The sequence below is a fragment of the Janthinobacterium sp. GW822-FHT07H11 genome, assembly GCF_058798615.1.
Map to the genome: position 1 here is coordinate 5,748,536 of NZ_CM179507.1, position 55,194 is coordinate 5,803,729.

Here is a 55,194-nt window from a genome sequence, read left to right on the forward strand (position 1 = left end):
CCGTAACAAAAGTCCAGTCCACGTTCGGGTTGCGCGCCATCAAGGCGCGGATGGGCACGGCGCCCAGGTCGTCGGCGCGCACGCCGGACAGGCCGCCGCCGTAGCGGCCGAATGGGGTGCGCTGGGCATCGCAGATAAACGCTGCAGTCATATTATTTTCCTCCAAGAAATGTAGGTCGGGTTAGTGCGCAAGCACGTCAGCCGACATTGCTGGCTTGCTAACGTCCGTCCAGCAGTGAAACCGGCGTCAACGCTTGCAACTGTTCAAAACGCAAGCCATCGACCAGTTCGACGACGGTGGCGCCGCGTGGCCCCAGGTCGAGCACGGCCAGGTCGCTGTAAATGCGGCTCACGCAGGCTATGCCCGTCAGCGGATAGGAACACGCCTGCACCAGCTTGCTTTCACCGCCCTTGGTCAGCAATTCCATCATGACCCAGGTTTTTTTCGCGCCGATGGCCAGGTCCATGGCCCCGCCCACGGCGGGGATGGCGTCCGGCGCGCCCGTGTGCCAGTTGGCCAGGTCGCCGGTGCTTGAGACCTGAAACGCGCCCAGCACGCAGATGTCCAGGTGGCCGCCGCGCATCATGGCAAAGCTGTCGGCATGGTGAAAATAGCTGCCGCCGGCCAGCAGGGTGACGGGCTGCTTGCCCGCGTTGATCAGGTCGTAGTCTTCCTCGCCCGGCGCGGGGGCGGGGCCCATGCCGATCACGCCGTTTTCGCTGTGCAGGATGATCTCCGCGCCGGCCGGCAAGTGATTCGCCACCAGGGTCGGCAAGCCGATGCCCAGGTTCACGACAGCGCCTTCATGGATGTCGGCCGCCACCTTGGCCGCCATCTGGTCTCGATTCCATTTGTTCATGTTGATTTTCCTCAGGCTGCTTTGAAGCCGGCGGGGCCGGTGGCCGTGCGCGGCACTTGCACGATGCGCTGCACGAACAGGCCCGGCGTGATGACGTGTTCGGGGTCGATGCTGCCCAAGTCAAGCACCTCGTGCACGGAAGCAATGCTGACTTTCGCGGCCATGGCCATGATGGGGCCGAAGTTGCGCGCCGTCTTGCGGTAGGTCAGGTTGCCCCAGCGGTCGCCCTGCTCCGCCTTGATCAGGGCGAAATCGGCGTGAATGGGCGACTCGAACACATACATGCGCCCGTCGATTTCGCGCGTTTCCTTGCCCTTGGCCAGGTCCGTGCCATAGCCCGTGGGCGTGAAGAAGCCGCCGATGCCGGCGCCGGCGGCGCGGATGCGCTCGGCCAGGTTGCCCTGCGGCACCAGTTCCAATTCCAGCTTGCCCGCACGGTACAGCGCGTCGAAGACGTGGGAATCGGCCTGGCGCGGGAATGAGCAGATGATCTTGCGCACCTGCCCGTTTTTCAGCAGGGCGGCCAGACCCGTGTCGCCATTGCCCGCATTGTTGTTGACGATGACGAGGTCGCGCGCGCCCTGGGCGATCAGGCCGTCGATCAGCTCGGCCGGCTGGCCCGCGCCGCCGAAGCCGCCAATCATGACGGTGGCGCCATCGTGGATATCGGCCAGCGCATCAAGCACGCTGGAACGCAGTTTGTCGATCATTGCGGTCTCCTCCCAATCAAACTCATCAGCTATTTGTTCGTATATAGAACAAATATTCGTATTTAGAACTTATTCGTGAGAATATGCCTGATCGGTGCGCTTGTCAATTTGCCGTTTTCGCCACTGCCATGGCTATAATTGCCACCTTGATCCATTGGAATTGCCATGACCGAACCCCGCAGCACGCCGCTTTCCGCCGCAGACACCGTCGATGCCGATGCCGCGCCGCGTCCCGGCGACAGCTATGTACAATCGTTCGCGCGGGGCCTGGCCGTGTTGCGCAGCTTTGGCGCGCAGGCGCCGCAACAGACCCTGAGCGAAGTGGCGGAGCGGGCGCAGCTGACGCGCGCCGGCGCGCGGCGCATCCTGCACACCCTGCTGCATCTCGGTTACGTGGAAGCGGATGGACGGCTGTTCCGTCTGACGCCCAAGGTGCTCGACCTCGGCTACGCGTATTTGTCGTCACTGCCCGTGTGGACGCAGGCGCAGCCGCTGCTGGAAGAATTGATGCAGACCTTGCGCCAGTCGTGCTCGGCCACCGTGCTCGACGGCGACGACATCGTCTACGTCGTGCGCCTGTCCGCGCACCGCACCATGTCGATCAACCTGGGCATCGGCAGCCGATTGCCCGCCTACTGCACCTCGATGGGCAGGGTGCTGCTGTCGGGCCTGGCGCCCGAGGCGCTGCGCGAACGGCTGTCGAAGATGGCGCTGCTGAAGATCACGCCGGCGACCAAGGTCGACATCGACGTCTTGATGGAAGAGATAGCGCAAGTGCGGCGCCAGGGCTGGTGCCTGGTGCAGGAAGAGCTGGAACAGGGCTTGATCGCCCTGGCCGCGCCCGTGTTCGACCGGGCGGGCAAGGTGGTGGCGGCGATCAATGTCAGCGGCCAGACGGCGGGGCCGTCCGTGGCGCACCTGCTGGAACACAGCCTGCCGAAACTGCTCGACACGGCCAGCCGGGTCAGCGCCCTGGTGCGGGTGCAGCAGTAGAGATTATTTCTTGAACTTTATTTTTTAAACTTCGCGCACAGGTCCGGGCGCGGCTGCGCGGGCATCGTTTGCGTCAGGTCAAACGTGCCCTGGTAGCCGGTGCTACCCTGCTCCAGGTAGCCGATGCTGCGCAGGTTCAGTTGCGGGTCGGCCAGCTTCAGCCAGCGCGGCACGCCAATATCCTTGCGCACATGGTCATTGCCGGCGATCAGCACCACGTCGCGCGGTGCCTGGTCGCGGATCAGCTTGGCCATCCAGATATCGCGCGCCACCTGGGCGTTGACGACACCGGTCATCATCATGTCGGGCAGCATATTGCAGCGGGCCGCCTGGACTTCCTTCTGCTGCCCTTCCAGAATGTCGGCCGGCACGGGCGCGGCCAGGTAAGTGGCCACCATGGCGCGCGGCATGGACCACTGGATGCCGTCGCGCGCGATGCGCGAGGCGTCGGCCGGCGACAGGTTGCCGGCCACCAGGGGCAGCTGGTAGCTGATCACCAGGTCCAGCACGGGCCGGTACAAGCTCCAGTCCCAGCGCGGCTGTTCCATCACGCGGATGATGCAGTCGGGGTCGGCGCATTCGCGCGCGGCGCGCGTCAGCAGGGCCTGGTTTTCGCGGTCGAACTGCTCCATGACGATCACGGGACGCCAGCCGGCCGCCAGGCGGCGCTGCAATTCCGCGACGCGCAGGCGGTGGCCTTGCGCATTGTCATGCACTTCGCCCAGCAGCAGCACTTGCGGATTGGGCAAGGTGTCAGCCACGGGCGCGGCCACGGGCGGCGCTTCCTTCTTCAGCAAGCCGCCGCAGGCGGCCAGCGCCAGCACGCTGCACAGCAAGGCGGCGCGCGCACTGCGTCGTTGAATCACGGTCTTCATGGTAGTGGGCATCCTGATTGACAATGCGCCAGATTGTACCGTCTCAGGCCGAGGCCGGCGCCTTGCTTCGCTCCAGCACTTCAAAGACGGCCATGCCTGCCAGCATGGCGAGCACAAAAATCCACGCCTTCGGCTGGCCCGCCAGCAGGGACACGAGGGCGGGGCCGGGACAGAAACCGGCAATGCCCCAGCCCGCGCCGAAGGCCAGGCTGCCCAGCAGCAGGCGCCGGTCGATGCGGCGCGACGCCGGCAATTGCATGGGCTCGCCCAGCAGCGCCGTGCTGCGCCGGCCCGCCAGCCAGAACGCGGGCATGGCGACGGCGATGGCGCCGCCCATCACCAGCGCCAGCGACGGGTCCCAGGCGCCGGCCAGGTCGAGGAAACCGAGCACCTTGGCCGGGTTGCTCATGCCGGAAACGATCAGGCCCAGGCCAAAGACGAGGCCGCTCAACAGGGCAAACAGGATCTTCATGGCCAAGTCGCCAGGTGGCGCAGCAGATATACAGTCAAAAAGCCGGCCGCCATGAAGGCGATGGTAGCCGCCAGCGAACGGGGGGAGCGCCGCGACAGCCCGCATACGCCGTGGCCGCTGGTACAGCCGGCACCATAGCGCACGCCCACGCCGACCAGCAGGCCGGCCACGATCAGGGCGGGCATGCCGGCCTCGATCTGCACCTCCGGCAAGGCGTGGAACAGCCGCACCAGCACGGGCGTGCCGAGCAGGCCCGCCAGGAAGGCGAGGCGCCAGCCCGTGTCGCCGCCGCGGGGACGCAGCAGGCCGCCGAGGATGCCGCTGATGCCGGCGATGCGGCCGTTGAGCAGGATCAGCATAGCGGCGGCCAGGCCGATCAGCAAGCCGCCAGCCAGCGCAGCCCACGGCGTAAAGTGCTGCCAGGCGATGTGCATGGCCAGCCTCAGTCGGCGTCGTCGTTGAACAAGGGCCGTGGCGCGCAAAACTGCGCATACAGCACTTGCAGCACGGCCAGCACTTGCGCGCTGGCGACGCGGTAATAAATCTGCTTGCCATCGCGCCGCGTGGCCACCAGCATTTCCTCGCGCAGCACGCCCAGCTGCTGCGACAAGGTAGGCTGGCCGATGCCCACTTTCTGTTCCAGGTCGCTCACGCAATGTTCGCCCTGCGACAGCTGACACAGCAGCATCAGGCGGTCGGCATTGCCCATGGCCTTGAGCAGCGAACTGGCCTTGTAGGCCGCTCCGCGCATGGCGTCGAGATCGAACTGCGTTGGTGTTACCGTATCCATCATGCCCTCCCACAGGCGCTCTGTCATCGTTAAAGAATCGCTACATGAAACAATATACTAATCGATATATTGTTTTCCTGCCGGCGATTCGCACAAAAAAACAACAGGGCTTTTTCACTGATAGCGTCCTCATGCAGGGGAAGCGGCAACGATAGCGCCAGCACTATCAAAATGACAAATATTCGTAATTATTAGCAAATATACATACCAAAAATGCCATGGATTGTGCTGTAATAAAGGCTCATCAGAAAAACCATGATCCACCTCATTTCAGGTGGATTGTCCGCCCAGGCGTGAGCTGGCATCAGCTGCGCCGCACGGTCAACCCAGGGAGACGAAGATGAAGATTCTTCAGTCGGCATGCATGGCCATGCTGGCGCTGTCGGCCAATGCGTGGGCTACTGCGGTAGTCACCGACCCGGCGGCAGGCACGACGCGCGAATTGCGCGACAGTGTCGCGATCGATGAAAGCATCAACCTCAATAACAATCCCGGCTGGGAAACGCCGGACTTGCCGTATGCGCGCCTGCTCGCCAGCAGCAGCGCCTTGAATGCGGCCCCCCACTGGAGCAGCGCCGTTGCGCGCCATGGCGCGCTGGCGCCGGCCAGGACGGCCAGCGCCTCGACGGCACAGCAGCCGGCCGTGCTGGCGCCCGTCCCGGAAGCGAGCATGTACTCGATGCTATTGGTGGGACTGGGCTTGCTGGCCTTCAGCGTGCATGGCGAAAAACAGGAAAAATTCGATGGCTGAACAAAGCCGGGCAGGCTGGCCGGCATGGATGAAGAAAATTCCGCCTCGCGCGGAATTTTTTTTGCTTGCCTACTTATCCATCAGGCGGCACACCCGCTCGATATTGCCCACCGGGATGCGCGCCTTCAGCGCGCGCGCGATGCAGGCAGCCTTGTCGGGACCGGATGCGGAAATGAGCACGAAAGCCGTCGCCACCACGCTGAGGGAGACCAGCAGGATCAGGATGCCCTTGACGATATCCCAGTTCATTGCGTTTCGGAAAAATCATACGTGAAGTCATACACATGCCGGCCTTCCTCGAGGCGGATGACCAGGCTGCCGCGCAAGCCTTGCAGCTGATCGCTGCCCGTATCGGGCACCACCGTCACCGACAGGGTCGGTGTGCCGCGCATCATGCTGCCGCTGTGCTGCAGGTAGAAACTGCCGTGGCGCCCCTCCAGCGTGCCCTCGACGCGCTCCAGCGCCACATAGCCGGCCGAACCGGCCACGCCGGCCCGCGCGCTGAGCATCTCGCCCACACCGCTGGCGTCGAGCGCGCCATGGTAGCGCTTGTCCAGCGACATGCGCGCCAGCCCGGACGACTGCGCCGTGGCCGACAAGGCTTCGGGGCTGATCCTGACATCGAATTGACCTGTAATCCGGGGCATCATTTTTCCTTGTGCGTATGGATGATTCATGTACCTGCCGCGTCCGCTCCGTTCAGCAGCAGCTGCAATTTTCCCATGGTGGCCCAGTTGCGCGACGTTACGCCATCGCCCAGCAGGACGCCAAGCGCCGCCAGTACCTTGCTGGCCAGTACGCCATCGGGACACCAGGCGTAGGCGGCCCACTTGCCGGCAGCCAACACTTCCGGTTGCCATGACTGCCGCAGCAGGGGAGCGATGCGCTGGACGTCGGCGGGATTATTGATCACCAACACCAGCAGGCGCGCCGCATCGGGTACCGGCAGCAGCGTATTTTCACTCATGAGTTCAGCAAACTGACTGGCCGACAGCACCGTCACCCGCGCCGCCACGCCCAGCTTGAGCACCAGCGCTTCCTCGATGCGGGCGGCGGACTCGGCCGGTTGCACGGCGCCCGCGTCGAAAATCACGTTGCCGCTGTTGAGCACCGTGCGCACCTGCGTAAAGCCCAGGTCGCCCAGCAGCTTGCGCAAGTCCGCCATGGCCACGCGCTTGGCGCGACCGACATTGATGCCACGCAAGAGTGCCACCTGCTGTCCGCTTTGCAATATTGCCATGTGTTTCTCCTTCCCTATGCCTGCCCGCCGGGCGTGCCAGCTGCGCCTTCGGGCAAGGGCGTCACGCGGGGCAGGCGCAGCAGGAACGTCGCGCCCTGGCCCAGCGTGCTTGTGACCGTGATGGTGCCGCCAAACTGCTTGGCAATCAAGTTAAACACGATATTGAGTCCCAATCCCGTGCCGCCCTGTCCCCGCCGCGTGGTGACGAAGGGGTCGAACACGCGGTCGAGCATGTCCGGCGCGATGCCATGGCCATTGTCGCGCACCTGCATTTCTATCCAGTCGTGGTCGCAGCGCACCGCGATATGGATGCTGCCCTCGGTATCGGCATCGAACGCATGCTCGACGCAGTTGAGCACCAGGTTGGTCAAGACCTGCGCCAGCGCCCCAGGATAGCTGTCGAGCATGATGTCTGGCGGACAATCGATGACGATCCCGATGCGCGTCTTTTTCAGGGTCGGCTGCAGGCTCGATACGACCTCGCCGATATAGTCGCGCAATTCGAACAAACGGCGCGCCTCGCTGACCTGGTCGACGGCGATCTGCTTGAAACTGTGGATCAGGTGCGCGGCGCGGTAGGCATTGTTCATGATCAGGCGCGCGCTTTCGCTGGCCGTTTCCAGATAGCGCATGATATCGGTCTTTTTCACGGCGCCGGCAGTGACGGCCGCGCTGATCGCCTCGGTCGCCTCCTTCAGCACCGAGGCGCTGGTCAGCGCGATGCCGACGGGCGTATTGATTTCATGGGCCACGCCGGCCACCAGGCTGCCCAGCGAGGCCAGCCGCTCCGATTGCAGCAGCGACTCTTGCGCGCGGCGCAGCTCATCCATCGCCTGCGCCGTTTCCTGCTGCGAACGACGCGCCATGTCTTCCGCCTTGCGGCTGCCTTCGATGATGGACTTGAGCTTGCGCTGCACGGCATTGAAGCCGCGGATCACGTCGCCCAGTTCGTCGCGCCGGTTTTCCGGCAACTCTTCCACCTGGTCGCTGCCGCGCGTGGCCAGGTCGAACAGGCCGTCGCGCAGCTGTTTCAGGGGATCGAAGACGATGCGCAGGCTCAGCGCCAGCGCGCCCACGAGGATGATATCGAGCAGCAACACTTCCACCACCTTGCGCCGCACTTCGCTGCGCAGCGCCGCGTCGATCTGATCGCGGCTGAAGTTGACGATGACCTTGCCCACGATGACAGGCTTGCTGCCGCTGGCGGCGGCCACGGCGTCGCGGAACACCAGCGGCGCTTCGACGGGCGTGCCGCCCATGGGCACATCCGCATCGAGCGCGACCAGGGTGCCGGAGGCGTCGCGCACCTCGCCCGCGAACAGGCCCACGGAGGCATCGTAGACGCGGATGCCGACCAGTTCCGGCGGCAGCATCTCGGCTGCCACGATGCTGTCGACCTTGGATTTGTCCAGGTCCCACAGGGCCGAAGGCAAGCTCGTCTGCAGGCGCGTGAGCACGCCACTGCGCAGCCGGGCGCTGCCGGACTCGAGTTCCTTACTCAGTGTATATTGGGTATAGCTGCCGGAAATCCCCAGCACCAAGGTGACGATCACGACAAAAAGCAAGGTCAGCCGGACTTGGATACTTACCATCAATCAACACCCCCGGACCCGGCCGGCCGCCGGCCCGCGGCGCGGGCGCAGATACGGCGGCAGCACATCGGCACAAGATGAAATGTACGGTATGACATGCTTATTGGCAAGATTTACAGCATCCCTGCTGCCAGCAGGGTCATTGATACAGGTTGAGACATTGCACGATGGCAATGGTAATATCCCGCAATCATCACAAGGAGTCATCATGGCGGTCACGCATCAACATATACCCTTGGAGCAGGTACGCCCCGGCATGATCCTGTCGGACGTCTTGCTCGATGCGCATGGTCAAGTTCTGCTGCCGCAAGGCGCGGTACTGACGGAAAACATGCTGGCCCTGATGCCGCGGCATGGCATCGACATGCTGCCCATCCAGGCGCCGGAAATGTCCCCCGAAGAACTGGCCGCGCAACAGGCCGCCTACCGCGAACGGCTCGATTATCTGTTCCGCAAGAATGACCCCGAAGATGCCGAAGACACGGCCACCAGTTTGCTGCGCAGCTATGTCAGCAACTACCGCCTGGGCAAGGGAGCAACAGCATGACGACCTTGCTGACCGCCGACGACATCGTCTCCCGCCTCGACGACCTGCCCTCGCTGCCGGCCGTGGTGATGGAACTGCTCAACAGCATCGACCAGGAAGACGTGGACATTTCCGTGCTGGCGAAAAAAGTGTCGTACGACCAGGCGCTGACGGCGAAGACCCTGCGCCTGGCGAACTCCTCGCAATACGGCTTGCAGGTGAAGGCCACCACCATCCAGCAGGCGATTACTTACCTGGGCTTCCAGACCACGCGCAGCCTGATCACCTCGGCCGCCATCACGGGCTGCTTTCCGGAGGGACGCTGTCCCGGCTTCGACGACAAGGCGTTCTGGCGCCACTCGGTGGCCACGGCCGCCTGCGCCAAGGTGCTGGCGCGGCAAATCCGCTTCAACCAGGACTATGCGTTCACGGCCGGCCTGCTGCACAACATCGGCCGCCTGGTGCTGGTCAGCAGTTTCCCCGAGCAATATGCACAAGTGATCGCCTGCCGCGCGCAGCAGGACTGCACCCTGCTGGAAGCGGAGCGCAGCGTGCTGGGCGTGGACCATGTGCAGGCGGCCGTGGCGCTGGCCGAGCACTGGAATTTTTCCGACACGATGCGCCTGGCGCTGGGCAACTACCTGCAGCCGGAGGCGCCGGGCGCGGGCTTCCTGGCCGCGCTGATCCACGTGGCCAATGCCATCGTCTGCGCGCTCGACCTGGCGCAGGCGGGCGACGACATGGTGCCGCGCGTGTCGCCGGTGGCGTGGCATGCGCTGGGCCTCGGCGAAGAAACGTATCTGCAGCTGTTCCGCGAAACGGAACTGCGCTACGACGAGATCACCACCGCGCTGCTGACCTGACCCTGAAACGCAAACGGCCCCCGCCCGAGAGCGAAAGCCGTTATCGGTACGACCGTCTGGTGTCCATGCTGCCCGGTCGACGCCAGCCTGCTGCCGCCGGCAAGAAGCCAGGCGGCACAGTCAACGCGCGACCGCCACATCAGTGCGCGTAATTCGATTCTTGCGCATCGCCGCGGTCTTCCGCCTTTGGACGTCCCTGGGCGTCGGACAAACGATACTTGGTACGGCGGTCGCCCATCAAGTCGCGCAGGTCGCGGATGCTCATGCCCGTCACTTCGTGCATGCGGATCAGCAATGAGGCACCGACGGGCAAACGGTGATGGCGAATCTTGCTGATGACGGGTGGCGCCACTTCCAGCAGACGCGACAGGGCTGCATCGTTTTTCAACTGCATCTTACTCAGCAGAATGTCGAGCAGGTGGTTGGGGTTGTAACTCTCTTGAGATGCTAATGCATGATGTGCCATGATTTTCCTCGTCTAGTGAATGTTGAAAATAATGCCGATACGAACTTAAGGCTGGCTTAGAGTGTTTAAATAAATCACCAATACCTCCCCTCCTATCGCGCTGCCTGCACAGGAACTCGCAGAACCACGTCCAGCCTGGAGCGCGGCCCGCCGCATGAGTAAAAGCACGTGCAATCCCTTGAAATGAATTGCATATAAAACAATATACTAGTCCAAGCAGGCAGCATCAGCGCCTCGCGCAACCTTCCCGATTGTTAAATATCAATCAAGCTGCTGGTTGGCTTTGCAACGATGCCATTTCAACACATTAGGATGCCAGCGGGCGCACACAAGGCCTTGCAGCAACTTGTTACAAATCAATGGTGACGTAGGGCAATAAATCGCGCAGGCAAGAGGTGCCGCCTGCGCCGCCGTCGCGCCAAACGCACGCCACGCGCTGGCCGGAACGGCAAGCGCGACATGGCCCGCCGCAGCGATTTACGCTAAACTATGGCCTGAACTTGCAGCGAGCCTGCCCCGAGGCGGCCAGTCCCGCCTGGCCTGTCACCCGCATGGCCCCGCGGCCTGGTGCGCGCACGCGGCTCCCGATGCCGCCGGCCCGGTCTGCGCGGCATCCAGCCCAGCCTTGTTAGCCTTGTTTTCCGCCATATTGATCGCTCCACTTACCGCTAAAGCGCCTGACTCCATGCAGAAAAAAGTATTCATTAAAACCTTCGGCTGCCAGATGAACGAGTACGACTCGGACAAGATGGCCGACGTGCTGGGCGCCTCCGACGGCCTGGTGCGCACCGACACGCCGGAAGATGCCGATGTCATCCTGCTCAACACCTGCTCCGTGCGCGAAAAGGCGCAGGAAAAAGTGTTTTCCGACCTGGGCCGTCTGCGCGAACTGAAACTGGCCAGGCCGGACCTCTTGATCGGCGTGGGCGGCTGCGTGGCCTCGCAGGAAGGCGACGCCATCGTCAAGCGCGCGCCGTATGTCGACATGGTCTTCGGCCCGCAAACCCTGCACCGCCTGCCGCAGATGATAGCCCTGCGCCGTACCAGCGGCGCCTCGCAGGTCGACATCAGCTTCCCGGAAATCGAAAAATTTGACCACCTGCCGCCGGCCAAGGTGGACGGCGCCTCGGCCTTCGTTTCCATCATGGAAGGCTGCAGCAAATATTGCAGCTACTGCGTCGTGCCCTACACGCGCGGCGAGGAAGTGTCGCGCCGCTTCGAGGACGTGCTGACGGAGGTGGCCGGACTGGCCGCCCAGGGTGTCAAGGAAATCACCCTGCTGGGACAGAACGTGAACGCCTACCGGGGCGAGATGGAAGGCGGCGACATTGCCGACTTCGCCCTGCTGCTCGAATACGTGGCCGACATTCCCGGCATCGAACGCATGCGCTTCGTCACCAGCCACCCGAAGGAATTCACGCAGCGCCTGATCGACGCCTACGCGAAGATCCCGCAGCTGGTCGACCACCTGTACCTGCCGGCGCAGCACGGTTCCGACAAGATCCTCGGCGCCATGAAGCGCGGCTACACGGGCCTCGAGTACAAGTCCATCATCCGCCGCATCCGCGCCGTGCGCCCGAACATGGCCATTTCGTCCGACTTCATCGTCGGTTTTCCCGGCGAGACGCAGGCCGATTTCGACGCCATGATGAAACTGATCGCCGACGTCGGCTTCGACAACAGCTACAGCTTCATCTTCAGCAAGCGCCCCGGCACGCCGGCCGCCAGCCTGGAAGACGACACGCCGCATGAAGTCAAGCTGGCCCGGCTGCAGCAGTTGCAGGCCGCCATCGACGCCAACACGCGCAAGTACAGCCTGGCCATGGTGGGCAGCGTGCAAACCATCCTCGTCGAAGGCCGCTCGAAGAAGGACAAGAATGATCGCGAGCTGCAAGGCCGCACGGAAAACAACCGCGTGGTCAATTTCGACGCCGGCCCGGACGGCTTGCAGCTGGTCGGCCAGCTGGTCGACGTGCGCATCACCGAGAGCCATTCCTACACCCTGCGCGGCGAGTTGGTCGCCAGCGCCCCCGCATTGAAAAGAGCCAGTTGAAAACCAAAGCCCCGATACAGCCGCACTACTTCATCCCCGAGCCGCTCGACAACACGCGCCTGGCGCATCTGTGCGGGCCGCTCGATGAAAACCTGCGCCAGATTTCCGCCGCCCTCGACGTGACGATCTTCCGCCGCGGCGAGAAATTCATCGTCGGCGGCAGCAATGCCGAGCGCGCCGTGGAAATCCTCGAGCAGTTCTACGCCATCGCCAACAAGGTCGTGCCGCTGGAAGAAGTGCAGCTGGCCCTGGTGGAACAGCGCGCGGGCCTGTCCGCCGCCTCGGAACACCATGCCACCGCGCCCATCAGCACCTTCGTCGAGCCGGACATCGCCAGCCCCGTGCTGAAAACACGGCGCAGCGACCTGCGCGGGCGCACGCCGCACCAGATCGCCTACCTGCGCGACATCCTCGAACACGACATCAGCTTCGGCGTTGGCCCGGCCGGCACCGGTAAAACCTACCTGGCCGTCGCCTGCGCCGTGGACGCGCTCGAACGCGACGCCGTCAAGCGCATCATCCTGACGCGCCCCGCCGTCGAAGCGGGCGAACGCCTGGGCTTCCTGCCGGGCGACCTGGCACAAAAGGTCGACCCCTACCTGCGTCCCCTCTACGATGCGCTGTACGATTTGCTGGGCTTTGACCGCACGCAAAAACTGTTTGAAAAACAGGTGATCGAGATCGCCCCGCTGGCCTACATGCGCGGGCGCACCTTGAACCATGCCTTCGTCATCCTCGACGAGGCGCAAAACACCACCGTCGAGCAGATGAAGATGTTTTTGACGCGCATCGGCTTTGGCAGCAAGGCCGTGGTGACGGGCGACGTGACCCAGGTCGACCTGCAAAAGAGCCAGAAAAGCGGCCTCATCGACGCCGTACAGGTACTGAAGGACGTGCGCGGCATCGGCTTCACGCAATTTAACAGCACCGACGTGGTGCGCCATCCGCTCGTCGCGCGCATCGTCGACGCCTATGAAACGGCGCAGGCGGCCGGTACCGACGCCGCCCAGCTACTCCCCCTGATCAAACCAGCAGCCGCCAAAAATGTCCGAAAAAAATAAACTGTCCTTGTCCGTGCAATACCCGGATGCCCGCCTGGCCACCCTGCTCACGCGCCCGAAAGTGCGCCGCTGGGTCAAGGCGGCCCTGTTCGCCCCGGCCGAATTCACCATCCGCTTCGTCGACGCCGAGGAAGGCCGCAGCCTGAACCGCGACTACCGCGACAAGGACTACGCCACCAACGTGCTGACCTTCGCCTACAACGAAGGCGAAGAGTTAAGCGACGACGAGCCGACGCGCGCCGACATCATCCTGTGCACGGACGTGCTGGAAAAGGAAGCGGCCGAGCAAAAGAAGAGCGTGGAAGAGCACGCGGCCCATCTGATCGTCCACGGCGTGCTGCATGCGCAGGGCTACGACCACATGGACGACGAGGAAGCGGCCGAGATGGAAGGCCTGGAAACGGCCATCCTCGCCAAACTCGGCATTGCCGACCCGTACGCGGATCCCAAATAAACCGCGCAGATCGGGTAGGTCGGGGTAGGTCGGGTTAGCCCGCAGGGCGTAACCCGACAACACCCAACAACGTCACCGGAGTCGTAGGTCGGGTTAGGCGATACGCCGTAACCCGACAATACCCCACATGCCACAATGGCGCCATCAACCACACACGCAACAAGGACACACTATGGGCACCTGGGCCACCGACGCCTTCGGCAACGACTACGCCATGGATTGGGCGCAGGATCTGCACGAGTACAAAACCCTGGAACTGGTCGAGACCACGCTCGACAACGTCATCGACAGCCAGGAAGCGGCGCTCGAAGCGCCGTTCGCCGCCGAGGCGCTGGCCGCGCTGGAAGTCATTGCGCGCCTCTTGGGCAAGCCGGGCGAGGACGACCCGGCCACGTCCGAGGTGGACGAATGGGTGGCCGCCTGCAAGAAGAAAGTCACGCCGCCGCTGCTGGAAAAGGCGCGCCTGGCCTTCGAGCGCATCACGGCCGAGTCGTCGGAACTGCGCCAGCTGTGGCAGGACAGCGAGCACTACGCCGACTGGCAGGCCGACGTGGCAGCCCTGCGCGCGCGCGTGCTGGGTCCGGACGCCTGAAACGTCGGGCAACGGCGCACTTCAACGTATTAAATTTGCATCAAAAGCGGGGAAATCCGATATCGCCCCGCTTTTGGTGTATCCTATATCCCTTCGCAACAACGGCTCACGCCTCCTATGCCCGAGCACCCTAGTGGCGTCAGAACTGACGTCAAGCCCCACCGGTCACTGTTTGAACGCCTGACCGCACTTATTTCCCCCGAGCCAGAGAACCGAGCAGAATTGCTTGAGGTTCTACACGATGCGCACGAACGCAAGCTGATCGACGCCGACGCCCTGTCGATGATCGAAGGCGTGTTCCAGGTATCGGATCTCTGTGCGCGCGACATCATGATTCCCCGCTCGCAGATGGATGTCATCGACATCAGCAAGCCGATCGAGGAATGGATGCCGGAAGTCCTGTCCACCGCCCACTCGCGCTTCCCCGCGATCGAAGGCGAGCGCGACAAGGTTATCGGCATCCTGCTGGCGAAAGACTTGCTGCGCTATTACGCAGAAGAAACTTTCGACGTGCGCGACATGCTGCGCCCCGCCATCTTCATCCCCGAATCGAAACGCCTGAATGTGCTGCTGCGCGATTTCCGCGCCAACCACAATCACATGGCCATCGTCGTCGATGAATACAGCGGCGTCGCCGGCCTGATCACCATCGAAGACGTGCTGGAACAGATCGTCGGCGACATCGAGGACGAATACGACTTCGACGAAGCCGAGGACAACATCCTCTCGCTCAAGGAAGGCCAGTTCGGCCCCCGCTGGAGAGTCAAGGCGCTGACCGAGATCGAACAGTTCAACGAGGAAGTGGGCAGCCACCTGGTGGACGACGACGTCGACACCATCGGCGGCCTGGTCTCGAAGTACCTGGGCCGCATGGCGCACAAGGGCGACATCTTCGACCTGGGCAATCTGCGCTTCGAAGTGCTGCGCGCCGATGCGCGCCAGGTGCACGTGCTGCTCGTCGAGCGCCTGCCCAACGTGCCGGAACTGGAACTCTGACATGCGCGTGCTGTAGATGCGTTTCAGACGCTTAGATCCCAACGCCCCCGCCAAACCGCCCCGCAGCACCTGGGCGCGCATGCTGACTGCCGCCATCGCCGGCGCCGTCGCCGTGCTGGCGTTCGCCCCTTTCGGCTACTGGCCGCTGCAAATCCTCAGCCTGGGCGTGCTGTTCTACCAGGTGCTGCGCGCGGCGAACGTCAAGGCCGGCGCGCTGATCGGCTGGGCCTACGGCTTCGGCTGGTGCGCGGCCGGCACGCACTGGCTGTATATCTCGATGCACCGCTATGGCGACATGGCCGCGCCGATCGCCGCCATCGCCGTGGCCCTGCTGGCCCTCTTGATGGCCATCTACGTGGCGCTGGCCATGGGCGCGGCGGCCTGGCTGCGCCAGCGCTGGGTGCTGTCCCTGCCCGCCATGACCCTGCTGGTGCTGCCGGCCACGTGGACCCTGTTCGAATGGACGCGCGGCTGGCTGTTTACGGGTTTTCCGTGGCTGGCCACCGGCTACGCGCACAATACCAGCCCGCTGGGCGGCTTTGCCCCCATCATCGGTGCGTATGGCCTGGGCTGGCTGGCGGCGCTGTCGGCCGGCGCCCTGCTGCTGCTAGTCCACCCCCTGCACCGCACGCGCTGGAGCGCGCTGGGCGGCCTCATCGCCCTGTATGCGGCCGGCGTCGGCTTGCAATACGTGAACTGGACCCACCCGGTCGGGCGCCCCATCACCGTGCGCCTGTTGCAGGGCAATGTGCCGCAGCAACAGAAATTCGACCCCGGCTTCGTGCTGGGCGCCCTGCAGATGTACCAGAGCGCCATCACCAGCGCGCCGGCCGACCTGATCGCCACGCCGGAAACGGCCGTCACCGTGCTGCCGCACCAGCTGCCGCCCGGCTACCTCGATAGCCTGGCGACGTATGCGCAGCAGACGGCCAGCACGATCCTGGTCGGCATGCCCGTGCTCGACGAGCAGCAGCGCTTCTACAATGCTGCCGTGGGCATCACGCCCAACGGCACGCCGGGACCGTACTACCAGTACCGCAAGCACCATCTGGTGCCATTCGGCGAATTCGTGCCGCCCGGCCTGCACTGGTTTGTCGCCATGATGGCCATCCCGCTGGGCGACATGGGCCGCGGCGCCGAGGTGCAAGCGCCTTTGCCCGTGCGCGACCAGTTGGTGCTGCCGAATATCTGCTACGAAGACTTGTTTGGCGAGGAAATCGCCGGCCAGCTGGCCAGCGCCCACCGCCATGGCAAGCAGTCGGCGTCCGTGCTGCTCAATATCTCGAACCTGGCCTGGTTTGGCGACTCGATCGCCATCCCGCAGCATCTGCAGATTTCGCAGATGCGCAGCCTGGAAACGGGCCGCCCCATGCTGCGCTCGACGAACACGGGCGCCACCGCCGTCATCGATGGCAAGGGCGTGGTGCAAAGCCTGCTGCCGCCGGAACAGCAAGCCACCTTGGCGGCCAAGGTGCAGGGTATGGGCGGCATGACGCCATACATTCTGTACGGCAATAAACTGGTGCTGGCCCTGGCCGCGCTGGCCCTGCTGACGGCCTTCCTGCTGTCGCGCGCCGCGCGCCGTGGCCGCGCCGCGCAGCAATAAGCGGCCGATATTGCCCGAAGAGTCACAGTGGGCCCGTAAAAACCGCTAAAATTAGCAAAACCCCGGCCCGGACGCGCTTGTTAGCAGCGTGCGGGCTTCAAGCAAACCTTAACAAAGCGCAGCCTCCCGCGCGGCGAACTCATACGATGCTCACATTTCAACAAATTATCCTGACCTTGCAAACCTATTGGGACAAGCAAGGTTGCGCCCTGCTCCAGCCTTACGACATGGAAGTCGGCGCCGGCACCTTCCATACCGGCACCTTCCTGCGCGCGATCGGCCCGGAACCCTGGCGCGCCGCGTATGTGCAGCCGTCGCGCCGCCCGAAAGATGGCCGCTATGGCGAAAACCCGAACCGCATGCAGCACTACTACCAGTATCAGGTGGTGCTCAAACCTGCGCCGGAAAACATCCTCGACCTGTATCTGGGTTCGCTGGCCGCGCTGGGCCTGGACCTGAAGCAGAATGACGTGCGCTTCGTCGAAGACGACTGGGAAAGCCCGACCCTGGGCGCCTGGGGCCTGGGCTGGGAAGTCTGGCTGAACGGCATGGAAGTGACCCAATTTACCTACTTCCAGCAAGTGGGCGGCCTCGATTGCAAGCCCGTGCTGGGCGAGATCACCTACGGCATCGAACGCCTGGCCATGTATCTGCAAGGCGTGGAAAACGTGTATGACCTGGTGTGGACCGAGTGGGAAGAAAATGGAATCACGAAAAAACTGACCTACGGCGACGTCTTCCACCAGAACGAGGTGGAGCAATCGACCTACAACTTCGAGCATGCGAATACGGACCTGCTGTTCGAACAGTTCGGCAACTACGAAGCGGAAGCGAAGCGTTTGATCGAGCTGCAACTGACTCTGCCCGCCTACGAAAAGATCATGAAGGCCTCGCACAGCTTCAATATGCTCGATGCGCGCGGCGCCATCTCGGTGACGGAACGCGCCGCCTACATCGGCCGCGTGCGCACCCTGTCGCGCCTGGTGGCGCAAGCGTATTACGACTCGCGCGAGCGCCTCGGTTTCCCGATGCTGCCCGCCGCAGACCAAGCCGCCGCCTAATTCGAGCCTCCACACCGCCGTACCTGACAAGAACACCATGAACCAAACACTGCTCATCGAACTGCTGACCGAAGAACTGCCGCCGAAAGCGCTGGCCAAACTGGGCGCCGCCTTCACGGCCGGCATCGTCAACGGCCTGAAAGCGCGCGACTTCCTGGAAGCCGACAGCGTCGCCACCAGCTACGCCTCGCCGCGCCGCCTGGCCGTCTCCATCACCAACGTGCGCGAAGTCTCGCCCGATAAATCCATCCGCGAAAAAGTCCTGCCCGTCTCCGTGGCACTGGACGCGAACGGCAACGGCACGCCGCCGCTGGCCAAGAAACTGGCTGCGCTGGGCTTCCCCGAGCTGACGGTGGCCGAACTGGAACGCGCCGTTGACGGCAAGGCGGAAAGCTTCTTCTACACCTACACGGCGCCGGGCAGCCAGCTCGCCACGGGTGCGCAGGCCGCATTGACGGAATCGGCCGCCAAGCTGCCGATTCCAAAACTGATGAGCTATCAGCGTCCGGACGGCACCACCGTGCAATTCGTGCGCCCGGCCCACAGCCTGATCGCCCTGCACGGCATCAATATCCTGCCCCTGACCCTGCTGGGCTTGACGGCCGGCCGCACCACCCTGGGCCACCGCTTCCTCACCGACGGCGAACCGATCACCATCGCGCACGCGGAAAACTATGCGCCATCGCTGATCCTCAACGCCAGCGTCATCGCCAGCAACGAGGAACGCAAGGAACGCATCCGCGCCCAGCTGCTGGACAAGGCCGGCTTTGATCAGGTGCTGATGCCCGAAGCGCTGCTCGACGAAGTCACCGCCCTGGTCGAATGGCCGGTCGTGTATGAATGCCACTTCGAGGAAGAATTCCTGGCCGTGCCGCAGGAGTGCCTGATCCTCACCATGCAGACGAATCAAAAATACTTCGCCCTGACCGACAGCGAAGGCAAGCTGCGCTCGCGCTTTTTGATCGTCTCGAACATCGAGACGGACACGCCCGAGCACATCATCGGCGGCAACGAGCGCGTCGTGCGCCCGCGCCTGTCCGACGCCAAGTTCTTCTTCGAGCAAGACAAGAAGAAGACCCTGGCATCGCGTCTGCCGCTGCTGGCCAACGTCGTCTACCACAACAAGCTGGGCACGCAAGCTGCCCGCACAGAGCGCGTCAAGTCGCTGGCCGGCGCCATCGCCGCCAAATTGAACTACGACGTGGCCCTGGCCGAACGCGGCGCCCTGCTGGCCAAGGCCGATCTGCTGACCGACATGGTGGGCGAATTCCCCGAACTGCAAGGCATCATGGGCACGTACTACGCGCGCCATGACGGCGAACCGGAAGAAGTGGCGCTGGCCGCCTCCGAACACTACCAGCCGCGCTTTGCCGGCGACAGCCTGCCGTCCACCGCCACCGGCACCGCCGTGGCCCTGGCCGACAAGCTCGAAACCCTGGTCGGCATCTGGGCCATCGGCCTGGCGCCGACGGGCGACAAGGACCCGTTCGCGCTGCGCCGCCACGCCCTGGGCGTGCTGCGCATGCTGCTGGAAAAACGCCTGCCGCTGTCGATCCAGGGCTTGCTGGCTGACGCCGCCGCGCAGTTCGCGTCGGTGCCCGGCTTCAAGGACCCGGTCGCGGATGTGACCACCTTCATGCTGGACCGCCTGCGCGGCATCCTGCGCGAGCGCGGTTTTTCGCCGAACGAGATCGAAGCCGTCGTGGCGCAAAATCCCGACCGCCTGGACGACATCGTGCAGCGCCTGGAAGCCGTGCAGGCGTTTGCCGCCCTGCCGGAAAGCGCTTCGCTGGCCGCTGCCAACAAGCGCATCACGAACATCCTGAAAAAGAACGAGGAAGCGGTGAGCCTGGTCGCCGCCGGCGGCGTCAACGTGGCGCTGCTGCAGGACGACGCGGAGAAAAAACTCGCCGCCGCCGTCTCGCGCGTGCAGCCGGAAGTCGACGCGGCCTTCGTCAAGGGCGATTTCACCGGCACCCTGCAAACGCTGGCGCAGCTGCGTGACGATGTCGATGGCTTCTTCAACGACGTGATGGTGATGGCCGAGGATGTCGCCCTGCGCAACAACCGCCTGGCCCTGCTGTCGTCCCTGCACGGCATGATGAACCGCGTGGCCGACATTTCCAAGCTGGCGGCATAATGGGCATTCCGGCGCTGAAACTGATTATTCTCGACCGCGACGGCGTCATTAATCATGACTCGCCGGATTTCATCAAGTCGCCGGCCGAATGGCTGCCGATCCCCGGCTCGCTCGAAGCGATCGCCCGCCTGAACCAGGCCGGCTATCGCGTCGTCGTCGCCTCGAACCAGTCGGGCATCGCGCGCGAATACTTCGACATGTCGGTATTGAACGCGATCCACCAGAAGATGCACACGCTGGCGCAGCAGGTGGGCGCCGATATCGACGCCATCTTCTTCTGCCCGCACGCGGGCGCGGACAATTGCGACTGCCGCAAGCCGAAACCGGGCATGTTCCATGAGATTTCGCAGCGCTACAACACCAGCCTGAAAGGCGTGCCCACGGTTGGCGATTCGCTGCGCGACCTGCAGGCCGGTTTCATCAGCGGCTGCGTGCCCTACCTCGTCTTGACGGGCAAGGGCGAGAAAACCAACGAGACAGGCGGCCTGCCACCCGGCACCCAGGTCTTCCCCGACCTGGCCGCCGTCGTCAGCCACCTGCTCAAGGCGCCCGCGGCACCGGCGCCCACCGTGGCATTCAGTATCTAATCTTCGGAGAACCGCATTGCGTAATATTTCCCTGTTCCTGCGATCCCTGCTGTTCATGATCATCATGATCGTGGCCACCATCGTCTGGGCCTGCGTGTGCTTTTTTGCCGCGCCATTGAGCTACAACAAGCGCTATTGGGTCACCTCGCGCTGGAACGTGTTTATCCTGTGGTGTGCCAAGGTCATTTGCGGCATCCGCTATGAAGTCAAGGGTGCCGAGAATTTCCCTGATGCGCCGGCCATCGTGCTCTCAAAACACCAGTCGGCGTGGGAAACCATCTTTTTGTTGCCCAGCCTGCCCCGCCCGCTCGTGTATGTGTTCAAGAAGGAGATTTTGTACATTCCCTTCTTCGGCTGGGCCATGGCGCTGCTGCGCATGATCCCCATCGACCGCAAGCAGGGCAAGCATGCGTTCAAAAGCGTGGTCGCGCATGGCAAGCGCCGCCTGGCCGATGGCCAATGGATTATCATGTTCCCTGAAGGTACCCGCATCCCCGTGGGCCAGGCGGGCAAGTACAAGAGCGGCGGCACGCGTCTGGCCATCGCCACGGGCGCCGTGGTGGTGCCGATTGCGCATAATTCAGGCGAGTGCTGGCCCAAGCAGTCATTCCTCAAACGCCCGGGACTGATCACCGTCTCGATAGGCAAGCCGATTTCGCCGGAAGGGCAAACCCCGGACAGCATGATGCAACAGGTGGAAAATTGGATAGAATCAGAAATGCGCGTCATTTCGCCTCACGCCTACAACGCTGGCTAGACGGCATCAGCGCGGTCATCCAGGAGCCGACACTGCGCCAGCAGATGAAGACCATCAAGGTCGGCGACCAGCAACTGGATCTGTTCGCGCATGACGTCTCGACCAGCACGCCCCCGGTGGTGCGCCCCACGGCACCGCCGGCGCCGCCCGTGGAGGCAAAGCCTGTAGTTCCCCTGGCGCCGCCACCGGCGCCTGTCATTCCTCCCACGCGCCCTGTCCTCCCCTCCCCGCCACGCACCGCCGATGGCCCGCCGCTGCGCCAGCTGCAGCTGGGCAGCCACCTGGTCGAATTCGCCCTGCGCCGCTCCACGCGCCGCTCCATCGGCTTCATGATCGACGATAACGGCTTGCGCGTGACGGCGCCCAAGCGCGTCACCCTGGCCGAAATCGACAACGCCATCCGCGCCAAGCAGGGCTGGATCGTCTCGAAGCTGCTGGAACGGGGCGAGCGCAAGGTGCAGCGCCAGCAGCGCCCGCCCGTGGCCTGGGTCGACGGCGCCGCGCTGCCGTATCTTGGCGGCGAGATCACCTTGCGGCTGCACCAGGCGCCGCGCCACCGCGCCAGCTTCCAGCGCGAGACGAACGAACTGCATGTGTGGGTCACGCCCACGGGCAGCGAGCAGCAATTGAAGGAAAAAGTGAAGGGCTGGTTCCAGCACGAGGCGCGCCAGTTGTTCGAAGCACGGCTGGACCTGTACGCGGACAAGCTAGGCGTAAGCTACGATTCGCTGTCGCTGTCCTCGGCCGGCACGCGCTGGGGCAGCTGCACCATCGAGCGCAAGATCCGCCTGAACTGGCGCCTGATCCACTTTGCCCTGCCACTGATCGACTACGTCGTGGCGCACGAACTGGCGCACCTGCTGGAAATGAACCACAGCCCCCGCTTCTGGGCCACCGTGGAATCGATCTACCCCGATTACGATGGCGCCAAGCAGGCGCTCAGAAAACGCTCGCAGGAGCTGCCGGTGTTGTTCGCGTAAACACTATTGTTGGCGGCGCCTGTCGGATTACGCGCTAGCGCGCTAATCCGACCTACCTCGATCACGGCAGTAGGTCGGATTAGGCCGCAGGCCGTAATCCGACAACATTGTTGGCGGCGCTGCCGTCACCGCAGCAGCGCTTGAATCGCCGCGAGGGTCCTCGGCGTCGCTCCCCGGTGCTGGCTGGCGAACGCCAGCGCCTTTTGCCCCATCGACGACAGACGCGCCGGATCCTGCAGCAAGGCCGACGCCTGCGCCATCAGCGCGTCCGCGTCCGCCACCAGCGCCGCGCCGCCGGCGGCAATCGCCTGCTCGGTCACCAGCGCAAAATTGAAGGTATGCGGGCCGATCAGCACCGGCTTGCCCAGGGCTGCCGGCTCGATCAGGTTTTGCCCGCCCAGCGGCAGCAGGCTGCCGCCGACGAAGGCGCAATCGCAGGCCGCGTAATACGCAAACATCTCGCCCATCGAGTCGCCCAGCAGCACCTGCGTGCCCTGCGCCACGGCATCGTCCTGCGCCAGGCCGGACCTGCGCCGCACGGCCAGACCCCGCGCCGCGATCAGTTTTTCCACCTCGTCGAAGCGCTGCGGATGGCGCGGCACGATCAGCAGCAGCGCGTTCGCCGGCAAGCTGGCGCGGATATACGCATCGAGGATCAGCGGCTCTTCCCCTTCGCGCGTGCTGGCGCACAGCAGCACGGGGCGCGCACCGATGGCCGCGCGCAGCGCCGCCCCCGTCGCCAGGGCCGCCTCGGGCACGACGACATCGAACTTGATGCTGCCCGTGACCACCACGTCGCGCACGCCCAATTGGCGCACGCGATCAGCGTCATCCGGCGTCTGCGCCGCCACCAGGGTGATGCCGCGCGCCGCATCGGCTATCAGCTTGCCCAGGCGCTGCGCCTTGCCCAGCGAGCGCTGCGACAGGCGCGCATTGGCCAGCACCACCGGCACTTTGTAGCGATTGCATTGGTGGATCAGATTCGGCCACACTTCCGTCTCCATCAGGATGCAGATGCGCGGCGCAAAGTGGCGGATGAAACTGGCCGGCATGGCGCCCGTGTCGTACGGCAGATAGCTTTGCACCAGGCGTGCGCCGTGTTTGGCGAACAGCGCCTTGCCCGTGGCGCGCCCTGTCGGCGTCATGTGCGTGAGGACGATGCGGCAGTCGGGCCATGCGGCCAGCAATGCATCGATCAGCGGTTCGGCCGCGCGCGTTTCGCCGACGGACACGGCGTGCAGCCAGATGGTGTCCGCAGCAGGTGCCGGCTGGTGCCCGTAAAATCCCAGGCGCTCGCCCCAGTGCCGGCGGTAGCCAGGTTCCTGGCGTCCGCGCAGCCACAGCCGCGCCAGCACCAGGGGCAAGGCCAGCCACCAGGCAAGAGTATAAAGAAGTCGCATGATTGTTGAAGGTTAAAGTCAGGCGGGCGGATAGTCTGCCAGCAGGCGACGTGCAGCGGCCAGCACTTCTAGCACGCCGGGCGGCGCGCCCTTGTCGCCCAGGTTGATGATTTTCGGCGACCAGTTGCCTTCCGTTTTCCACAGCGGCGAATCGGCATAGATTTCCACCGTCGGGCGCAGGAAGGCGGCGGCGATATGCGTGAGGCCCGTATCGACACCGATCACCAGCGCGGCACGGCGCGCCAGCAGCGTGGCGTCGCTCATCGACAGCTTGGGCAGCACGCGTGCATTCGGCAGGCTCGCTGCCAGCTGTTCGGCTTCCGCCTTTTCCTTGGGCGAACCCCAGGGCAGCAAAATCGGCATGGGCGAGAGCGCATGGCCGAGGGCGATCCAGTTTTCCTGCGCCCATTTCTTGGCATCGCGCGCCGTGCCGTGGAAATACACGGCATATGGCGCATCCCCCATCCAGTCCGGGCGCGGCTCGCTGTCCTGTACCTGCGGCAGGCCGAAATCGGCGGGCGTGTCGATCGCATAACCCAGTGCGGCGGCAGCCACCAGGCGGCCGCGCGCGACCGCATGCGTGCGCGGGTCAAGCGCAATGCTTTTGGTGTGGAACACGCGCGAGATGCCTTCGTAGCCCGAGCCTTCGCTGCCGTTGGCCAGGCCGACCTTCTGTCCGCCCGGCGCCAGGCGCGCGGCGCCCATGATGATGCCCGTCTTGAGCAGGCCCTGGGTATCGAACACATAATCATAGCGCGTCTGGCGCAGGGTACGGAAGAAGGCGGCGATTTCGGCGCGCGTCTCCTTCTTGCCCAGGCTCTTGCGCCAGCGCCGCAGCGCGAACGGAAAGATGGTGCCGACGCGGGGGTTCAGGCGCACCAGGCTGGTGTAGCCCTCCTCGACCACCCAGTCGATGGTGGCATCGGGAAAATGACGCGATATGTCTGCCACCATGGGCAGATTATGCAGCACGTCACCCAGCGAAGAGACGCGCACCAGCAGGATTTTCAGGGGCGCCCGCGCGCCGGTGTAGCCAGCCATGAAATCAGAACGGCAGGACCGCATCAGGCTTGGCAGCCAGGATCACGCTCTTGAACTGCCCCTGGATGCGCGCCAGGGCGTCGGGCGTTTCCGCCTCGAAGCGCATAACGATCACCGGCGTGGTGTTCGACGAACGGGCCAGGCCGAAGCCGTCCGCATATTCCACCCGCAGGCCGTCGATGGTGATGATCTGTTCATTGCCGGGGAAGACGGCATCGCGGCGCAGCATGTCCATCAGCGCGACGTTTTCGCCTTCCTTCAGTTCCAGGTGCAGTTCCGGCGTGCTGTCCGATTGCGGCAGCGAGTTCAGCAAGGCGGAAGGATCGCTTTCGCGCGTGAGTATTTCCAGCAGGCGCGCGGCAGAATACAGGCCGTCGTCGAAGCCGTACCAACGGTCCTTGAAGAAGATATGGCCGCTCATTTCGCCGCCCAGCGGCGCACCGGTCTCGCGCAGCTTGGCTTTCACCAGCGAGTGGCCGGTCTTGTACATCAGCGGCACGCCGCCATGCTTGCTGATCCACGGCGCCAGGTGGCGCGTGCATTTCACGTCATACAGAATCTGCGCGCCAGGATGGCGGGTCAGCACGTCGGCGGCAAACAGCATCATCTGGCGGTCGGGATAGATGATCTGGCCATCCTTGGTGACCACGCCCAGGCGGTCGCCGTCGCCGTCGAAGGCGATGCCGATTTCGGCATCCGTCTCGGCCAGGCAGCGGATCAGGTCCTGCAGGTTTTCCGGATGCGCCGGATCCGGATGGTGATTCGGGAAAGTGCCATCGACGTCGCAGAACAGTTCAATCACTTCGCAGCCCATGCCGCGGAACAGGTCGCCCGCGAATGCACCCGCAACGCCATTGCCGCAGTCGACGGCGATCTTGATCGGGCGCGCCAGCTTGACGTCGCCCAGGATGCGCGCCAGGTAGGCGCCACGAATATCGTGCGTGGCATAGCAGCCCGGCGTGGCGCTGTCGCTGCCGTCATGGGCGACGATGTCGCGGTACAGCGCCTGGATCGCCTCGCCATGAATCGCTTCGCCGGCGAGCACCATCTTGAAGCCGTTGTAGTCGGGCGGATTGTGGCTGCCCGTGACCATGATGCCGGAGCGCGTGTCGAGCACATGCGTGCCGAAGTAGACCATCGGCGTGGCCACCACGCCCAGGTCGATCACGTCGACGCCTGCCGCCTGCAAGCCCTGCGCCAGCGCCGCCGTCAATTCAGGGCCCGAGAGGCGGCCATCGCGGCCGATCACGACGCGCTGCTCGCCCTTGGCCAGTGCAGCCCGGCCAAACGCCTGTCCGATCTTGCGGGCCACGCTGGCATCGAGGGTTTTAGCGATGATGCCGCGGATATCATAGGCTTTGAAGATCGTTGCTGACAGTGGAAGCATGGTATTGGACGTAGGAATAATGAATGGGAATGAGGCATCTGCCCTGGCAGGCACGCGAAAAACTTGCTACCAAACCAAGATCATACCGGATTATACGCGCAGCAGATCGATGGATTTGCCCGATTCCACCCACTTCTTGACCCACAGCGGCTGGCGGCCACGGCCTGTCCACTGCTCCGCCGCGTTGTCGGGATGGCGATAACGCACCGCCACCTTGCCCGTGCGCGGCTGCAAGCCGTCCAGTATCAACTGCTTCAGCGGAATGCCCGCCTGCTGCGCAATGGCCATGATCTGTTCGCGCGCCTTGTTCAAGTCCTCGCGTTCCCGGCCCCGCAATTCCTGCGCGACCTTGTCCTGCAAATTGCGCAGTTCCGCCATTGTCAACATTGATAAATTCATACTTTACCTTCTTTAATATTAATATGGAGAAAAAATCCACGAAATATACACTATTTGCCTTTTTTCTTCTTATTCATAATCATCCAGCGCGGCGACTTGAATCGAATGATGCGGAAATATAACCAGACATACGACACCATGAATAAGATCGAAAAAAGAATCAATAAGCAGGTATGGCGCCAAAGCAAAGTCGCCGGTATCACGGCAGTCAAGGAAAACAGCCAGAGATAAGGCGATGTCATCGAATTGCGGCGCATCAATGCCCGTGCTTCCTTGCGGCCCACGGTCCACTGCACAATGCGGCGAAAAATCAGGCTGTGCAGGTGTATGCCATCCGGCATGACCGGCGATTTCCCCTGAATAAATGCACGCCGATAGGCGGAAAATAGCGTTTCAAATACGGGGTAAATCAGCAGCAGCACCGCATACCAGGTCGACACTTCCGGGTTGCGCATCACCAGCAGCAAGGTCAATTCGCCAAGCATGAAACCGATAAAATAGGCGCCGCCATCGCCGAGGAATATCAGGCCGACCGGATAGTTCCAGATCAAAAAACCGGTAACCGCCCCGGCCACCAGCAGGGCGGAAACGAGGATAAAGGCGTCATTTACCTGCAAGCCGACATAGGCGAGCGACAGGAACATGCAGATCGAGACGACGCTGGCCAGGCCATTGAAGCCGTCAATAATATTAATGGCATTGGCAATGCCGGCCACGGCCAGCACCGTGATGGGCAAGCTCAGCCAAATGAAGGGAATCGCCCAGCTGGAAAAGGGCCAGTCGATGCGGTCGATGCGCGCGTCGATCAGGAAATAGGCCAGCAGTGCGCCACCCATGGTCAGCAGCAGGCGCCCCATGGGGCTGACTTTGCCGGTAAAGTCTTCGATGATGCCGCCCGCAAAGGCGATGCCTGAACACAACAGCAAAGACAGCATCCAGTTTGCCATCGCGGGCAGACGCCAGATCGATACGAGCGCGCTCAATACCACCGCCAGGAAGATCGCCAGGCCGCCGATGCGCGCCACGGAATGGGAGTGAACTTTTTGAACACCGTGAAAATCCGAATCGAGTGCGGACCTGTGCAATCGCACCTGCTTAATGATTAACAGGGTCAATAACGCGGATGCGACAAAGCTCACGATAAAAGAAAACATTTTTATTATCAGTAAAAAATCGGCCGCACTATTCAAAAGCCACCGACAGGGTAAAAAATACGAGGAATTACGCAATACCGCCCATTCATGGCATTGTACCGAAACTGCCAATAAAACCCTATTTTCAATAAGCCGCTTGCGGCAAGCAATCGGCGGCAGCCTTAAAAAATGCCGCGGATTCAGTGCCGCGCATAAACCATCTTTTTTTCCACCCAAAAAGATACGCTTGCGGCACGATTACGCGGCGCACCGTGGCGCGAGCGAAAAATGGCGTTGTCTGCTTGAAAACAACGCCATGCACGCGCATGCACCTGTGCCAGCGCGGCAGATAATAGCAAGGCTGTCCATGATTGCTAACAGCTTTTACCATTTGATACATCAACAACAGCCGCCTGACTGACTGGCCGCGCGCCATGGCCGACACAGGGCCGGCACGCCATTGCCGCCCAGACGCGGGCAAGTTCAGGCATGATTCTGATTCCATGTGCAAGCCTGCCGCGCTCTGGCGCATTTGCCAGCCGCCTGGGCATATATCAAAAATACAACACCATCCATGAAAACCTACTTTATCGGCGACCTGCAAGGCTGCCACGCGCAAACCGTCGAACTGCTCGACAGCATCCGTACGGCGGCCGACGGCCCGTATCGCCTGCTGTTCGCGGGTGACCTGATCAACCGCGGCCCCGCCTCGCTGGCGACCCTGCGCCATGTCCATGCGCTGGCACGGCAGGGACTGGCCGACAGCGTGCTGGGAAATCATGACCTGCACTTGCTGGCCGTGGCCAACGGCATCCGTCCGCAGCACGCATCCGACACGCTCGCTGAAATACTCGAAGCCCCCGACCGCGACGTCTTGATCGATTGGCTGCGCAGCCGTCCGCTGGCGCTCCAGCATCAGGGCCATCTGCTCGTGCATGCGGGCCTGCTGCCGCAATGGAGCGTGCAGCAGGCATTGGCGCTGAGCGAGGAAGTATCCTGCATGCTGCGCGGCGACGGCTGGATCGACTTCTTGCGCAGCATGTATGGCAATGAGCCGGCCGCCTGGCGCGACGACTTGCAGGGCGCCGACCGGCTGCGCTGCATCGTCAACGCCATGACGCGGCTGCGCTTTTGCACGCCCGATGGCGTGATGGATTTCAAGATGAAGGAAAGCGGCAGCCCGCCACCCGGCTCCGGCCTGCTGCCCTGGTTTGACGTACCGGGCCGGCGCAGCGCCGGCGACACGGTGGTGTTCGGCCACTGGTCGGCGCTGGGACTGGTGCAACAGGCGCGCCTGATAGGACTGGACAGCGGCTGCGTCTGGGGCGGCCAGCTGTCGGCCGTCTGCCTGGAAGACCGCTCCTTGCTGCAGGTAAGCTGCCCCGCATTCCAGCAGCACGGCGGCAAGGCCAGCTAAGATGCGCGCCGCATATGCTTAGTCCGATTCAGTCTTTTGCCGTGGCCTCCAGGCGTCGTATGATGCAGCTTTTGCCTCTTCGAACCGATGAATCCTGACAGCGACAGGCTGGCGCGCTGGCTGCTCGGCAGCATAGCACTCGATACCGCGGTACTGCACGTGGGCCAGTATTGCGGCCGCTGGCGCGCCTCCACGGCAGGACGGGAACTGGGCAGCTTTCATTTGGTCCTGGACGGCCACTGCTACCTGCATCTCGATGGCGCGGCGCCAATCGCGCTCGGTCCGCGCGACGGCGTCTTCCTGCTGCGTGACCTGCCGCACTTTCTCAGTCCCCACAGCGATCCGCGGCAGGCGGCGCACGCGCAGGCGATGCTGCCTGTGCAAACGCCGACCGACAGCCCGGCGACGGCGCTGGCTTGCGGCTTTTTCCAGTTCCGTGGCGCCCTTTCGGCACTGATCGTCGACTCGTTTCCGCCCTATCTGCTGATACGCGGCGAGGCGCCCGCCTTCAGCGCCGCCGCCTCGCTGTTCGACCTGATTCTGGCGGAGGCCGGCGGCGACCCGGAACAGCCATCGCCATTGATCGCGCGCCTGGTCGAACTGCTGTTCTTTTACCTGATCCGCCACGTGGCGCAGGGCGAACAGGTGGCAACGGGCCTGCTGTCGCTGCTGCACCGGCCCGAATTCTCGCCGCTGCTCGAACGCATGCTCGATGCCCCCGCCGAAGACTGGTCGATCGAAAACATGGCCAAGGCGGCATGCATGTCGCGCGCCACCTTCTGCAAGCATTTCGCCAGCGCCAGCGGCCACTCGCCAGCCCAGTTCCTGCTCCTGCTGCGCATGAAAATCGCCGCGCGCCGGCTGCACGACGGCGCTTCCGTCGAACGCGCGGCCGAACTGGTCGGCTACCGCTCGCACGCCGCCTTTACGCGCGCCTTCAAGCGCGTCACCGGCGAACAGCCGGGCGCGTATCGCCGCGACCAGCGCCTGCGCCAGCTGGCCAACTGAGATCAAGGGCGACGCAATCAAAGACGAACGAGCACAAAAGGCCGACGCGCACGTCTGTCGCGCGCCAGGCCTGGCCGATATAATGGGGGACGACTTACCAACTTAGCAAGGTGACCCATGTCCCGTCTGACTCTGCACACGCTCGATACCGCCCCGGCCGAGAGCCGCCCCTTCGTGGAAAAGGCCATCGCCAACAACGGCTACCTGCCCAACCTGATCGGCGTGCTGGCCAATGCGCCACTGGCACTCGAAACGTATCTGACCGTCTCCGGCATCAATGCGCGCGCCAGCCTGTCGCTGATGGAACGCGAAGTGGTGCAGATCACGGCGGCACGCATCCACGGCTGCGACTTCTGCATTGCCGGCCATAGCGCCATCTCGCTGAAAAAGGCCGACCAGACGCCCGCCATCGTGCGCGCCCTGCAGCATGGCCAGCCCACCGGCGACGCCAGGCTCGATGCCGTCGCCGCCTTCGCCACGGCCGTCATCGCCACGCGCGGCGCCGTTGCCGACAGCGAGTATCAAGCCTTCCTGGCCGCCGGCTACAACGAGCAGCAGGCGCTGGAAGTCGTGCTCGGCATCAGCCTGGCCACTCTGTGCAATTTCTCCAACAGCCTGGCCGGCACCCCCGTCAATCCGCAATTGACGCCCTACCTGCCCGGTGCCGTCTGACATGGGCCACCTCAATCACTGGCTGCACATGCATGCCGACCAGCTCGACCAGTCGTCGCAGCTGGCTGAGACAGTACTGCCGGCGCTGGCCGGCGACAAGCTGCTGACCATCGGCGTGCCGCAGCAGCATGGCGGCGCGGGCGGCGACGTGCGCGACGCCATCGACGCCATCGCCAAAGTGGCCGAGCAATCGGTGACGGCGGCCTTTGTCTTCTGGGGCCAGCGCTGCTTCATCGAATTCCTGCTGCAAAGCGAGAACCGCGCGCTGGCCGAGCGCCGCTTGCCGGCCCTGCTGGCGGGCACGCAGGCCGGCGCCAGCGGCCTGTCGAACGCCATGAAATTCTTGTCCGGCATCGAGCAACTGCAAATTACCGGCACGCGCCACGCCGATGGCCTGCTCGTCGACGGCGGCCTGGCGTGGGTGACGAATTTGCGCAAGGCGGGCTTTGTCGCGGCGGCGGCCGTCGCGCCGACCGATGGCGCGCCGCCGGCCATCGTCGCCTTCGATAGCGGCGCGCAGGGAGTGCAGCGCGGCGACGACCTGGACCTGATCGCCCTGCGCGGCAGCAATACGGCTTCCGTCAAGCTGGCCCAGGTGCATATCCCGGCCGGCGACATCATCAGCGACAATGCGCCGGCCTGGCTGCCGCAAGTGCGCCCATCGTTCCTCGGCATGCAATGCGGACTATCGATCGGCCTGGCGCGCGCCAGCCTGGCGCAGGCGGCGCAGATTTCCGCCGGTTCGCGCAACCAGCTCACGCCGCGCATCGAAGCGCTGCAAGCGACGCTGGAGTCGGCTGTCGCTACCCTGCTGGCCGGCGTGCACGATGGCCGTTTCAAGAAAGAGGCGCCGGCCATGTTCCGCCTGCGCATACAGCTGGCCGAATTGCTGCAACAGGCGCTGATGCTGGAACTGCAGGCCATGGGCGGACGCGCCTACCTGAACGCCGAGCAGCAGGGCTTTGCCCGCCGCTGGCGCGAATCGTCGTTCATCCCCATCGTCACGCCCAGCCTGACGCAATTGCAGGCGGCACTGCAGCTGTTCGACAGCCAGCAGGCAGCAAAGGCGGCGGGAGCCCCGGCATGACGGCAGCAATGGACGCGCAAGACTGGGCGCTGCAGGCGCAGGACCTGAGCTACGCCTATCCGGGCACAGCACCCGTGTTCCAGCACGTCTCGCTGGGCGTGCGCAAGCGTGAAATCGTCTGCCTGCTGGGCGGCAGCGGCTGCGGCAAATCGAGCCTGCTGCGCGTGCTGGCCGGCTTGCAGCCGCCGTCGACGGGCGAAATCCAGTTCCTCGACGCTCCCATGCGCGAACCCGACCCGCGCAGCGCGCTCGTCTTCCAGCAGGCGAGCCTGTTACCCTGGCTGAACGTCATGGGCAACGCGGGCTTCGGCCTGGACTTCAAGCACCAGCCGCAACTCACGCGCGACGCGCACCAGGCGCGCGTGGCGCAAGCCATCGAAGCCGTCGGTTTGAAGGGCCGCGAAAAGCTGTATCCATCCGCGCTGTCGGGCGGCATGGCGCAGCGCGTGGCGCTGGCCCGTGCGCTGGCGCGCGAACCGGAGCTGCTGTTCGCCGATGAACCGTTTTCCGCGCTCGACGCCATCACGCGCGCCGAGATGCAATCGTTGCTGGTGGACGTGGTGCACCGCTGGCACACAGCAGTGCTGCTGGTGACGCACGATATCGACGAAGCCATCCTCGTGGCCGACCGCATCCTGCTCATGGGCGGCAAGCCCGGCAACATCGTGCGCGAATGGCCCGTCGCCATCGCCCAGCCCCGCATCGGCCATAGCGCCGACGTGATCGCCCTCAAGATGGATATCCTCGACGCCCTGCAAAAACTGCAAACGCAGGACCAGCAAGCGTCGCTCGCCCCCCTTTAATTGACCGGAACACTCTCATGTCCCTCCAAGCAGATAACAAACCCCTGCACATCTGTGCCTCCTCCGACTGCGATTGCGGCCTGACGCGGCGCGACTTCCTGCGCATGTCGGCGCTGGCCACGGCCAGCGTCGCCTCGCCATTGCTGTTCGCCGGCGACGCCATGGCCCAGCAAGGCCCGAAAGGCGACGACCAGCCCGTCAAGATCGGCTACCTGCCGATCACCGACGCCACCCCGCTGCTCGTCGCGCACGCGCGCAAGCTGTTTGAGGCGGAAGGCTTGCAGGCGGAAACGCCGCGCCTGTTCCGCAGCTGGGCACAGATCATCGAAGCCTTCGTCGCCGGCCAGGTCAACGTCATCCATTTGCTCTCGCCCGCCACGCTGTGGGTGCGCTACGGCGCCAAGTTCCCGGCCAAGGTCGTGGCCTGGAACCACGTCAACGGTTCCGCGCTGACGGTGGCCAACGAGATCAACAAGGTCTCCGACCTGGGCGGACGCACGGTCGCCATTCCGTTCTGGTACTCGATCCACAACATCCTGCTGCAGCAAATCCTGTCCTCGAACGGCTTGAGCCCGGTCACGCGCGCGCGCAACGCGGCCATCAAGCCGAATGAAGTCAACCTGATCGTGCTGGCGCCGGCCGAAATGGTTTCCGCGCTGGCCAGCAAGTCGATCGCCGGCTACATCGTGGCCGAGCCGTTCAATGCGGCGGCGGAAAACGCCGGCATCGGCAAGATCCTGCGCTTCTCGGGCGACGTGTGGAAAAACCACGCGTGCTGCGTCACCTTCCTATCCGAGCGCGACATCAATACCCGTCCCGAATGGGCGCAGAAGGTCACCAATGCCATCGTCAAGGCGCAGCTGTGGACGCGCTCGAACCAGGTCGACACGGCCAAGCTGCTGTCGAACGTGGGCGAGCACCGCTACACGCCGCATCCGCTGCAGGTGCTGACCAAGGTGCTGGCCACCACCGACTACGCCGGCTATGAAAAACAGGGCCTGATCGTGCACAAGAACTGGCAGCAGCGCCGCATCGACTTCCAGCCATATCCGTTTGCGTCGTACACGGAAGAACTGGTGCGCGCCATCGGCCGCACCAAGGTCGAAGGCGATACGCGCTTCCTGGCCAATCTCGATCCGAAATTCGCCGCGCGCGACCTGGTCGATGACCGCTTCGTGCGCAAGGCCATCACGGCAGTCGGCGGCCCGGCCGCCTTCGGCTTGCCGGCCAACCTGCTGCGCAGCGAAACCGTGGCGGTCTGACGATGGCAAGCAAGTTGTTCACGAAGTTCGGCCTGCCCCTGGTGGGGCTGGCCTGTGCCTTGCTGTTGTGGTCCATGGGCGTGACGGCGCTGGAGAAATCCACGCCGATCGCCACCGCCTTTGCGCCGCTGCCCACGGCGCTGGCGTTCCGGGAAATGCTGGGCGGCTCGGATATCTGGCTGCACGTGGTATTGAGCCTGCAAAGGGTAGCTGTCGGCCTGGGGCTGGCGATCGTCATCGGCGTGCCGCTGGGCGTGCTGGTGGCCATGTCGAAAAGCTTTTCCGGCGCGGCCATGCCGCTGTTCCAGCTGTTGCGCATGATTTCGCCGCTGTCGTGGATGCCGATCGCCGTGATGGTGCTCGGCGTCGGTGACGCGCCCGTGTACTTCCTGCTGGCGTTTGCGGCCGTCTGGCCGATCCTGCTCAATACGGCGGCCGGCGTGGCGCGGCTCGACCCGAACTGGCTGCTGCTGGCGCGCAGCCTGTCGGCCACGCGCAGCGAGATCGTCTTCAAGGTCATTTTGCCGGGCATTACGGCCGATATCCTGACGGGCGTGCGCCTGGCCATCGGCATCATCTGGATCGTGCTGGTGCCGGCGGAAATGCTGGGCGTGTCGGCAGGCCTCGGCTACTTCATCCTCGACACGCGCGACCGCCTCGCGTATTCGGAACTGATGGCCGCCATCGTGCTGATCGGGATGTTAGGTTACATCCTCGACTACCTGGCCCGCGCCGCGCATGCGCGCTGGCTGCACGTCAAAAACTAGGCCGCCTTTTCCAGCGGCAGCGCAGCGGCCACCGCCGCCTGCGTTGCCGCCGCCAGTTCACGGCGGTGCGCATCAACCGTCGCCACTGGCGCCAGGCAGGTCAGGCGCGCCGTGATCGGCGGGCCGCTCAGGATCGCCACCATGCTTTGCGCGAAGCTCATCTCGCCGATGAAATCGACGGCGTGATGCAGCGCTCCCTTGTCATCCACGTACACGAGCGCGAACGGCTGCACCGGCACCTGCGCATCGATGGCCGCCTCGAACAGGTTGGCGTGGAACGGCAGGATCTGCCCTTGCGCGGCGGTCGTGCCCTCGGGGAAGAACGCGATGCGCTCGCCCGCCGTCAATTTATCCACCAGGCCCTGGAAGATCAGGCGCAGGTCGCGCTTGCTGCCGCGCGAAATGAAGATGGTGCCGGCGCGCCCCGCCAGCCAGCCGAGGACGGGCCAGGCGCGGATTTCCGCCTTGGCGACGAAGCGGCAGGGGTGCACGGCATTGATGACGAAGATGTCGAGCCACGAAACGTGGTTCGCCACCACCATCGCATGGTCGAGCGCGGGCACGCTGGCCGCCGGCTGCGCCACGTGCACGCCGCAGATGTCGAGCAGCTGGGTCGACCAGCGGCGGATGCGCCGGTTGCGCCCTTCAAGGTCCAGCCAGGGGAACAGCACGGCGCTCTTGGCCATGCCGCAGCCCAGGTGGATGGCGATGCGCGCGAGGCGGTAGGTAAGCAGAAGTTTCAAATGACACCAAGGTTGGAAGCAAAGCCATGCAGCCGCGTAGGTCGGCTTGGCAGCACCCGCGAGGCGCTGCGTAAGCCGACAGGAGCCGCCATGGACTTGTCGGATTACGCGTACCGCTAATCCGACCTACGGCTCCGATACAAAAAATTAGCGCTGAAACGCCACCTGTCCGGCAACGATGGTCGCCTTGACGATGCCGCTCAGCTCATAGCCGAGGAAAGGCGTGTGCTTGCCCTGGCTGGCCAGCGACGCCGACGACACGGTCCAGCGCGCGGCGGGATCGAAGACGCAGATGTCGGCCGCTTCGCCCACGGCCAGGCTGCCTGCCGGGATGCCGGCGACACGGGCCGCATCGGACGTGACCTTGGCCACGGCGCGCGCCAGCGGACGAGCGCCCGCCTGCGGCTGCGCCAGCGCATAGTCGTCGGCCCACTTCAGGGCCAGCGACAGCAGCAGTTCCAGGCCGGTGGCGCCTGGCGAGGCTTCACCGAACGGCAGCAGTTTTTCATCGTCGTCGACAGGGGTGTGGTCCGAGCACATGGCGTCGACCGTGCCGTCGAGCAGGCCGGCGCGGATCGCATCGCGGTCGCGCTGGCTGCGGAACGGCGGCGTGACGCGCGCGTTCGGATCGAAGAAGCCGATGTCGGCATCTGTCAGGTGCACATGGTGCACGCCCACGTCGCAAGTGACGGGCAAGCCTTCGGCCTTGGCGGCGCGGATCAGTTCCAGGCCCGCCGCCGACGAAATGCGGCACAGGTGCACGCGCGCGCGGCTGGCGCGCATCAATTCAAAGATCGTGTGCAGCGCGATGGTCTCGGACATCACGGGCACGCCGGACAAGCCCAGGCGCGAGGCCAGCGGGCCGCTGTGGGCGATGCCGCCACGGCCGATGTGCGGGTCCTGCGGGCGCAGCCAGACGGTGTAGCCGAAGGTGTTCGCGTACTGCATGGCGCGCAGCAGCACGGTGGTGTCCTCGATCGGCTCTTCCGCCTGCGCGAAACCGATGCAGCCCGCTTCCGTCAGTTCCGCCATTTCCGTCAGCGACTTGCCCTTCAAGCCCATGGTCAGCGCGCCCAGCGGGTGCACGTGGGCCTTGTTCTGCGTCTTGGCGCGGTATTTCAGCATTTCCACCAGGCCCGGCTCGTCGAGCACGGGATCGGTATCGGGCGGGCACACCAGGCTAGTCACGCCACCTTGCAGGGCCGCCTGCAGTTCCGATTCCAGGGTCGCCTTGTATTCGTAGCCGGGCTCGCGCAGGCGCGCGGACAGGTCGACCAGGCCGGGGGAAACCACCAGGCCGGCCGCGTCAAAGGTGGTGTCGGCCTTGAAGCCGGCCGGGGCGCTGCCCACGGCGATCACCTTGCCGTCGGCGATAAACAGGTCTTGCAAGCCATCGATGCCATTGGCAGGGTCGATCAGGTGGCCGTTCTTGATATGTAGTGTCGTCATGCTCGCTTACTCGTCCTTGGGCTATCAGCCCTGATTACCAGCCAAAATACTCATCACCGCCATGCGCACGGCGATACCGAAGGTCACCTGCGGCAGGATCACCGCCTGCGGACCGTCGGCCACGGCCGAATCGATTTCCACGCCACGATTCATCGGACCCGGATGCATGACGATGGCGTCCGGCTTGGCCAGCGCCAGGCGCTCGGGCGTGAGGCCATAGCTCTTGAAGTATTCTTGCGCCGACGGCAGCAGCGCGCCGCTCATGCGTTCATTCTGCAGGCGCAGCATGATGATCACGTCCACGCCCTTGAGGCCTTCATCCATGTTGGTGAAGGTGCGCACGCCCATTTGCTCCAGGCCGCCCGGCAGCAGGGTGTGCGGGCCGATGGCGCGCACTTCCGGCACGCCCAGGGTAGTCAGCGCGTGGATGTCGGAACGGGCCACGCGGCTATGCAGGATGTCGCCCACGATGGCCACCGTCAGGTTGGTGAAATCCTTCTTGTAGTGGCGGATCGTGTACATGTCGAGCAGGCCCTGGGTCGGGTGCGCGTGGCGTCCGTCGCCCGCGTTGACCACATGGACGTGCGGCTGCTTCGTGTCGATCAGGTGCTTGGCGATCAGGTAGGGCGCGCCCGACTGCGCGTGGCGCACGACGAACATGTCGGCATGCATGGCCGACAGGTTGTCGATGGTGTCGAGCAGGGACTCGCCCTTGCTGGCCGACGAGGCCTGGATGTTCAGGTTGATGACGTCGGCCGACAGGCGCTTCGAGGCGATTTCGAAGGTGGTGCGCGTGCGCGTGGAGTTTTCAAAGAACAGGTTGAAAACGCTCTTGCCGCGCATCAGCGGCACCTTTTTCACGTCGCGGTCGGAGATGCCGACGAACGAGGAAGCGGTGTCGAGGATGTGGTTGACGATAGACTTCGGCAAGCCTTCGATCGTCAGCAGGTGTTGCAGTTCGCCGTGTTTATTCAGTTGCGGATTAAGCATGGTGGGTATCTATGGTGAGCGTGAATTTTCCATCGTCGGCTTGCTTCAGGACCAGGGCCTGGCCCGGCGGCACGGCTGTGAAGGCGGCCACGAAATCGGCGGCCACCGGCAGCTGGCGTTCGCCGCGGTCGACCAGGGCGGCCAGCATGATCTTCGCCGGACGGCCATAGTCGAACAATTCGTTGATGGCGGCGCGCGTGGTGCGGCCCGTGTACAGCACGTCGTCGACCAGCAGGATGGTGGCGCCGGCCACGTCGAAGCTGATTTGCGTCGGCTTGACGTCCGCATGCAGGCCCTTCTGGGCAAAGTCGTCGCGGTAGAACGAGACGTCGAGCACGCCCAGGCGGTCGAGCAGACTCAAGTCGCGCGCCAGGCGTTCGGCCAGCCAGGCGCCGCCCGAATGGATGCCGACGATGGCCACATTGTTGACACCGGCCAGGCCGCTCCGCACCTGCTGCAGCAAATCTGCATACAGGGCCTCGGCGTCGAGTTGGGAAGGATTTGTAGGATGCGGCATAGAGTTCTTAATCATTCAGGAATGGAGGCTAAGGTCAGATTAATAATTCGCGTCGAAATACTGTTGCAGGATGACGGCGGCGGCGCGGTCGTCGATCACTTCGCCGCGCTTGGCGGCGATGACGGCCGAGGAGTAACGCTCGTCGACCAGTTCCACGGGCAGGTTGAAGCGGCCATGCACCTGGTTGGCGAAGCGGCGGCAGCGCGCGCTCATCTCGTGTTCCGTGCCATCCGGGTGGCTGGGCAGGCCCACGACGATGCGGCTGGCGCCCCACTCCTTGACCAGGCTGGCGATGGCGGCAAACTTCGGCTCGTTCGCCGTGGCCGTGATCACGCTGAGCGGCTTGGCCTGGCAAATCATGGTATTGCCGATGGCCACGCCGATGCGTTTCAGGCCGAAATCAAAGGCGAGGATGGTGTCGATGGCATCACCGCTCATGCGTGGCCAGCCTCGCTCGCCAGCATCAGCGGATCGATACCCAGCAATTTGATGGCCGCCACATAGCGCTGCTCGATGGGGAAATCGAACAGGATATCGGCCGAGGCACCCACGGTCAGCCAGCCGTTGCGGCCGATTTCGTCTTCCAGCTGGCCCGGGCTCCAGCCCGAGTAGCCGATGGAAACGAGCATGCGCTCGGGACCATCGCCCTTGGCGACGGCTTCGAGCACGTCGATCGACGTGGTAAACGCCACTTCGTCCGTCACCGTCAGCGACGACGAATAGCGCGCGCCCGGCGTGTGCAGCACGAAGCCGCGGTCGTCCTGCACCGGGCCGCCAAACATGATCGGTTCGTTGACGATGGGGGCATCGCTGCCGGCCGCCAGTTTCAGGTCGATGCGCTCGAACAGCACTTCCATGGTCATGTCGGTAGGTTTGTTGATGACGACACCCAGCACGCCGTTTTCGTTATGTTCGCAAACATACACGACCGTGCCGCCGAAGATCGGGTCTTGCATGGCCGGCATCGCAATCAGGAAGTGATTGGCCAGATTCAGGGTGGAAGAGCCGGTGGCAGCCGGTTCCCCGACACCTTGCATCAATCGATGTCCTGGTAGAGTCTGGTCGATTTTACTCTTTTTCATACGCGATGCTCTCTCTGTGGGCTTGCTGGCAAGTCTCGCTTACCCCGCTATCGTACGCCTGGCGCAAGCGGCCGCGCATCCTGGGCGGCGCGCACCGTGTTGCCAGACGCTATTCTTGTTATATTGTAAATTAATGATCAATTCGCTGTGCCTGCAGGCGCATTTCAATGCCAATGTAAAATTGATTGCAAAATCGCTGTCGCACATAAAGCGCCACGAACATACCCGGTAGTTTACACTGAATTGCCACCGCAGCGACGCCAAAGGCATGACGCGAGCGGCCATAAAGCCCTGTTGGCGGCAAAAAATAGCCTATCTTTGACCCTGAACACGCGAAATAATGACAATCAAGACTTCCCTGGTATGGTTCCGGCGCGATCTGCGCGCGTTTGACCATGCTGCATTGCATCACGCCCTGCGCCAAAGCCAGGCCGTGCATTGCGTGTTTGTTTACGACAAGGCCATCCTGGCAGGACTGCCGCGCCGCGACAGGCGCGTCGATTTCATCCATGCCAGCGTGGCCGAACTGGCGGCCGAACTGCGCCAGCTTGGCGGCGACCTGATCGTGCTGCACGCGGACGCGGCCGAGGCGATTCCGCACCTGGCGGCCGAATTGAACGCAGACGCCGTCTTTGCCAACCACGACTACGAACCGCTGGCGATCGCCCGCGACGCCAGCGTGGCCACGGCACTGACGCACGACGCGCGCCTGTGGTTCAGCTTCAAGGACCAGGTCATCTTTGAAAAGGACGAGGTGCTGACGCTGTCGCAAAAGGCCTACACCGTCTACACGCCGTACAAGAACGCCTGGCTGAAGAAAATGCGCGCCGAACCGGCCTGCCTGGCGCCGTTCGATATCGAACCGCATGCGGCCAGCCTGGCGCCGCCGCGCGCCGGCACGCCGTCGCCCCTGCCCAGCTTGGGCGAGCTGGGTTTCGAAGCGAGCAACCTGGCCGAACTGGCCATTCCCACGGGCATGTCGGGCGCGACCAGGCTGTTCGAGGATTTCCTGCCGCGCCTGGCCAGGTACGACGTGGCACGCGACTTTCCCGCCCTGAAAGGTCCGTCCTACCTGTCGATGCATCTGCGCTTCGGCACCACCTCGCTGCGCTACCTGGTACGCAGCGTGGTCGACCTGATGGACCGGGGCGGCGGCGGCGATGGCGCGCCCGTATGGCTGGCCGAACTGATCTGGCGCGATTTCTACGCCATGATCCTGTACCAGAATCCGCACGTGGAAGGCGGCGCCTTCAAACCGGCCTACGACGCCATCGCATGGGAGACGGGACCGCAGGCCGATGCCGCCTTTGCCGCCTGGTGCGAGGGCCGCACCGGCTATCCGCTGGTCGACGCGGCCATGGCGCAGCTGAACCAGACAGGCTATATGCACAACCGCCTGCGCATGGTCACGGCCTGCTTCCTGATCAAGGACTTAGGGCTGGACTGGCGCCGCGGCGAAGCGTATTTCGCGCTGCACCTGAATGACTTCGACCTGGCCTCGAACAACGGCGGCTGGCAGTGGGCCTCGTCATCCGGCTGCGATGCCCAGCCCTACTTCCGCATCTTCAATCCCATCACGCAGTCGGAAAAATTTGATGCCGGCGGACGCTTCATCCGCCGCTACCTGCCGCAATTGAAGGCGCTGGGAGACAAGGAAATCCACGCGCCATGGCTGGTGCCGCGCATGCTGCTCGAGCAAAAGGATATCGTGCTGGGACGCGATTATCCGGAACCCATCGTGCAGCACGACGAGGCACGCAAGGAGACCCTGGCGCGCTACGCCGTTGTGAAGGTGGCGGCGTAAGCCGATAACGGTGTTGGCTGGCGCTTGTGGTGGTGTCGGCTTACGCGCTGCGCGCTAAGCCGACCTACGCCCCACCGTCGGCCAGCAAGCGTCCCACCTCGGCCAGCAATTCCTCTTCCTGGAACGGCTTGCCGAAATACGCGTTGACGCCCAGTTCGAACGCGTGCTTGCGGTGCTTGTCGGCGCTGCGCGAAGTGATCATGACGACGGGGATGGCGCGCGTCTTGTCGTCGCTGCGCACATTGCGCGTCAAATCAAAACCATCCATGCGCGGCATTTCCACGTCGACCAGCAGCAGCGCCGGCATGGCGGCCGCCTCCAGTTCGTGCAGCTGTTCCAGCGCATCGACGCCGTCCTTCGCCAGCAGCACCTGGTAACCCTCGCGCTCGAACAGGCGCTGCATCACGCGGCGCACCGTCAGCGAATCGTCGACCACCATCACGCAGGCGCGCGGCGCGGCCAGCCCGCTTGCCGCGGCATGCTGTTCACTGCTGGCCAGCGCATACTGCGACAGCAGTTCCGGGTGGTGCTCGAGGTGCTGCGCCAGCACCACCGGATTGAGGATCAACACGATATCGCCCGTGCCCAGTACCGTGGCGCCGGCGATGCCGGGCATGCGCGCCAGTTGCGGCCCCACGTGCTTGACCACGACCTCGCGGTTGCCCAGCACATCGTCAACCTGCAGCGCCAGCCTGTCGTTGCCATTCCTCAGCAGCAGCACGGGCGCATGGCGCTGCACGCTCTGCGCCACGGGCGTCTCGCCCAGCATGGCCGACAGATGATGCAGTGCCAGCGACTGTTCATGCGACTCGATGCACCCGGCCGCCCGCGCCTGTTCCAGCTGCTCGCCTTTCAGGTGCAGCACCTGCTCCACCAGCACCGACGGCAAGGCATATGTCTTGCCGTTCGCCGCCAGCAGCACCACTTGCGTGACGGCCAGGGTCAGCGGCAGGTGGATGGTGAAGCGCATGCCCAGGCCCGCCTGCGTCACCGTTTCCACGCGCCCGCCCAGGGCCAGCGCCTCGGAGCGCACGATGTCCATGCCAAAACCGCGTCCGGCCAATTCCGTCAGGCTGTCGGCGGTGGAAAAGCCGGGCGTAAAAATCAGCTCGGCCGCCTGTGCGTCGGTCAATGGCGCGTCCGTCGCCACCAGGCCGGCGCCGTGCGCCTTGGCGCGGATGCGCTCCAGGTCCAGGCCAGCGCCGTCATCGGAAAAGGCGATCGCCACTTCATTGCCCTGCTGGCTGACCTGCAGCAGCAGTTCGCCCGTCTCGCTCTTGCCCGCCTGCAGGCGCGCCGCGCGCGGCTCCACGCCATGCACGATGGCATTACGCAGCAGGTGTTCGAAAGGCGCCGCCATGCGTTCGAGCACGCTGCGGTCGATCTCTACGCCGCCGCCACGGATATCGAGGTTGACGCGCTTGTCGACTTCCTTGGCGCTTTGCCGCGCCACGCGGAACAAGCGTTCGGCGATGCTGGCAAACGGCACCATGCGAATCTGCATCAGGTCGCGCTGCAGTTCGCGCGTCAGGCGCCCCTGCAGCACCAGGTCGTCGCTGACGGCGTCGACACTGTGGCTGAGGTTTTCATGGAAGGACGCCACGTCGTTGACGCTTTCGGCCATCATGCGCGTGAGTTCCTGCAGGCGCGTAAAACGGTCGAATTCGAGCGGGTCGAATTCGCGCTCGCTGCCGACGGCCATGCGCGAGGCGATCTGCGATTCTGCCTGCATTTCCACTTCGCGCAGCTGGCGCCGCAAACGCGCCAGGTTATCCGAAAATTCCGCCATCGAGGCGCCCAGCACGCCCACTTCATTCTCCATTTTCGAGCGCGTGATCGACACTTCGCCGGCCTGGTTCACCAGGCGATCGAGGATATCGGCGCGCACGCGCACCAGGGCCGCCTTCGGTTCGGCGGCGGGCGTGTCTTCCATGCCGGGCAGCGGCAGCAGCGGCTGCTGCAATTGTTCAAACAGGTGCAGCGCGTGGTCGTAATGGCCGAGCAATTCTTCGAAGGCCTGTGGCGTGGCGGTGCCCGCGTGCAGCATGTTTTCGATATGCGTCTCGATTTCATGCGCATGCTGGCCCAGGCGCATGGCGCCGGCCATGCGCGCGCTGCCCTTGACCGTGTGCAGCGTCCGCAGCAGCATCTGCGCCTGGCTGCTGTCATGCGGCTGCTGCTGCCAGCTGCGCAGTGCCTCGCCAATCTGCGGCAACAGGTCGGCACCTTCCTCCAGGAAGACGGACAATAAATCGAGGTCGAGTTCATCGCTGATGCCGGCGCTGGCCGCCAGCAGCGCGGCCGCGTCAGCCGGCACGATGGCGGGCGGCGGCGCATCCGGCTCGGCGGCCACCCCTTCCGGCGCCGCGTGCTGCAGGGCGGGCGCCGCATCGAAGACGGAGTCGAACAGGTCGTCGATCGCGCTGGTTTCTGGCGCCAGCGGCAAGGCAGGCTGCGGCGCCGCTTCCTGCGCCAGTGGCGCGGGGACGCTGTGACGCTGCGCCGCATCGGCGACGATGCTGGCATAGGTGGCGGCAAACAGCGCATCGAGCGGGCCGGGTGCTTCCGGCGCCATCGGCGCAGCGGGTGCGGCGGGCATGGCGGCGGCGGGCGGCGCGGTGCCGACGATGCTGGCGTAGGTGGCGGCAAACAGCGCATCGAGCCGCCCGGCGGCGTCGCCGGTGGCAGCGTCCAGCGGCGGCGCCGTCAGTGCGCGCCACAGCGCATGCAGCGCGGCGACCGTCTCCGGCTGCGCCGGCGCCAGTTCGCCCAGCGCGAACGCCTGCAGCATCCGCGCAATGCACTGCGTGGCCTGCTCCAGCACGTCGTGCTGGCTGTCCTGCAAGCCCGCCAGCGGCGGCACCACCGTTTCGATGGCGGTCTCCAGCGCATGCGCCAGGTCGCGCAGTGCCTGGAAGCCGACCGTGCCGGACGATCCGGCCAGGGTGTGCACGGCCTGCAGCGCCTCAAAGCTGACGGCCCGCTGCTCGTGGCGCCACTCGCCGAAGTCGCGCGTCAGCACGCGCAGCAATTCGTCCGTCTCGGCCAGGTAGATGTTGTACAGAGGGAGGCTGATGCGCAGCTCGCCCACATGTTTCAGATTATCGTCGGGTGCCTCGTGCAGGGCCGGTGCGGTGACGGACGGAAAGCCGATCACATTGCCGTTGCTGACCAGCGGCGCGGCCGCCCTGGACACCGGCGGCTCGGCCGCGACAGCCCGCGGCTTGCGCAACTCGAACGGGCCGCCTTCGCGCACGCGGTCGGCCGCCAGCAGCAGCATGCCGGCTTCGCGCTCGCGGCCGGCGCCGCCTTCCAGCTCGGCCACCCACTCGCTGAGCTGGTACCAGCCGTAATTGAGCAAGGTAAACAAGTCGTCGCTGGCGGGGCGCGCCTCGGCCAGCCAGGTATTCATCACGCGCTCGATGGCGCCGGCCGCCTCGGCAAACTGCGCCAGCCCGATCATGCGGCTGCTGCCCTTGAGCGTATGGAAGGAACGGCGCAGCATGGCCAGGTGTTCGCCGCTGGCCGCCTGCTCGCGCGGCAGCGCCAGGGTAGCATCGATAAAGGCCAGCACTTCGCGCGCCTCGGCGATGAAGATGTCGAGCATCTCGGCATCGACAGCGGCCGCCGGTACCGGTGCGATGGCGGACGGCAGGGCAGGCGGCAAGGCCTGGTCGAGCAGCGGTACGGCGCCGGCGGCGGCCACCTTTTCAAACGGCAGCGCACGGAAGGTGCCGGCGCCCGCATCGAAATGAAAGCGTCCCATGGCCGCTTGCGCGTTGCGGCCCAGCATATCGACAAAGAAGCCCAATGCACTGACATTCTGCGCGATCTCGTCGAGCGCCGCGGCCCGCGCGCCCGCCGTCGCCTCGCCCGCCGCCAGTTGCAGCAGCTGCGATATGGCCGCCTCGACTTGCTGCACGGCGGCGCTGGCATCCTGCTGCCCCAATCCGCTCAGCTCCTGCCGCAATTGCCGCAGTACGGGCGCCGCACCGGCCAGCGCCGCCTGCTGCGAACCATCCGAGTAATACGCATTGAGCAGTTTTTCCACCTGGCGCAGGCCGCCCTTCATCGTCTCGGCCAGCGCGGCGACGGTCTGCCCTTGCGCAATCTGGCGCGACAGCTCGCCCGTCGCCACCGGCGGCGCCTCGCCAGCCAGCAAGGCCTGCAGGCGCGCGGCGATGGTTTCCGCATTGCCCGCGAAATCGTCTGGCAGGCGGCGCAGCTGCTCCAGGCCGGTGTCGGCGAACAGCAGCGCCGTGCCGATTTCCTGCTCCAGTGCCGCGCTGCGCCCGTTCACGACCGCCTGCCGCGCCACGGCTGCGCACTGGCGCAGCAAGCTGGCCAAGGCCGGCAGCTTCAAGACATCGGCATGCGCCGCCACCTGCTGCAACGATTGTTCGAATGCCTCGCCGTGCGCGGGATCGAGGTCGGCATCGGTCAGCCGGCGCCAGCTGGCGCGCGCCTGCGCCAGCGCCGCGCGCGCGCCCTGCAAGGCCGCCTGGTCCACCTGGCCATAGCGCCGCGCCTCCACGTCGGCCGGTACCAGGCCGTCGAGGTCGAATGCCGCGCGCAGCTGGCGCGCCGCCGGCGTCGGCTCGGTGGCGCCGGCGATGAAGAACAGCGCATCGCGCAGCATCGTCTCGGGCAGGCTGGCCGTACCTTGCGCCAGGCGGCGCAATTGCAGGTTGATCAGCCCGAACAGCTGCTTGACGTACAAGGCAGTCGCGGCGCTGCCTTCGTCCTGTTCGCCGGCGGCCAATTCGGCAAAGGCCTGCATGGCGAACCAGAAGGTGCGCGCGGGCGCTTCGTGCTGCGCGTCGGCCACCAAGGCCAGGGTCTGCTGCAGCACGGCCGCGTGCTGGCGCCGCGTCGCGGCATCCTGCGCCTTCAGGAAAGGCAGCAGCGATTTTTCAAAGCGGCCGCGCCAGGCCGGGTAGTCGGCCGCTGGCGGCTGGTCGGCCAGCGCAATGGCGTGGCCCTCGCGCATGGCGGCGGGTGGAAAAAACAGGTCGGCCGGGTGGATGCGTTCGGCCCCCAGCATGCTGTGCAGCGCCCGATAATACGGGAACAAGCGCAGCGGCTGCGGCGGCGTGCCGGCCACCAGGTCTTCCAGGTACTCGAGCAGGGCCTGATACAGCTCGGCGACCACCTGCGCATGGTCCACCGTGTATTCCAGACTGCCGTCGCGAAAGCGCGCCAGCGCCTGTTCCGCGCCCGCCGCCAGCATGCTGGCACCGGCCACATCGACCATCACCAGCGCGCCATGCGCCTGGTGCAGGTGCGAGCGCGCGTGCTGCAGCGCGGTGGCGCGCTCTTCGCGCTCGCGGCCGCCCGCTTCGAACAGGGCGGTTTTCGAACGGCCCAGCGCTTCGCGGATTTCCACCATCACCCATGACAGGGGCTCGCTGTCGAACGGCTTGGACTGCTGCGGACTATCAGGTGTACTCATGCATGCCTCGGTAAAGAATTCGTAACGCAAAAGTCGATACGCACAACACGCGGCGCCATCGGATGGCGCCGCGTTCAGGCGGCGACGCGGAAGCGCGACACCGAGTTTTTCAATTCCTGCGCCAGCATCGACAACTTATGAATCGATTGCGCCGTTTGCTGCGTGCCATCCTGCGTCTGCTCCGTCACGCTCAGGATATGCTGGATGTTCAGGGCCACGCCGCTGGCCGAGCCGGCCTGCGTGCCGGTGGCGAACGAAATGCCCTGGATCAGTTCAGCCAGGTGGTTCGACACCTGGCTGATGTCGTTCAGCGCGGCACCGGCGGCATCGGACAGGCGCGCGCCTTCGACCACGCCCTGCGTCGATGTCTCCATCGCCTTGGTGGCATCCTGGGTATCGGCCTGGATGGTGCGCACCAGCGCGCCGATCTGCTTGGCGGCGGCGGCCGAGCGTTCGGCCAGGCGCTGCACTTCCTCGGCCACCACGGAAAAACCCCGTCCCGCCTCGCCGGCCGACGCGGCCTGGATGGCGGCGTTCAGCGCCAGCACGTTCGTCTGCTCGGTGATGTCGGAAATGAGTTCGGTGATTTCGCCGATTTCCTGCGACGACTCGCCCAGGCGCTTGATGCGCTTGGACGTGTCCTGGATCTGCTCGCGGATTTCATGCATGCCCTTGATGGCGTTTTCCACCGCCGTCGATCCCTGCAGCGCGGCCGCCACCGACTGGCGCGCCACGTCGGCCGATTCGCTGGCCGACTTCGACACGTCGGTAATGGCATTGGCCATCTTGACCACCGTGGCGCTGACGCCCTGGATTTCGCGCGACTGCTGCTGCGAAGCGATCAGCAGCTTGCTGGAAATGCTTTGCGCCTGCGTCGAGGCGCGGTTCACCTGCTCGGCCGTGGCCGTCACGCGCCCCACCAGGCCGCGCAGCTCCTCGACCGTGTAATTGACGGAATCAGCGATGGCGCCCGTGATGTCCGCCGACACCGTGGCCTGCACCGTCAGGTCGCCATCGGCCACTTTCTGCAATTCGTTCATCAGGCGCAGGATGGCCGCCTGGTTCTGCTCATTCGTGGCCTTCGCCTGTTCTTCCTTTTCCTGCGACAGCAGGCGCTGGATTTCCGCTTCCTGGCGGCGGCGCTCGGCCTCGCGCGTGCGGTTGACGGAATCCTGCAGCAGCACGCGGCCGATGCCGGCCGCCGCAACCAGGGTCAGCAGCACGCCAGCCACCATCAGCCAGAAAGCCAGGCCCAGGGTTTCCTGGTTGGCGTGGTACATCTGCTGCAACAGGGTCAGGCGCTGGCGCAAGTCTTCGTTTTCGCTGAAGATCAGCTGCTCCGCGCTTTTCGCCGAGCTGAATTTATCGAGCCGGTCGAGGATTGACGACACCAGCTTCTGGTAGGCGTCAAAGCTCGTCTTCAGGGCCACCAGCTGCTCGCGCAACTGCACGTCGCGCGTGGCCGCCAGCTGCAGCGAAACGCTGCCGTTGAGCAGTCCTTCGACGGCGGCGCGGAAATAAGTCGTGTCGCGTCCCAGCGAAAATGCCGTTTCCGAACTGATGCTGCCGGAACCGAGGAATTCGCTGGCGCTGCGGCTCATGCGCTGGCTCAGCATCATCAGGCGGCCGATGACGGCCAGCTCGCGGCCGCTGCCGCCCCGCTGCACCTTCAGCGCGGCGATTTCCTCGGCCTGTGCCAGCAACTCCGGCGACAGCGCGTTCAACTGCTGCAAAGTCTTGTCGAATTCGCCGAGTTCCGTTTTCAGGCGCAGGATGGTGCTGGCGGCGCGGTCGCTGCTGGCCCATTTCCGGCGCGCGTCGGCCACCGCCGCCAGCAGGCCGGAACGCGATTCACCGATGTCGCGGCCGTGATACGTCCCGCCGCGCACCATCAGGCGGAAGTCCTGGTTCAGTTCATTGCGGCTTTCCTCGAGCTGGCGGAACGCGTCCGGATTGCCCTGTACCGCGTTCGGCGCCGCCTTGCCGATGCGCTGCGAATGCATCAGCGCATCGCTGGCCAGCTGCGTCTGCGCTGATGCGATATTGCCGCTGCGCGTGTTCAATCCCACGAACAGCAGGCTGGCCGCCAGGCTCAGGGCCATCACGGTCGACAGGATGCTCAATTGTTTTTGCAGCGGCAAGTGGCCGATCAGCGGCAGCTTCAAGTCGCTCGCCGGCGCGCTGGCCAGCGACTTGCGCCGTCCCAGCGCGTCGCGCAGGCGCAGCGGCAGGTCGGCCGGCAGCGCCGCCTCGGCCTGGCCGCCGCTGTCCGCTTCGGGCATGCCGGACGCCAGGATCGGAGAGTGTGCACCCATCAGCCGATATCCTTGTGCAGCGGCAGGCCGCCAAAGCCGGCGTCGAGGAAGCGCTCCGATTGCGCCAGCAGCGCCAGGTCCAGGCGCAGCCACCGTTGCTGTTCGCTGTCGCGCAGCGTGTGTGCGGCCCACGGCAGCGCGTGGTGCAGCGGCGCGCAGGCGCGCATTTCGCGCTGCTGCCGCAAGCCCAGCACGCGCTCGACCAGCAGCGCGCAGTTCATGCCCAGGCGCGGCGCAAAGGTGATGATGCGGCTGTCCGCGCCCGGCACGCAGGCCGCCTGACCCATGTAGCGCGCCAGGTCGATGATGGCCGTCAGGCGCCCGCGCATGGCGGCCAGGCCCAGGTACCAGTCCTGCGCCAGCGGCACGCCCTGGATCTGCATGCCGGCAGGGATGACGATTTCACCGAGTTGCGTCAGGTCCAGCAGGCAGCGCTGACCGCCGAGCATCACGCCCAATTCCTTGCGTGCGGCCAGCGCGCCGCTGCGCGCGGCCTGCACCCGCGCCAGCAACTGCAACTGGTACTGGCGCAGGCGCCCCTGCCGCGCGCCTGCCTCGATGCTCGGCAGGGCGGCGGCGGGCAGGAAAGCGGCGACAGGCGCGCCATTGCCGGGCATCGTCCGCATTGCCTAGGAAAGCGCCGCGATCTTGGCCAGCAGGTCGGCTTCGACCACGGGCTTGACCAGGTAATCGCGCGCGCCCTGGCGCAGGCCCCAGATGCGGTCCGTTTCCTGGCTTTTGCTGGAGCAGATAATCACCGGCACGTCCTGCAGCTCGGGATCGCGCGCGATCGCGCGCGTGATCTGGAAGCCATTCGCACCGGGCATCACCACGTCCATCAGGATCAGGTCGGGCCTGGCCTGCTTCAATTGTGCCAGCGCGTCGGCGCCATCTTCCGCCGTAGTGACGGCGTAACCGGCGCGCACCAGCATCTGGCTCAGGTAGTAACGTTCTGTCGGCGAATCATCGACGATCAGAATTGTGTGTATGGACATCTGCTTCCTTGCTTTCAATCGTACTAAAAACGGCTGGCCAAATGCAGCCGCACGGCCGCCAGCAGCGCCTCGCGCGTCAGCGGCTTGGCCAGGCAGGCGCTGGCGCCAGCCATGGCGCCGCGCGCGCGCTCGAACAAGCCCTCTTTCGACGACAGCATCAGCACCGGCGTGGCATGAAACTCGGCGCTGGCCTTGATCAGCGCGCAAGTGCGGTAGCCATCGAGGCGCGGCATCAGGATATCGCACACGATCAGCGCGGGACGGCAATCGCCGATCTTCGCCAGCGCATCGAAGCCGTTCTCCGCCACCACCACGCGATAGCCCGCCTCGCCCAGGTATTTCCCGACCGAGCAGCGCATGGTGGCGCTGTCGTCGATGACCAGGATCGTCGCGCCGGCGGCAGCTGGCAAGACTTCGGGCAATAGCGGACTCGTCATTTGATTATTCGGCAATCTTTCATACCATAGCATATGCTGCCGGCAAACGCCGTTGCCAGCCTGCCGGCGCGCCGCATGGCATGCTTATCGATTAAGATTACTTAAATGGCCACCATTTCAAAATCATCCTTGCGCGCACCGCATTCAGGACAGGTCCAGTTCATCGGAACGTCGGCCCAACGCGTGCCGGGAGCGATGTCTTCGTCGGGCAGGCCGGCTGCTTCATCATAAACCCAGCCGCAAATAAGACACATCCACGTTTGGAATTGCTGCGTTGTTTCGTTGCTACTCACGTTCTGCCACCCTTCAATCAAGTAAAATGCTGAATTAGGTATCTTAATCTACCCGCCGTGCAAAACCAAACTTCTCCCCTCATATTAAGCTTCGGCGTGTCCGATCCTGTCGGCGCGATCGGCATCCAGGCCGACCTGGCCACCTTTTCAGCCTTCGGCTGCCACGGCCTGTCCGTCACCACGGGCCTCCTGATCAGCGATACGGCGCGCGTGGAAGACGTGCAGGCGATCGACCCGGACTGGGTCTCCGACCAGGCGCGCGTGCTGCTGGAAGACATGTCCGTGTCGGCCATCAAGATCGGCGCGCTGGGCAGCGTGGAAAACGTCACGGCCATCGCCGAAATCGTTTCCGACTATCCGAACGTGCCGCTGATCCTCGATCCCTTTATTTCAGCGCTGCCGGAACAGGGCATGGACGACGAAGACATCCTCACCGCCGTGCGCCAGCTCCTGATCCCGCAAACGACCTTGCTGGTGCTCTCGCCGGTGGAACTGGAACGCCTGGCCGAAACCTGGCGCGACGCCGACCCGGACGACACGCTGCAAAACGACGTCGACTACCTGGTGGCGCTGGGCTGCGAATACGTGCTCGTCACCGGCATGCCGGCCGACGCCAGCAAGACTGGCACGGGCGAAGGCAAGCTGCGCGCCAATACCCTGTTCGGCGAAGACGGCGTGGTACGCCACGACGAGTGGCGCCACCTGCCCGGCATCTTCAACGGCGCCGGCAGCACCCTGTCGGCAGCCGCCACCGCCCTGCTGGCCCTGGCGGACAATGAAGACGACGTGCCGCAGGTGGTGGTGGCGGCGCAGGAATTCACCACCGGCGCGCTGGCGCACGCGCAGCGCCACGGCATGGGCAAGCTGGTGCCGAACCGGCTGTTCCAGCTGCAGCAGCAGCGCGGCGCCCAGTAATCCCGTCCAGACAAATACAGACGACCCAGACAACGATCCACTTTCAAGGCACGATTATCATGACGACGACTTCCCAGAACGACATCCTGTTTACCCGCGCGCAAAAAACCACGCCAGGCGGCGTCAACTCGCCCGTGCGCGCCTTCCGCTCGGTGGGCGGCACGCCGCGCTTCATCACGCGCGCCGAAGGCCCGTACTTCTGGGACGCGGACGGCAAGCGCTATATCGACTACATCGGCTCCTGGGGCCCGGCCATCGTCGGCCATGCCCACCCGCAAGTGGTCAAGGCGGTGCAGGACGCGGCCGCGCTGGGCCTGTCGTTCGGCGCGCCGACCGAAGGCGAAGTGCTGATGGCCGAGGAAATCACGCGCCTGGTGCCGTCCATCGAGCAGGTACGCCTGGTCTCGTCGGGCACGGAAGCGACCATGAGCGCGCTGCGCCTGGCGCGCGGCGCCACGGGGCGCGACAAGATCGTCAAGTTCGAGGGCTGCTACCACGGCCACGCCGATTCGCTGCTGGTGAAGGCCGGCAGCGGCCTGCTCACCTTCGGCAACCCGACTTCGGCCGGCGTACCGGAAGATTTTGTGAAGCACACCCTGGTGCTCGACTATAACAACGTGGAACAGCTGAAGGACGCCTTCGACAGCTTCGGCGCGGAAATCGCCTGCGTCATCGTCGAACCCGTGGCCGGCAACATGAACCTGGTGAAAGCCACGCCGGCATTCCTGCAGGCGATGCGCGAACTGTGCACGCAGCACGGCGCGCTGCTCATTTTCGACGAAGTCATGTGCGGCTTCCGCGTCGCCCTGGGCGGCGCGCAAGCGCTGTATGGCATCAAGCCGGACCTTACCGCCCTGGGCAAGGTGATCGGCGGCGGCATGCCGGTGGCAGCCTTCGGCGGCAGCGCGGCACTGATGCACCATATGGCGCCGCTGGGCGCCGTCTACCAGGCCGGCACCCTGTCGGGCAACCCGGTGGCCGTGGCGGCCGGCATGACGACCCTGAAACTGATCCAGCAGCCGGGCTTCTACGAGCAGCTGGGCGCCACCGCCAAGCGCCTGGCCGACGGCCTGACCGCCGCCGCAAAAGAGGCGGGCGTGGTCTTCTGCGCCGATGCCATCGGCGGCATGTTCGGCATTTATTTCAGCGAAACGCCGCCGACCAGCTATGCGGAAATGATGGCCGGCGACCGTAGCAAGTTCAATGCCTTCTTCCACGCCATGCTCGACGAAGGCGTGTACTTCGCGCCAGCCGCCTTCGAGGCGGGCTTCGTCTCGGCGCAGCACGACGATGCCGTCATCGACGCCACCATCTCCGCTGCGCGCAAGGTATTCGCCAAGCTGGCGTAAGCGCCCCCCCAGCCGGATCTCACAGCGGCCCTCCCCGGCCGCTGCCCGCCCCCTATGCCGGCACCTGCCCCGCCGCGCTTCTTTATTGCTCAATGTCATTTGATGCAATGCACAAAATTTGACCAATATCCCTCTTTCCAGGTGAAAATGCAAAAAAAGTATCGGTTTTTCCACATGTAATCGGTAGCCCTGCCGTGCCCAACTGCCTAGAATGGGTCACATAAACCAATAACACGCCCGGCCCGCCATACGGCTGGAGCGCACGGTAACCCAGCAGGAGACACGCCATGACACGCATCCGCCTCGCCCCCGCCACGCCCCGACACCACTGCGCCTTTCCGCTCATCGCCTGAAGCGCGCGGAGCCCGCCATGAAACCCGATCTCGAAGTCGTCTGCGTGCGCCCCGATGAATCGTTTACGGCCTGGTCGCACGGCTACCCTTACCGCACGGTACGCTGGCATTTTCATCCCGAGTACGAAATCCAGCTGATCACCGACACCACCGGCAAGTATTTCGTGGGCGACTACATCGGCGATTTTGCACCGGGCAACCTGGTCATGTCCGGCCCCAACCTGCCGCATAACTGGGTCAGCGAATTGCCCGACAATCAGCCCGTGAAGCAGCGCTGCCTGATCTTGCAGTTCACGGGCGAATTCATCGCCAGCGCCATCGCCACCTTCCCCGAATTGCAGCCGGTCGAGACGCTGCTGGCCGAATCGCGCAGCGGCCTGCTGTTCACGCCGCAGGCGGGCGCCGCCGCCCGCCCCCTGATGCTCGAGCTGCTGGACGCGCGCGGCTGCCGCAGGGTACTGCTCTTCATTTCTCTGCTGGAATTGCTGCTGCGCGACGGCGAACGCAGGAAACTCTCCAGCCCCAGCTACCTGCCCGATCCGCACAGCTACATGGCGTCGAAGATCAACCTGGCGCTCGCTTACATCGGCAAGAACCTGTCGACCGAGCTGCGCGAATCGGAACTGGCCGAACTGATCGGGCAAAACGTCAGTTCCTTTTCGCGTTCGTTCAGCAAGCACACGGGTATTTCTTTTGTGCAATACGTGAACTTGCTCCGCATCAAACTGTCCTGCGAAATGCTCAGCAACAGCGCCTTGAGCATCACGGATATCTGTTACCAGGTGGGCTTTAACAATCTGTCGAATTTCAACCGGCAGTTTCTCGCGCACAAGGGGATTTCGCCGTCCAAGTTCCGCCGCTACGACGGCTTGAAAACATCGACGGCGACAGGCTGAATGCCTGGCGGCCAGTTTTTACGCTTCATGCCCCGGCAGCAGGCAAGGCAACGCTGCCACGATGACCATACAACCATTCTAAAAACCAAGGAGACGATGATGATGATGCTGAAAAAGAATTTGCTGGTCCTGGCTGCGGCCGCCGCAGGCGCCACCTGCCTGGCGCTGCCCGCCAGCGCGGCCCCGCTGAAGATCGGCATGTCCTTCCAGGAATTGAACAATCCGTATTTCATTACCATGAAAAAGGCGCTGGAAGAGGCGGCAGCGAGCATCGGCGCCACGGTGGTGATCACCGACGCGCGCCACGACGTGGCGAAGCAGACCAGCGACGTGGAAGACATGATCCAGAAAAAAATCGACATCCTGCTGCTCAACCCCACCGATTCGGTGGGCATCCAGTCGGCCGTCAAGTCGGCCAACGCCGCCGGCGTGATCGTCGTCGCCGTCGATGCGAATGCCAATGGCCCCGTCGATTCCTTTGTCGGTTCGAAGAATTTCAATGCGGGCCAGCTCGCCTGCACCTACCTGGCCAAGAGCCTGGACGGCAAGGGCGACGTGGCCATCCTCGACGGCATTCCCGTCGTGCCCATCCTGGAGCGGGTGCGCGGCTGCAAGGATGCGCTGGCGGCCTTTCCTGGCATTAAGATCGTCACCACCCAGAATGGCAAGCAGGAGCGCGACCAGGCCTTGACGGTCACGGAAAACATCCTGCAGGCGCAGCCCAGGCTGAAAGGCATTTTCAGCGTCAACGATGGCGGTGCCATGGGCGCGCTCTCGGCCATCGAGGCGAGCGGCAAGGACGT

57 protein-coding genes (2 of these 57 only partly in view) are annotated in these 55,194 nt (G+C 64.5%); 27 read left to right on the top strand and 30 right to left on the bottom strand.

Annotated elements, in window-relative coordinates; genetic code table 11:
- From pcaF to AC3RCJ_RS25360, 3 genes are all read right to left on the bottom strand, one after another.
- Positions 1–151: the 5' portion of a 3-oxoadipyl-CoA thiolase gene (pcaF, locus tag AC3RCJ_RS25350; protein ID WP_492957035.1), read on the bottom strand. The gene continues 1,052 nt to the left of window position 1, outside the view; the window shows 151 of its 1,203 coding nt (coding positions 1–151); it begins with the start codon at positions 149–151; its stop codon lies off the left edge, out of view.
- A gap of 67 nt (positions 152–218) precedes the next feature.
- Positions 219–860 (bottom strand): 3-oxoacid CoA-transferase subunit B, encoded by a 642-nt coding sequence (locus AC3RCJ_RS25355; protein WP_492957036.1) that lies wholly within the window; start codon positions 858–860, stop codon positions 219–221.
- Between the two features lie 11 nt (positions 861–871).
- Positions 872–1,570 (bottom strand): 3-oxoacid CoA-transferase subunit A, encoded by a 699-nt coding sequence (locus tag AC3RCJ_RS25360; protein ID WP_034746807.1) that lies wholly within the window; start codon positions 1,568–1,570, stop codon positions 872–874.
- Between the two features lie 165 nt (positions 1,571–1,735).
- Here AC3RCJ_RS25360 and AC3RCJ_RS25365 point away from each other — a divergent pair, with 165 nt between their 5' ends.
- Positions 1,736–2,563, top strand: a complete 828-nt coding sequence (locus AC3RCJ_RS25365; RefSeq protein WP_492957037.1) for an IclR family transcriptional regulator domain-containing protein — start codon at positions 1,736–1,738, stop codon at positions 2,561–2,563.
- Between the two features lie 17 nt (positions 2,564–2,580).
- Here AC3RCJ_RS25365 and AC3RCJ_RS25370 read toward each other — a convergent pair whose 3' ends face one another.
- Genes AC3RCJ_RS25370 through AC3RCJ_RS25385 form a run of 4 tightly spaced genes read right to left on the bottom strand, consistent with a single transcriptional unit; the run spans position 2,581 to position 4,700 of the window.
- Entirely contained in the window at positions 2,581–3,438 is an 858-nt protein-coding gene (locus AC3RCJ_RS25370; RefSeq protein ID WP_492957038.1) for a ChaN family lipoprotein, read from the bottom strand.
- Between the two features lie 43 nt (positions 3,439–3,481).
- Positions 3,482–3,910, bottom strand: a complete 429-nt coding sequence (locus tag AC3RCJ_RS25375) for a DUF6691 family protein (RefSeq protein WP_492957039.1) — start codon at positions 3,908–3,910, stop codon at positions 3,482–3,484.
- Positions 3,907–4,344, bottom strand: a complete 438-nt coding sequence (locus tag AC3RCJ_RS25380; protein ID WP_492957040.1) for a YeeE/YedE family protein — start codon at positions 4,342–4,344, stop codon at positions 3,907–3,909. The genes AC3RCJ_RS25375 and AC3RCJ_RS25380 overlap by 4 nt, the downstream gene beginning before the upstream one ends.
- Positions 4,345–4,352: 8 nt before the next feature.
- A complete protein-coding gene (locus tag AC3RCJ_RS25385) occupies positions 4,353–4,700 on the bottom strand; it encodes an ArsR/SmtB family transcription factor (RefSeq protein WP_492957284.1) in 348 nt (115 codons plus the stop codon).
- Positions 4,701–5,040: 340 nt separating this feature from the next.
- On the opposite strand from AC3RCJ_RS25385, the gene AC3RCJ_RS25390 reads away from it, so the two are divergent.
- On the top strand, positions 5,041–5,451 hold the full coding sequence (locus tag AC3RCJ_RS25390; protein WP_492957041.1) for a hypothetical protein: 411 nt from the start codon (positions 5,041–5,043) through the stop codon (positions 5,449–5,451).
- A gap of 69 nt (positions 5,452–5,520) precedes the next feature.
- Here AC3RCJ_RS25390 and AC3RCJ_RS25395 read toward each other — a convergent pair whose 3' ends face one another.
- From AC3RCJ_RS25395 to AC3RCJ_RS25410, 4 genes are read right to left on the bottom strand one after another with little or no spacing between them, the layout of a single operon-like run.
- On the bottom strand, positions 5,521–5,700 hold the full coding sequence (locus tag AC3RCJ_RS25395; protein ID WP_492957042.1) for a hypothetical protein: 180 nt from the start codon (positions 5,698–5,700) through the stop codon (positions 5,521–5,523).
- The gene (locus tag AC3RCJ_RS25400; RefSeq protein ID WP_492965257.1) at positions 5,697–6,101 is read right to left on the bottom strand and encodes a DUF3224 domain-containing protein; all 405 of its coding nucleotides are present in this window, start codon (positions 6,099–6,101) and stop codon (positions 5,697–5,699) included. The genes AC3RCJ_RS25395 and AC3RCJ_RS25400 overlap by 4 nt, the downstream gene beginning before the upstream one ends.
- Before the next feature lie 23 nt (positions 6,102–6,124).
- On the bottom strand, positions 6,125–6,691 hold the full coding sequence (locus AC3RCJ_RS25405) for a DUF1697 domain-containing protein (RefSeq protein ID WP_492957044.1): 567 nt from the start codon (positions 6,689–6,691) through the stop codon (positions 6,125–6,127).
- Between the two features lie 14 nt (positions 6,692–6,705).
- Entirely contained in the window at positions 6,706–8,283 is a 1,578-nt protein-coding gene (locus AC3RCJ_RS25410) for a sensor histidine kinase (RefSeq protein WP_492957045.1), read from the bottom strand.
- A 208-nt stretch (positions 8,284–8,491) separates the two neighbouring features.
- Between AC3RCJ_RS25410 and AC3RCJ_RS25415 the strand changes: the two genes are divergently transcribed.
- The gene (locus AC3RCJ_RS25415) at positions 8,492–8,830 is read left to right on the top strand and encodes a hypothetical protein (RefSeq protein WP_492957046.1); all 339 of its coding nucleotides are present in this window, start codon (positions 8,492–8,494) and stop codon (positions 8,828–8,830) included.
- Positions 8,827–9,672, top strand: a complete 846-nt coding sequence (locus AC3RCJ_RS25420; protein ID WP_492957047.1) for an HDOD domain-containing protein — start codon at positions 8,827–8,829, stop codon at positions 9,670–9,672. The genes AC3RCJ_RS25415 and AC3RCJ_RS25420 overlap by 4 nt, the downstream gene beginning before the upstream one ends.
- Positions 9,673–9,811: 139 nt before the next feature.
- Here the strand turns inward: AC3RCJ_RS25420 and AC3RCJ_RS25425 are convergent, their stop codons facing one another.
- Positions 9,812–10,138 carry a hypothetical protein gene (locus tag AC3RCJ_RS25425; RefSeq protein ID WP_034746769.1) on the bottom strand — a complete coding sequence of 109 codons (327 nt, stop codon included), beginning with the start codon at positions 10,136–10,138 and terminating at the stop codon, positions 9,812–9,814.
- Between the two features lie 685 nt (positions 10,139–10,823).
- Between AC3RCJ_RS25425 and miaB the strand changes: the two genes are divergently transcribed.
- The 11 genes from miaB (at position 10,824) to AC3RCJ_RS25480 (ending at position 22,425) form a co-directional block, all read left to right on the top strand.
- Positions 10,824–12,191, top strand: coding sequence for a tRNA (N6-isopentenyl adenosine(37)-C2)-methylthiotransferase MiaB (gene miaB, locus AC3RCJ_RS25430; RefSeq protein WP_492957048.1), 1,368 nt, complete (start codon positions 10,824–10,826; stop codon positions 12,189–12,191).
- Positions 12,188–13,252, top strand: a complete 1,065-nt coding sequence (locus tag AC3RCJ_RS25435) for a PhoH family protein (RefSeq protein WP_492957049.1) — start codon at positions 12,188–12,190, stop codon at positions 13,250–13,252. Before miaB ends, AC3RCJ_RS25435 begins: the two co-directional genes overlap by 4 nt.
- Positions 13,236–13,706: an rRNA maturation RNase YbeY gene (gene ybeY / locus AC3RCJ_RS25440; RefSeq protein ID WP_492957050.1), complete on the top strand. Its 471-nt coding sequence runs from the start codon at positions 13,236–13,238 to the stop codon at positions 13,704–13,706. The genes AC3RCJ_RS25435 and ybeY overlap by 17 nt, the downstream gene beginning before the upstream one ends.
- Before the next feature lie 172 nt (positions 13,707–13,878).
- A complete protein-coding gene (locus AC3RCJ_RS25445; RefSeq protein ID WP_492957051.1) occupies positions 13,879–14,298 on the top strand; it encodes a DUF4259 domain-containing protein in 420 nt (139 codons plus the stop codon).
- A 117-nt stretch (positions 14,299–14,415) separates the two neighbouring features.
- Positions 14,416–15,294, top strand: a complete 879-nt coding sequence (locus tag AC3RCJ_RS25450; protein WP_034746750.1) for a CorC family transporter — start codon at positions 14,416–14,418, stop codon at positions 15,292–15,294.
- 79 nt (positions 15,295–15,373) lie between these two features.
- Positions 15,374–16,900 (top strand): apolipoprotein N-acyltransferase, encoded by a 1,527-nt coding sequence (gene lnt / locus AC3RCJ_RS25455; RefSeq protein ID WP_492957052.1) that lies wholly within the window; start codon positions 15,374–15,376, stop codon positions 16,898–16,900.
- Between the two features lie 146 nt (positions 16,901–17,046).
- Positions 17,047–17,961 carry a glycine--tRNA ligase subunit alpha gene (glyQ, locus tag AC3RCJ_RS25460; RefSeq protein ID WP_070290459.1) on the top strand — a complete coding sequence of 305 codons (915 nt, stop codon included), beginning with the start codon at positions 17,047–17,049 and terminating at the stop codon, positions 17,959–17,961.
- Between the two features lie 37 nt (positions 17,962–17,998).
- Positions 17,999–20,101 carry a glycine--tRNA ligase subunit beta gene (gene glyS / locus AC3RCJ_RS25465; protein ID WP_492957053.1) on the top strand — a complete coding sequence of 701 codons (2,103 nt, stop codon included), beginning with the start codon at positions 17,999–18,001 and terminating at the stop codon, positions 20,099–20,101.
- Positions 20,101–20,688 (top strand): D-glycero-beta-D-manno-heptose 1,7-bisphosphate 7-phosphatase, encoded by a 588-nt coding sequence (gene gmhB / locus AC3RCJ_RS25470; protein ID WP_492957054.1) that lies wholly within the window; start codon positions 20,101–20,103, stop codon positions 20,686–20,688. The genes glyS and gmhB overlap by 1 nt, the downstream gene beginning before the upstream one ends.
- 16 nt (positions 20,689–20,704) lie before the next feature.
- Positions 20,705–21,445: a lysophospholipid acyltransferase family protein gene (locus AC3RCJ_RS25475; protein ID WP_034746739.1), complete on the top strand. Its 741-nt coding sequence runs from the start codon at positions 20,705–20,707 to the stop codon at positions 21,443–21,445.
- Positions 21,446–21,489: 44 nt separating this feature from the next.
- Complete coding sequence (locus AC3RCJ_RS25480) at positions 21,490–22,425, top strand: M48 family metallopeptidase (protein ID WP_492957055.1); 936 nt, start codon at positions 21,490–21,492, stop codon at positions 22,423–22,425.
- Positions 22,426–22,550: 125 nt separating this feature from the next.
- On the opposite strand, the gene waaA is transcribed toward AC3RCJ_RS25480, so the two are convergent.
- The 6 genes from waaA to AC3RCJ_RS25510 all read right to left on the bottom strand — a co-directional run bounded on the left by waaA (position 22,551) and on the right by AC3RCJ_RS25510 (position 28,290).
- On the bottom strand, positions 22,551–23,825 hold the full coding sequence (gene waaA, locus AC3RCJ_RS25485; RefSeq protein WP_492957056.1) for a lipid IV(A) 3-deoxy-D-manno-octulosonic acid transferase: 1,275 nt from the start codon (positions 23,823–23,825) through the stop codon (positions 22,551–22,553).
- 18 nt (positions 23,826–23,843) lie between these two features.
- The gene (gene waaC, locus AC3RCJ_RS25490) at positions 23,844–24,866 is read right to left on the bottom strand and encodes a lipopolysaccharide heptosyltransferase I (protein ID WP_492957057.1); all 1,023 of its coding nucleotides are present in this window, start codon (positions 24,864–24,866) and stop codon (positions 23,844–23,846) included.
- Between the two features lie 4 nt (positions 24,867–24,870).
- Positions 24,871–26,253: a phosphomannomutase/phosphoglucomutase gene (locus AC3RCJ_RS25495; RefSeq protein WP_492957058.1), complete on the bottom strand. Its 1,383-nt coding sequence runs from the start codon at positions 26,251–26,253 to the stop codon at positions 24,871–24,873.
- Between the two features lie 90 nt (positions 26,254–26,343).
- A complete protein-coding gene (locus AC3RCJ_RS25500; RefSeq protein ID WP_492957059.1) occupies positions 26,344–26,652 on the bottom strand; it encodes an H-NS histone family protein in 309 nt (102 codons plus the stop codon).
- Positions 26,653–26,702: 50 nt separating this feature from the next.
- Entirely contained in the window at positions 26,703–27,806 is a 1,104-nt protein-coding gene (locus AC3RCJ_RS25505; RefSeq protein WP_492957060.1) for an MraY family glycosyltransferase, read from the bottom strand.
- A 124-nt stretch (positions 27,807–27,930) separates the two neighbouring features.
- Positions 27,931–28,290, bottom strand: a complete 360-nt coding sequence (locus AC3RCJ_RS25510) for a hypothetical protein (RefSeq protein ID WP_492957061.1) — start codon at positions 28,288–28,290, stop codon at positions 27,931–27,933.
- A gap of 69 nt (positions 28,291–28,359) precedes the next feature.
- On the opposite strand from AC3RCJ_RS25510, the gene AC3RCJ_RS25515 reads away from it, so the two are divergent.
- The 7 genes from AC3RCJ_RS25515 to AC3RCJ_RS25545 all read left to right on the top strand — a co-directional run bounded on the left by AC3RCJ_RS25515 (position 28,360) and on the right by AC3RCJ_RS25545 (position 34,801).
- The gene (locus AC3RCJ_RS25515) at positions 28,360–29,202 is read left to right on the top strand and encodes a symmetrical bis(5'-nucleosyl)-tetraphosphatase (protein ID WP_492957062.1); all 843 of its coding nucleotides are present in this window, start codon (positions 28,360–28,362) and stop codon (positions 29,200–29,202) included.
- An 87-nt stretch (positions 29,203–29,289) separates the two neighbouring features.
- Positions 29,290–30,210, top strand: a complete 921-nt coding sequence (locus AC3RCJ_RS25520) for an AraC family transcriptional regulator (RefSeq protein ID WP_492957063.1) — start codon at positions 29,290–29,292, stop codon at positions 30,208–30,210.
- A 117-nt stretch (positions 30,211–30,327) separates the two neighbouring features.
- Positions 30,328–30,882: a carboxymuconolactone decarboxylase family protein gene (locus AC3RCJ_RS25525; RefSeq protein WP_492957064.1), complete on the top strand. Its 555-nt coding sequence runs from the start codon at positions 30,328–30,330 to the stop codon at positions 30,880–30,882.
- A 1-nt stretch (position 30,883) separates the two neighbouring features.
- Positions 30,884–31,969: an acyl-CoA dehydrogenase family protein gene (locus tag AC3RCJ_RS25530; protein WP_492957065.1), complete on the top strand. Its 1,086-nt coding sequence runs from the start codon at positions 30,884–30,886 to the stop codon at positions 31,967–31,969.
- Positions 31,966–32,772 (top strand): ABC transporter ATP-binding protein, encoded by an 807-nt coding sequence (locus AC3RCJ_RS25535; RefSeq protein WP_492957066.1) that lies wholly within the window; start codon positions 31,966–31,968, stop codon positions 32,770–32,772. The genes AC3RCJ_RS25530 and AC3RCJ_RS25535 overlap by 4 nt, the downstream gene beginning before the upstream one ends.
- A 17-nt stretch (positions 32,773–32,789) precedes the next feature.
- Complete coding sequence (locus AC3RCJ_RS25540; protein ID WP_492957067.1) at positions 32,790–34,034, top strand: ABC transporter substrate-binding protein; 1,245 nt, start codon at positions 32,790–32,792, stop codon at positions 34,032–34,034.
- Positions 34,035–34,036: 2 nt separating this feature from the next.
- Entirely contained in the window at positions 34,037–34,801 is a 765-nt protein-coding gene (locus AC3RCJ_RS25545) for an ABC transporter permease (RefSeq protein WP_492957068.1), read from the top strand.
- Here AC3RCJ_RS25545 and AC3RCJ_RS25550 read toward each other — a convergent pair.
- From AC3RCJ_RS25550 to AC3RCJ_RS25575, 6 genes are all read right to left on the bottom strand, one after another.
- Entirely contained in the window at positions 34,798–35,544 is a 747-nt protein-coding gene (locus AC3RCJ_RS25550) for a lysophospholipid acyltransferase family protein (RefSeq protein ID WP_492957069.1), read from the bottom strand. The two genes, AC3RCJ_RS25545 and AC3RCJ_RS25550, sit on opposite strands and share 4 nt — an antisense overlap.
- A 147-nt stretch (positions 35,545–35,691) precedes the next feature.
- The gene (locus tag AC3RCJ_RS25555) at positions 35,692–36,993 is read right to left on the bottom strand and encodes a dihydroorotase (RefSeq protein ID WP_492957070.1); all 1,302 of its coding nucleotides are present in this window, start codon (positions 36,991–36,993) and stop codon (positions 35,692–35,694) included.
- A gap of 24 nt (positions 36,994–37,017) precedes the next feature.
- On the bottom strand, positions 37,018–37,983 hold the full coding sequence (locus AC3RCJ_RS25560) for an aspartate carbamoyltransferase catalytic subunit (protein WP_034746695.1): 966 nt from the start codon (positions 37,981–37,983) through the stop codon (positions 37,018–37,020).
- Positions 37,976–38,500 (bottom strand): bifunctional pyr operon transcriptional regulator/uracil phosphoribosyltransferase PyrR, encoded by a 525-nt coding sequence (gene pyrR, locus AC3RCJ_RS25565; RefSeq protein ID WP_492957071.1) that lies wholly within the window; start codon positions 38,498–38,500, stop codon positions 37,976–37,978. Before pyrR ends, AC3RCJ_RS25560 begins: the two co-directional genes overlap by 8 nt.
- Positions 38,501–38,539: 39 nt before the next feature.
- The gene (gene ruvX, locus AC3RCJ_RS25570; RefSeq protein ID WP_492957072.1) at positions 38,540–38,938 is read right to left on the bottom strand and encodes a Holliday junction resolvase RuvX; all 399 of its coding nucleotides are present in this window, start codon (positions 38,936–38,938) and stop codon (positions 38,540–38,542) included.
- Positions 38,935–39,537: a YqgE/AlgH family protein gene (locus AC3RCJ_RS25575; RefSeq protein ID WP_492957073.1), complete on the bottom strand. Its 603-nt coding sequence runs from the start codon at positions 39,535–39,537 to the stop codon at positions 38,935–38,937. The genes ruvX and AC3RCJ_RS25575 overlap by 4 nt, the downstream gene beginning before the upstream one ends.
- A 385-nt stretch (positions 39,538–39,922) precedes the next feature.
- On the opposite strand from AC3RCJ_RS25575, the gene AC3RCJ_RS25580 reads away from it, so the two are divergent.
- Positions 39,923–41,386: a cryptochrome/photolyase family protein gene (locus AC3RCJ_RS25580; RefSeq protein WP_492957074.1), complete on the top strand. Its 1,464-nt coding sequence runs from the start codon at positions 39,923–39,925 to the stop codon at positions 41,384–41,386.
- A gap of 64 nt (positions 41,387–41,450) precedes the next feature.
- On the opposite strand, the gene AC3RCJ_RS25585 is transcribed toward AC3RCJ_RS25580, so the two are convergent.
- From AC3RCJ_RS25585 to AC3RCJ_RS25610, 6 genes are all read right to left on the bottom strand, one after another.
- Positions 41,451–46,838: an Hpt domain-containing protein gene (locus AC3RCJ_RS25585; RefSeq protein ID WP_492957075.1), complete on the bottom strand. Its 5,388-nt coding sequence runs from the start codon at positions 46,836–46,838 to the stop codon at positions 41,451–41,453.
- 74 nt (positions 46,839–46,912) lie between these two features.
- Positions 46,913–49,153, bottom strand: coding sequence for a methyl-accepting chemotaxis protein (locus tag AC3RCJ_RS25590; RefSeq protein ID WP_492957076.1), 2,241 nt, complete (start codon positions 49,151–49,153; stop codon positions 46,913–46,915).
- A complete protein-coding gene (locus AC3RCJ_RS25595; RefSeq protein WP_492957077.1) occupies positions 49,153–49,770 on the bottom strand; it encodes a chemotaxis protein CheW in 618 nt (205 codons plus the stop codon). The genes AC3RCJ_RS25590 and AC3RCJ_RS25595 overlap by 1 nt, the downstream gene beginning before the upstream one ends.
- Positions 49,771–49,782: 12 nt before the next feature.
- On the bottom strand, positions 49,783–50,148 hold the full coding sequence (locus tag AC3RCJ_RS25600) for a response regulator (RefSeq protein ID WP_492957078.1): 366 nt from the start codon (positions 50,146–50,148) through the stop codon (positions 49,783–49,785).
- Between the two features lie 23 nt (positions 50,149–50,171).
- The gene (locus AC3RCJ_RS25605; RefSeq protein ID WP_492957079.1) at positions 50,172–50,585 is read right to left on the bottom strand and encodes a response regulator; all 414 of its coding nucleotides are present in this window, start codon (positions 50,583–50,585) and stop codon (positions 50,172–50,174) included.
- Positions 50,586–50,686: 101 nt separating this feature from the next.
- A complete protein-coding gene (locus tag AC3RCJ_RS25610; RefSeq protein ID WP_038488910.1) occupies positions 50,687–50,839 on the bottom strand; it encodes a rubredoxin in 153 nt (50 codons plus the stop codon).
- Between the two features lie 96 nt (positions 50,840–50,935).
- On the opposite strand from AC3RCJ_RS25610, the gene thiD reads away from it, so the two are divergent.
- From thiD to AC3RCJ_RS25630, 4 genes are all read left to right on the top strand, one after another.
- Entirely contained in the window at positions 50,936–51,793 is an 858-nt protein-coding gene (gene thiD, locus AC3RCJ_RS25615; RefSeq protein WP_492957080.1) for a bifunctional hydroxymethylpyrimidine kinase/phosphomethylpyrimidine kinase, read from the top strand.
- A 59-nt stretch (positions 51,794–51,852) separates the two neighbouring features.
- On the top strand, positions 51,853–53,142 hold the full coding sequence (gene hemL / locus AC3RCJ_RS25620) for a glutamate-1-semialdehyde 2,1-aminomutase (RefSeq protein WP_492957081.1): 1,290 nt from the start codon (positions 51,853–51,855) through the stop codon (positions 53,140–53,142).
- A gap of 370 nt (positions 53,143–53,512) precedes the next feature.
- Positions 53,513–54,391, top strand: coding sequence for a helix-turn-helix domain-containing protein (locus AC3RCJ_RS25625; RefSeq protein WP_492957082.1), 879 nt, complete (start codon positions 53,513–53,515; stop codon positions 54,389–54,391).
- Positions 54,392–54,493: 102 nt separating this feature from the next.
- Positions 54,494–55,194, top strand: the 5' portion of a protein-coding gene (locus AC3RCJ_RS25630; protein WP_492957285.1) for an ABC transporter substrate-binding protein. Its footprint extends 217 nt past the window's final position; the window shows 701 of its 918 coding nt (coding positions 1–701); its start codon is at positions 54,494–54,496; its stop codon lies beyond the right edge, outside the window.

Excerpts from the sequence above, each read along its gene's own strand:
- AC3RCJ_RS25610 (WP_038488910.1), bottom strand. The coding sequence starts at position 50,839 with ATGTGTCTTATTTGCGGCTGGGTTTATGATGAAGCAGCCGGCCTGCCC.
- AC3RCJ_RS25405 (WP_492957044.1), bottom strand. The coding sequence starts at position 6,691 with ATGGCAATATTGCAAAGCGGACAGCAGGTGGCACTCTTGCGTGGCATC.
- AC3RCJ_RS25590 (WP_492957076.1), bottom strand. The coding sequence starts at position 49,153 with ATGGGTGCACACTCTCCGATCCTGGCGTCCGGCATGCCCGAAGCGGAC.
- AC3RCJ_RS25525 (WP_492957064.1), top strand. The coding sequence starts at position 30,328 with ATGTCCCGTCTGACTCTGCACACGCTCGATACCGCCCCGGCCGAGAGC.
- AC3RCJ_RS25520 (WP_492957063.1), top strand. The coding sequence starts at position 29,290 with ATGAATCCTGACAGCGACAGGCTGGCGCGCTGGCTGCTCGGCAGCATA.
- glyQ (WP_070290459.1), top strand. The coding sequence starts at position 17,047 with ATGCTCACATTTCAACAAATTATCCTGACCTTGCAAACCTATTGGGAC.
- AC3RCJ_RS25360 (WP_034746807.1), bottom strand. The coding sequence starts at position 1,570 with ATGATCGACAAACTGCGTTCCAGCGTGCTTGATGCGCTGGCCGATATC.
- AC3RCJ_RS25495 (WP_492957058.1), bottom strand. The coding sequence starts at position 26,253 with ATGCTTCCACTGTCAGCAACGATCTTCAAAGCCTATGATATCCGCGGC.
- hemL (WP_492957081.1), top strand. The coding sequence starts at position 51,853 with ATGACGACGACTTCCCAGAACGACATCCTGTTTACCCGCGCGCAAAAA.
- AC3RCJ_RS25425 (WP_034746769.1), bottom strand. The coding sequence starts at position 10,138 with ATGGCACATCATGCATTAGCATCTCAAGAGAGTTACAACCCCAACCAC.
- AC3RCJ_RS25580 (WP_492957074.1), top strand. The coding sequence starts at position 39,923 with ATGACAATCAAGACTTCCCTGGTATGGTTCCGGCGCGATCTGCGCGCG.
- ybeY (WP_492957050.1), top strand. The coding sequence starts at position 13,236 with ATGTCCGAAAAAAATAAACTGTCCTTGTCCGTGCAATACCCGGATGCC.
- AC3RCJ_RS25355 (WP_492957036.1), bottom strand. The coding sequence starts at position 860 with ATGAACAAATGGAATCGAGACCAGATGGCGGCCAAGGTGGCGGCCGAC.
- AC3RCJ_RS25600 (WP_492957078.1), bottom strand. The coding sequence starts at position 50,148 with ATGTCCATACACACAATTCTGATCGTCGATGATTCGCCGACAGAACGT.
- AC3RCJ_RS25365 (WP_492957037.1), top strand. The coding sequence starts at position 1,736 with ATGACCGAACCCCGCAGCACGCCGCTTTCCGCCGCAGACACCGTCGAT.
- AC3RCJ_RS25535 (WP_492957066.1), top strand. The coding sequence starts at position 31,966 with ATGACGGCAGCAATGGACGCGCAAGACTGGGCGCTGCAGGCGCAGGAC.
- AC3RCJ_RS25605 (WP_492957079.1), bottom strand. The coding sequence starts at position 50,585 with ATGACGAGTCCGCTATTGCCCGAAGTCTTGCCAGCTGCCGCCGGCGCG.
- AC3RCJ_RS25400 (WP_492965257.1), bottom strand. The coding sequence starts at position 6,101 with ATGATGCCCCGGATTACAGGTCAATTCGATGTCAGGATCAGCCCCGAA.
- AC3RCJ_RS25510 (WP_492957061.1), bottom strand. The coding sequence starts at position 28,290 with ATGGAATCAGAATCATGCCTGAACTTGCCCGCGTCTGGGCGGCAATGG.
- AC3RCJ_RS25585 (WP_492957075.1), bottom strand. The coding sequence starts at position 46,838 with ATGAGTACACCTGATAGTCCGCAGCAGTCCAAGCCGTTCGACAGCGAG.
- AC3RCJ_RS25415 (WP_492957046.1), top strand. The coding sequence starts at position 8,492 with ATGGCGGTCACGCATCAACATATACCCTTGGAGCAGGTACGCCCCGGC.
- AC3RCJ_RS25625 (WP_492957082.1), top strand. The coding sequence starts at position 53,513 with ATGAAACCCGATCTCGAAGTCGTCTGCGTGCGCCCCGATGAATCGTTT.
- AC3RCJ_RS25545 (WP_492957068.1), top strand. The coding sequence starts at position 34,037 with ATGGCAAGCAAGTTGTTCACGAAGTTCGGCCTGCCCCTGGTGGGGCTG.
- lnt (WP_492957052.1), top strand. The coding sequence starts at position 15,374 with ATGCTGACTGCCGCCATCGCCGGCGCCGTCGCCGTGCTGGCGTTCGCC.
- AC3RCJ_RS25500 (WP_492957059.1), bottom strand. The coding sequence starts at position 26,652 with ATGAATTTATCAATGTTGACAATGGCGGAACTGCGCAATTTGCAGGAC.
- AC3RCJ_RS25380 (WP_492957040.1), bottom strand. The coding sequence starts at position 4,344 with ATGCACATCGCCTGGCAGCACTTTACGCCGTGGGCTGCGCTGGCTGGC.
- AC3RCJ_RS25390 (WP_492957041.1), top strand. The coding sequence starts at position 5,041 with ATGAAGATTCTTCAGTCGGCATGCATGGCCATGCTGGCGCTGTCGGCC.
- AC3RCJ_RS25370 (WP_492957038.1), bottom strand. The coding sequence starts at position 3,438 with ATGAAGACCGTGATTCAACGACGCAGTGCGCGCGCCGCCTTGCTGTGC.
- AC3RCJ_RS25560 (WP_034746695.1), bottom strand. The coding sequence starts at position 37,983 with ATGCTTAATCCGCAACTGAATAAACACGGCGAACTGCAACACCTGCTG.
- pyrR (WP_492957071.1), bottom strand. The coding sequence starts at position 38,500 with ATGCCGCATCCTACAAATCCTTCCCAACTCGACGCCGAGGCCCTGTAT.
- miaB (WP_492957048.1), top strand. The coding sequence starts at position 10,824 with ATGCAGAAAAAAGTATTCATTAAAACCTTCGGCTGCCAGATGAACGAG.
- AC3RCJ_RS25375 (WP_492957039.1), bottom strand. The coding sequence starts at position 3,910 with ATGAAGATCCTGTTTGCCCTGTTGAGCGGCCTCGTCTTTGGCCTGGGC.
- AC3RCJ_RS25505 (WP_492957060.1), bottom strand. The coding sequence starts at position 27,806 with ATGTTTTCTTTTATCGTGAGCTTTGTCGCATCCGCGTTATTGACCCTG.
- AC3RCJ_RS25575 (WP_492957073.1), bottom strand. The coding sequence starts at position 39,537 with ATGCAAGGTGTCGGGGAACCGGCTGCCACCGGCTCTTCCACCCTGAAT.
- AC3RCJ_RS25395 (WP_492957042.1), bottom strand. The coding sequence starts at position 5,700 with ATGAACTGGGATATCGTCAAGGGCATCCTGATCCTGCTGGTCTCCCTC.
- AC3RCJ_RS25410 (WP_492957045.1), bottom strand. The coding sequence starts at position 8,283 with ATGGTAAGTATCCAAGTCCGGCTGACCTTGCTTTTTGTCGTGATCGTC.
- AC3RCJ_RS25540 (WP_492957067.1), top strand. The coding sequence starts at position 32,790 with ATGTCCCTCCAAGCAGATAACAAACCCCTGCACATCTGTGCCTCCTCC.
- waaC (WP_492957057.1), bottom strand. The coding sequence starts at position 24,866 with ATGGCTGGCTACACCGGCGCGCGGGCGCCCCTGAAAATCCTGCTGGTG.
- AC3RCJ_RS25555 (WP_492957070.1), bottom strand. The coding sequence starts at position 36,993 with ATGACGACACTACATATCAAGAACGGCCACCTGATCGACCCTGCCAAT.
- AC3RCJ_RS25420 (WP_492957047.1), top strand. The coding sequence starts at position 8,827 with ATGACGACCTTGCTGACCGCCGACGACATCGTCTCCCGCCTCGACGAC.
- AC3RCJ_RS25480 (WP_492957055.1), top strand. The coding sequence starts at position 21,490 with ATGAAGACCATCAAGGTCGGCGACCAGCAACTGGATCTGTTCGCGCAT.
- AC3RCJ_RS25385 (WP_492957284.1), bottom strand. The coding sequence starts at position 4,700 with ATGGATACGGTAACACCAACGCAGTTCGATCTCGACGCCATGCGCGGA.
- AC3RCJ_RS25445 (WP_492957051.1), top strand. The coding sequence starts at position 13,879 with ATGGGCACCTGGGCCACCGACGCCTTCGGCAACGACTACGCCATGGAT.
- AC3RCJ_RS25530 (WP_492957065.1), top strand. The coding sequence starts at position 30,884 with ATGGGCCACCTCAATCACTGGCTGCACATGCATGCCGACCAGCTCGAC.
- AC3RCJ_RS25515 (WP_492957062.1), top strand. The coding sequence starts at position 28,360 with ATGAAAACCTACTTTATCGGCGACCTGCAAGGCTGCCACGCGCAAACC.
- gmhB (WP_492957054.1), top strand. The coding sequence starts at position 20,101 with ATGGGCATTCCGGCGCTGAAACTGATTATTCTCGACCGCGACGGCGTC.
- glyS (WP_492957053.1), top strand. The coding sequence starts at position 17,999 with ATGAACCAAACACTGCTCATCGAACTGCTGACCGAAGAACTGCCGCCG.
- AC3RCJ_RS25595 (WP_492957077.1), bottom strand. The coding sequence starts at position 49,770 with ATGCCCGGCAATGGCGCGCCTGTCGCCGCTTTCCTGCCCGCCGCCGCC.
- AC3RCJ_RS25450 (WP_034746750.1), top strand. The coding sequence starts at position 14,416 with ATGCCCGAGCACCCTAGTGGCGTCAGAACTGACGTCAAGCCCCACCGG.
- waaA (WP_492957056.1), bottom strand. The coding sequence starts at position 23,825 with ATGCGACTTCTTTATACTCTTGCCTGGTGGCTGGCCTTGCCCCTGGTG.
- ruvX (WP_492957072.1), bottom strand. The coding sequence starts at position 38,938 with ATGAGCGGTGATGCCATCGACACCATCCTCGCCTTTGATTTCGGCCTG.